The organism is Streptococcus sp. 2018037, assembly GCF_019754195.1.
In the GTDB taxonomy this organism is placed as follows: Bacteria; Bacillota; Bacilli; order Lactobacillales; family Streptococcaceae; genus Streptococcus; species Streptococcus hashimotonensis.
Genome location: NZ_JAIJZQ010000004.1, coordinates 57,672 through 115,342, shown reverse-complemented (window position 1 = coordinate 115,342; position 57,671 = coordinate 57,672). Strand labels below are relative to the sequence as shown.

51 protein-coding genes, 2 pseudogenes and 1 other annotated feature (2 of these 54 cut by a window edge) are annotated in these 57,671 nt (G+C 40.5%); of the genes and pseudogenes, 50 read left to right on the top strand and 3 right to left on the bottom strand.

The window, feature by feature from the left end; genetic code table 11:
• From K5Q29_RS10845 to rpmA, 24 genes are all read left to right on the top strand, one after another.
• A protein-coding gene (locus K5Q29_RS10845) for an LPXTG cell wall anchor domain-containing protein (RefSeq protein ID WP_313770359.1) crosses the window boundary here: on the top strand, window positions 1–398 show its 3' portion. 331 nt of this gene lie to the left of the window's left edge; the window shows 398 of its 729 coding nt (coding positions 332–729); its start codon lies beyond the left edge, outside the window; the stop codon is at window positions 396–398.
• A gap of 63 nt (window positions 399–461) precedes the next feature.
• Window positions 462–4,106 carry an SspB-related isopeptide-forming adhesin gene (locus K5Q29_RS02815; protein ID WP_221876926.1) on the top strand — a complete coding sequence of 1,215 codons (3,645 nt, stop codon included), beginning with the start codon at window positions 462–464 and terminating at the stop codon, window positions 4,104–4,106.
• Between the two features lie 78 nt (window positions 4,107–4,184).
• A complete protein-coding gene (locus tag K5Q29_RS02810) occupies window positions 4,185–4,412 on the top strand; it encodes a hypothetical protein (RefSeq protein ID WP_024389257.1) in 228 nt (75 codons plus the stop codon).
• Between the two features lie 12 nt (window positions 4,413–4,424).
• On the top strand, window positions 4,425–5,174 hold the full coding sequence (locus K5Q29_RS02805; protein ID WP_221876925.1) for a hypothetical protein: 750 nt from the start codon (window positions 4,425–4,427) through the stop codon (window positions 5,172–5,174).
• Between the two features lie 53 nt (window positions 5,175–5,227).
• Window positions 5,228–5,680, top strand: a complete 453-nt coding sequence (locus K5Q29_RS02800; RefSeq protein ID WP_221876923.1) for a hypothetical protein — start codon at window positions 5,228–5,230, stop codon at window positions 5,678–5,680.
• A 76-nt stretch (window positions 5,681–5,756) separates the two neighbouring features.
• The gene (locus tag K5Q29_RS02795; protein WP_029189109.1) at window positions 5,757–6,161 is read left to right on the top strand and encodes a PrgI family protein; all 405 of its coding nucleotides are present in this window, start codon (window positions 5,757–5,759) and stop codon (window positions 6,159–6,161) included.
• A complete protein-coding gene (locus K5Q29_RS02790; RefSeq protein ID WP_221876921.1) occupies window positions 6,073–8,448 on the top strand; it encodes a VirB4-like conjugal transfer ATPase, CD1110 family in 2,376 nt (791 codons plus the stop codon). The genes K5Q29_RS02795 and K5Q29_RS02790 overlap by 89 nt, the downstream gene beginning before the upstream one ends.
• Window positions 8,449–8,452: 4 nt before the next feature.
• A complete protein-coding gene (locus tag K5Q29_RS02785; protein WP_221876919.1) occupies window positions 8,453–11,017 on the top strand; it encodes a phage tail tip lysozyme in 2,565 nt (854 codons plus the stop codon).
• Between the two features lie 18 nt (window positions 11,018–11,035).
• Entirely contained in the window at window positions 11,036–11,404 is a 369-nt protein-coding gene (locus tag K5Q29_RS02780; protein WP_221876917.1) for a hypothetical protein, read from the top strand.
• 148 nt (window positions 11,405–11,552) lie between these two features.
• Window positions 11,553–12,143 carry a nicotinamide mononucleotide transporter gene (locus tag K5Q29_RS02775; protein ID WP_313770358.1) on the top strand — a complete coding sequence of 197 codons (591 nt, stop codon included), beginning with the start codon at window positions 11,553–11,555 and terminating at the stop codon, window positions 12,141–12,143.
• Complete coding sequence (locus tag K5Q29_RS02770; RefSeq protein ID WP_221876913.1) at window positions 12,140–12,766, top strand: hypothetical protein; 627 nt, start codon at window positions 12,140–12,142, stop codon at window positions 12,764–12,766. The genes K5Q29_RS02775 and K5Q29_RS02770 overlap by 4 nt, the downstream gene beginning before the upstream one ends.
• Entirely contained in the window at window positions 12,759–13,010 is a 252-nt protein-coding gene (locus K5Q29_RS02765) for a hypothetical protein (RefSeq protein WP_024389266.1), read from the top strand. Before K5Q29_RS02770 ends, K5Q29_RS02765 begins: the two co-directional genes overlap by 8 nt.
• A 2-nt stretch (window positions 13,011–13,012) precedes the next feature.
• On the top strand, window positions 13,013–13,804 hold the full coding sequence (locus tag K5Q29_RS02760) for a hypothetical protein (protein ID WP_221876912.1): 792 nt from the start codon (window positions 13,013–13,015) through the stop codon (window positions 13,802–13,804).
• 53 nt (window positions 13,805–13,857) lie between these two features.
• A complete protein-coding gene (locus K5Q29_RS02755) occupies window positions 13,858–14,397 on the top strand; it encodes a DUF3801 domain-containing protein (protein WP_029189001.1) in 540 nt (179 codons plus the stop codon).
• A complete protein-coding gene (locus tag K5Q29_RS02750; protein WP_105148040.1) occupies window positions 14,394–16,187 on the top strand; it encodes a VirD4-like conjugal transfer protein, CD1115 family in 1,794 nt (597 codons plus the stop codon). Before K5Q29_RS02755 ends, K5Q29_RS02750 begins: the two co-directional genes overlap by 4 nt.
• 15 nt (window positions 16,188–16,202) lie before the next feature.
• A complete protein-coding gene (locus K5Q29_RS02745) occupies window positions 16,203–16,895 on the top strand; it encodes a hypothetical protein (RefSeq protein ID WP_029743175.1) in 693 nt (230 codons plus the stop codon).
• Window positions 16,895–22,180, top strand: coding sequence for a PBECR4 domain-containing protein (locus K5Q29_RS02740; protein WP_221876909.1), 5,286 nt, complete (start codon window positions 16,895–16,897; stop codon window positions 22,178–22,180). Before K5Q29_RS02745 ends, K5Q29_RS02740 begins: the two co-directional genes overlap by 1 nt.
• Window positions 22,181–22,237: 57 nt before the next feature.
• Window positions 22,238–22,498 (top strand): hypothetical protein, encoded by a 261-nt coding sequence (locus K5Q29_RS02735; protein ID WP_105148046.1) that lies wholly within the window; start codon window positions 22,238–22,240, stop codon window positions 22,496–22,498.
• Window positions 22,499–22,661: 163 nt separating this feature from the next.
• The gene (locus K5Q29_RS02730) at window positions 22,662–23,099 is read left to right on the top strand and encodes a MobC family plasmid mobilization relaxosome protein (RefSeq protein WP_260619116.1); all 438 of its coding nucleotides are present in this window, start codon (window positions 22,662–22,664) and stop codon (window positions 23,097–23,099) included.
• The gene (locus K5Q29_RS02725) at window positions 23,071–24,678 is read left to right on the top strand and encodes a relaxase/mobilization nuclease domain-containing protein (protein WP_221876908.1); all 1,608 of its coding nucleotides are present in this window, start codon (window positions 23,071–23,073) and stop codon (window positions 24,676–24,678) included. Before K5Q29_RS02730 ends, K5Q29_RS02725 begins: the two co-directional genes overlap by 29 nt.
• Before the next feature lie 45 nt (window positions 24,679–24,723).
• The gene (locus K5Q29_RS02720; protein WP_221876907.1) at window positions 24,724–25,026 is read left to right on the top strand and encodes a hypothetical protein; all 303 of its coding nucleotides are present in this window, start codon (window positions 24,724–24,726) and stop codon (window positions 25,024–25,026) included.
• 202 nt (window positions 25,027–25,228) lie between these two features.
• Window positions 25,229–26,554, top strand: a complete 1,326-nt coding sequence (locus K5Q29_RS02715) for an ISLre2 family transposase (protein ID WP_221876906.1) — start codon at window positions 25,229–25,231, stop codon at window positions 26,552–26,554.
• Between the two features lie 404 nt (window positions 26,555–26,958).
• Window positions 26,959–27,134 (top strand) — a sequence feature (ribosomal protein L21 leader region).
• Between the two features lie 35 nt (window positions 27,135–27,169).
• A complete protein-coding gene (rplU, locus tag K5Q29_RS02710) occupies window positions 27,170–27,484 on the top strand; it encodes a 50S ribosomal protein L21 (RefSeq protein WP_105139475.1) in 315 nt (104 codons plus the stop codon).
• Window positions 27,485–27,530: 46 nt separating this feature from the next.
• Window positions 27,531–27,824, top strand: a complete 294-nt coding sequence (gene rpmA, locus K5Q29_RS02705) for a 50S ribosomal protein L27 (RefSeq protein WP_009909754.1) — start codon at window positions 27,531–27,533, stop codon at window positions 27,822–27,824.
• On the opposite strand, the gene K5Q29_RS02700 is transcribed toward rpmA, so the two are convergent.
• The gene (locus K5Q29_RS02700) at window positions 27,806–28,219 is read right to left on the bottom strand and encodes a hypothetical protein (protein WP_205032586.1); all 414 of its coding nucleotides are present in this window, start codon (window positions 28,217–28,219) and stop codon (window positions 27,806–27,808) included. The genes rpmA and K5Q29_RS02700 overlap by 19 nt on opposite strands.
• Here K5Q29_RS02700 and K5Q29_RS10840 point away from each other — a divergent pair.
• The 17 genes and pseudogenes from K5Q29_RS10840 to K5Q29_RS02620 all read left to right on the top strand — a co-directional run.
• Window positions 28,191–28,253, top strand: a pseudogene (locus tag K5Q29_RS10840) (transcriptional regulator); the annotation flags it as partial. The gene K5Q29_RS02700 and the pseudogene K5Q29_RS10840 sit on opposite strands and share 29 nt — an antisense overlap.
• Before the next feature lie 140 nt (window positions 28,254–28,393).
• The gene (locus K5Q29_RS02695; RefSeq protein ID WP_105139474.1) at window positions 28,394–29,308 is read left to right on the top strand and encodes a LysR family transcriptional regulator; all 915 of its coding nucleotides are present in this window, start codon (window positions 28,394–28,396) and stop codon (window positions 29,306–29,308) included.
• Complete coding sequence (gene lspA / locus K5Q29_RS02690) at window positions 29,301–29,765, top strand: signal peptidase II (RefSeq protein WP_105139473.1); 465 nt, start codon at window positions 29,301–29,303, stop codon at window positions 29,763–29,765. Before K5Q29_RS02695 ends, lspA begins: the two co-directional genes overlap by 8 nt.
• Entirely contained in the window at window positions 29,749–30,642 is an 894-nt protein-coding gene (locus K5Q29_RS02685; RefSeq protein WP_105139472.1) for an RluA family pseudouridine synthase, read from the top strand. Before lspA ends, K5Q29_RS02685 begins: the two co-directional genes overlap by 17 nt.
• An 80-nt stretch (window positions 30,643–30,722) precedes the next feature.
• Window positions 30,723–31,061, top strand: coding sequence for a zinc ribbon domain-containing protein YjdM (locus tag K5Q29_RS02680; RefSeq protein WP_105139471.1), 339 nt, complete (start codon window positions 30,723–30,725; stop codon window positions 31,059–31,061).
• Between the two features lie 47 nt (window positions 31,062–31,108).
• The gene (locus tag K5Q29_RS02675) at window positions 31,109–31,756 is read left to right on the top strand and encodes a Pr6Pr family membrane protein (protein ID WP_105139470.1); all 648 of its coding nucleotides are present in this window, start codon (window positions 31,109–31,111) and stop codon (window positions 31,754–31,756) included.
• A 198-nt stretch (window positions 31,757–31,954) separates the two neighbouring features.
• Window positions 31,955–32,476, top strand: coding sequence for a bifunctional pyr operon transcriptional regulator/uracil phosphoribosyltransferase PyrR (gene pyrR, locus K5Q29_RS02670; protein ID WP_011922318.1), 522 nt, complete (start codon window positions 31,955–31,957; stop codon window positions 32,474–32,476).
• Window positions 32,477–32,529: 53 nt separating this feature from the next.
• Entirely contained in the window at window positions 32,530–33,453 is a 924-nt protein-coding gene (locus K5Q29_RS02665; protein WP_105139469.1) for an aspartate carbamoyltransferase catalytic subunit, read from the top strand.
• Window positions 33,454–34,114: 661 nt separating this feature from the next.
• The gene (locus tag K5Q29_RS02660; protein ID WP_221876905.1) at window positions 34,115–35,194 is read left to right on the top strand and encodes a carbamoyl phosphate synthase small subunit; all 1,080 of its coding nucleotides are present in this window, start codon (window positions 34,115–34,117) and stop codon (window positions 35,192–35,194) included.
• Window positions 35,195–35,583: 389 nt separating this feature from the next.
• Complete coding sequence (carB, locus tag K5Q29_RS02655; protein ID WP_221876904.1) at window positions 35,584–38,763, top strand: carbamoyl-phosphate synthase large subunit; 3,180 nt, start codon at window positions 35,584–35,586, stop codon at window positions 38,761–38,763.
• Window positions 38,764–38,826: 63 nt separating this feature from the next.
• Window positions 38,827–39,582, top strand: coding sequence for a class I SAM-dependent methyltransferase (locus K5Q29_RS02650; protein WP_105139466.1), 756 nt, complete (start codon window positions 38,827–38,829; stop codon window positions 39,580–39,582).
• Complete coding sequence (pcp, locus tag K5Q29_RS02645) at window positions 39,579–40,226, top strand: pyroglutamyl-peptidase I (protein ID WP_105136122.1); 648 nt, start codon at window positions 39,579–39,581, stop codon at window positions 40,224–40,226. The genes K5Q29_RS02650 and pcp overlap by 4 nt, the downstream gene beginning before the upstream one ends.
• Window positions 40,226–40,534, top strand: a complete 309-nt coding sequence (locus K5Q29_RS02640) for a DUF4298 domain-containing protein (protein WP_029171816.1) — start codon at window positions 40,226–40,228, stop codon at window positions 40,532–40,534. The genes pcp and K5Q29_RS02640 overlap by 1 nt, the downstream gene beginning before the upstream one ends.
• Window positions 40,535–40,658: 124 nt before the next feature.
• Window positions 40,659–40,931: a 30S ribosomal protein S16 gene (gene rpsP, locus K5Q29_RS02635; protein WP_002940682.1), complete on the top strand. Its 273-nt coding sequence runs from the start codon at window positions 40,659–40,661 to the stop codon at window positions 40,929–40,931.
• Between the two features lie 21 nt (window positions 40,932–40,952).
• Window positions 40,953–41,195, top strand: a complete 243-nt coding sequence (locus K5Q29_RS02630) for a KH domain-containing protein (RefSeq protein ID WP_012028079.1) — start codon at window positions 40,953–40,955, stop codon at window positions 41,193–41,195.
• 75 nt (window positions 41,196–41,270) lie between these two features.
• The gene (locus K5Q29_RS02625; RefSeq protein WP_105139465.1) at window positions 41,271–43,007 is read left to right on the top strand and encodes an ABC transporter ATP-binding protein; all 1,737 of its coding nucleotides are present in this window, start codon (window positions 41,271–41,273) and stop codon (window positions 43,005–43,007) included.
• 8 nt (window positions 43,008–43,015) lie between these two features.
• Window positions 43,016–44,785, top strand: coding sequence for an ABC transporter ATP-binding protein (locus K5Q29_RS02620; protein ID WP_024410100.1), 1,770 nt, complete (start codon window positions 43,016–43,018; stop codon window positions 44,783–44,785).
• Between the two features lie 56 nt (window positions 44,786–44,841).
• Here K5Q29_RS02620 and K5Q29_RS02615 read toward each other — a convergent pair whose 3' ends face one another.
• Window positions 44,842–45,765, bottom strand: a complete 924-nt coding sequence (locus K5Q29_RS02615) for a polysaccharide deacetylase family protein (protein ID WP_105139464.1) — start codon at window positions 45,763–45,765, stop codon at window positions 44,842–44,844.
• Window positions 45,766–45,869: 104 nt separating this feature from the next.
• Between K5Q29_RS02615 and K5Q29_RS02610 the strand changes: the two genes are divergently transcribed.
• From K5Q29_RS02610 to K5Q29_RS02575, 8 genes are all read left to right on the top strand, one after another.
• Window positions 45,870–47,156: a homoserine dehydrogenase gene (locus K5Q29_RS02610; protein ID WP_105139463.1), complete on the top strand. Its 1,287-nt coding sequence runs from the start codon at window positions 45,870–45,872 to the stop codon at window positions 47,154–47,156.
• 3 nt (window positions 47,157–47,159) lie between these two features.
• Complete coding sequence (gene thrB, locus K5Q29_RS02605) at window positions 47,160–48,020, top strand: homoserine kinase (protein ID WP_105139462.1); 861 nt, start codon at window positions 47,160–47,162, stop codon at window positions 48,018–48,020.
• A gap of 234 nt (window positions 48,021–48,254) precedes the next feature.
• On the top strand, window positions 48,255–49,163 hold the full coding sequence (murB, locus tag K5Q29_RS02600) for a UDP-N-acetylmuramate dehydrogenase (protein ID WP_014637975.1): 909 nt from the start codon (window positions 48,255–48,257) through the stop codon (window positions 49,161–49,163).
• 38 nt (window positions 49,164–49,201) lie between these two features.
• Window positions 49,202–50,356, top strand: a complete 1,155-nt coding sequence (locus tag K5Q29_RS02595; RefSeq protein WP_024407861.1) for an ABC transporter ATP-binding protein — start codon at window positions 49,202–49,204, stop codon at window positions 50,354–50,356.
• Window positions 50,340–51,140, top strand: a complete 801-nt coding sequence (locus K5Q29_RS02590) for an ABC transporter permease (RefSeq protein ID WP_002938659.1) — start codon at window positions 50,340–50,342, stop codon at window positions 51,138–51,140. Before K5Q29_RS02595 ends, K5Q29_RS02590 begins: the two co-directional genes overlap by 17 nt.
• A complete protein-coding gene (locus tag K5Q29_RS02585) occupies window positions 51,140–51,910 on the top strand; it encodes an ABC transporter permease (RefSeq protein ID WP_024384229.1) in 771 nt (256 codons plus the stop codon). Before K5Q29_RS02590 ends, K5Q29_RS02585 begins: the two co-directional genes overlap by 1 nt.
• Window positions 51,910–52,980 carry an ABC transporter substrate-binding protein gene (locus K5Q29_RS02580; protein WP_011922335.1) on the top strand — a complete coding sequence of 357 codons (1,071 nt, stop codon included), beginning with the start codon at window positions 51,910–51,912 and terminating at the stop codon, window positions 52,978–52,980. The genes K5Q29_RS02585 and K5Q29_RS02580 overlap by 1 nt, the downstream gene beginning before the upstream one ends.
• 113 nt (window positions 52,981–53,093) lie before the next feature.
• Complete coding sequence (locus tag K5Q29_RS02575; protein WP_105139461.1) at window positions 53,094–54,632, top strand: ClC family H(+)/Cl(-) exchange transporter; 1,539 nt, start codon at window positions 53,094–53,096, stop codon at window positions 54,630–54,632.
• A gap of 52 nt (window positions 54,633–54,684) precedes the next feature.
• On the opposite strand, the pseudogene K5Q29_RS02570 reads toward K5Q29_RS02575, so the two are convergent.
• Window positions 54,685–55,017 (bottom strand): annotated as a pseudogene (locus tag K5Q29_RS02570) (transposase); the annotation flags it as partial.
• A gap of 443 nt (window positions 55,018–55,460) precedes the next feature.
• Here K5Q29_RS02570 and K5Q29_RS02565 point away from each other — a divergent pair.
• Window positions 55,461–57,671: the start of a S8 family serine peptidase gene (locus K5Q29_RS02565; RefSeq protein WP_105139460.1), read on the top strand. The gene runs 2,538 nt beyond the window's last position; only the first 2,211 of its 4,749 coding nucleotides appear in the window; the start codon lies at window positions 55,461–55,463; its stop codon lies off the right edge, out of view.

Below are 57,671 nucleotides of genomic sequence, written 5' to 3'. Positions count from 1 at the left end.
ATGTTCCACAACCGGAGACACCCACTCCCCCTAAAACTGCAGAAGAGGCAGTAAATAACGGTGAGAGCCAAGTTGGGACTATCTCAACAGAAACCAAGCAACCAGTAGAAGCAGTCACACCAGACAAGCCTATTGTGACAGACACTGGCTATACCATCATTAGTACGGATAATAGCCAGCCAATCATTCGCTATGCGGACGGATCAACTGCGACTGTTTCTGCGGAATCAATCGGCGCAGTCGTAAACAAGGATAAAACTATTAGTGTCAAAACAGCGGATGGACAGATGAAAACTCTCCCAAATACAGGGGAAGCAAACTCCCTCCTATCTCTGCTAGGTATATTCCTGTTGGGCGTAGTGGGCTATTATCGTAAAAAAAACAATTTAACCAGTTAAAACCAATTTTGACCGGAATGTCATTAAACTAAGAAAAAACCAAGAAAGCAAAGGGGATACAAAATGTATCAAAAAATAACAACAGTTAATGGGCACGGATTCTTCCGCAAGTCGAAAGCCTATGGGCTTGTATGTGGGATTGCCCTCTTTGGCGCAATGGTTACTACATCTGTTAGTGCAGAAGAAATCGTAACCGAAACAACTCCAGCAGTTGAGGTGGTTAATCCCAATCCTGCCACCAACCTTGAAACGGTCCAAGAAACTCCATCGGCTGAGAGTCTAGCGACGCAAGCAGAAGCCGGTCAGAAGACAGGTGAGTTGACAAGTCCTGTAACGTCTACTGAGTTAGACCAGATTGTGACAGATGCCAAAGAAGTAGGTGTTACAGTCACAGAAGAAAGTAAACCTGCAGTCTATGAAAATCTAGATCAGGCACAGGCAGATTTGACAAAACAAACAGATGTAGTCAAAGAAGCAACTGATAAACAAGAAGCCAATACTACAGCTATCAAGGAAGCAACGGATAAAAATGCGGAAATTGATCGTCAAAATAAAGCAGAAGCTGAACGAGTAGCTGAGTATAACAAAACAGGTCAAGAAGCGGTAGAAGCACGAAATAAAGCCGGTCAGGAAGCTGTAGATGCTCGTAATGCTCAGGCTGTCGCAAAGCGTGAGTCTGAAGCAGAAGCAGTAGAAGCACGAAATAAGGCGGGACAAGAAGCTGTAGACGCTCGTAACAAATCTGGTCAAGCAATGACGGATGCAATCAATAAAGCAGAACAAGAACGTGCAGATTTAGAAAATGCACGCTTAAAAGCAGAATACGAAGCAGAGCTGGCTAAAATTGCGGATGTTGAGGTTTATAATGCTGAGATTCGCAAACGCAATGCAGAAGCAATCGCAAAGGCAGAAGTGGACAATGCACGCTTAAAAGCAGAGTATGAAGCCAAGAAAGCTGAAATGCAAGCGAAAACTAAAGAAAACGGCTATCTTAGTGAAGTCGTCGCTCAGAGCTTGATCTATAAATCTGAGCCAAATGTGACTATTGGAACGATTGAAGGTGTTACAAAATTTGTGAATCCTGAAAAGCGTCAAGAAGTTAGTGATGCAAATCGCAATCTGGTCCACACGGTATCTAGTTATTCCGAAGGAGATTATGTAGGTACTGTAGATTACTCAAATGGGACCACATTTCTTTTGAATGTTGGACAAACCGCAACAGTAACATATGTAGGAGATTTTTCTGCTTCGGCTAATGGAGAAAAGATTACAAAAGTTGTCGCTCGCTATACAGCTGTTGCATCAGAAAAAGGAGCATCAATTGTGACTGTCTCTAAAGATCCCACTGAAACAGTCATCTTTGGTTCAGATGCAACACAAGGATTTGTAGGTGTCGGTGATGAACTCCATATTGAAAAAACATTTTATACTGCTTCTGGCAAGGTAGTTGCGACTAAAGAGAATCCGATTATTTTCTCTATTTCATCCATGAATTCCTTGGGAGAAGATAGTTATTTTGAGTATGTCAAAGACTTAAGTTCGAACATGCGTTTCGTTCCGATTACTGGCAGTCAAGTTCAAGACCATGATGGTAAAATCTATGCTAGTACATCTATTGATACCATTTCCCCGTATAGCGGTCATGATAGTATTGACTCACCTGTACGATATTACGGTTCAGGCGCTTTAGTTGCAGAAAGTGGAGATACATTTGGTTTAACAGTTGGAGCATCGAAGCATCAAACAGGGCACTGGTTCGCAATGAATACTAATGTTGCGGCTCCAGTATTACCACCGTTACCACCTTATAAGCAAATTACACCAGAACAAGAAAAAGAAGTACCTACAAAACCAGTGGAGCCTACCTATGTGACTCCAACGCTTGTAACGTTTACACCAGAAGTATTTGTACCAGAAAAGTATAATCCAGAGCCGTTTGTTCCAGAAGTCTTTACACCTGAAACTTTTGATCCAATTACTCCTAAAATGATTCCACGTGTAGAAGTACCTGAAAAAGAAAACTACTCAGTTTCTGTCCATCCAGTTATCGTCAAACAAACTCCAGCTAATATCAAAGCTGTAGTGAATGAAGATGGTGTCGATGTCAATGGCAAATTGGTTCCAAAAGGCTCAACTCAAACTTGGGTATTGACAAACAGTCCACTAGTCGCAGGTCGTGAAGTAGTCACTAGCTACACCATGTCTGATCCATTGCCAGCAGGCTTTGAGATTGACAGTGAGGCTACAGCAATAAAAAATACTGCATGGACTGTCAACTATGATGAAAACGGTAAAACAACACTATCAGCTACACAAGCAACACTTGACTACCTTAATGCAAATCGTAACCAAGATGTAGTGGTTCCAGTTGCTTACTTTGTCGGTCGTCCAATCAATGATGGCGGTACGTATAAGAACACCTTTACAACCTTAATCGCTACTCCTAAAGGCGAGTACAAGGTTGTTTCAAATATTCCTGTTATCTATACGCCAGGAAATGATCCAGAAACACCACGTCCACCACACACACCTGGAGGAGAAAATCCAACTCCAGATGACAACCTCATCAAACCGAAGAAAGATGTGGTCGATGAGAATGGAAATTCTATCAACGGTCAATCTGTCCTACCAAATACTGTCCTAAACTATGTGGCAGAACAAGATTTTGACCAATACAAGGGGATTGTGGCTTCTAAACATGCGATTGGAAAAGGTTTCCTGTACGTAGATGATTACCTAGATGAAGCGATTGACGGTACTTCCTTAGTGGTCAACTCTATCACAGCCGCTAACGGAGATGATGTCCGTGAACTGTTTGATATGATTCACGTTCTTTCAAAAGACAGCCTGGATGAAAAACTCCAAGCTCTTATCAAAGAGTCAGGTATTAGTCCAGTAGGTGAGTTCTATCTCTGGGTTGCTAAAGACCCTGAAGCCTTTTATAAGGCCTATGTCCAACAAGGCTTGGATATTACCCGCAACTTGTCATTCAAGATTAAACAAGATTTTGTAGGTACAATTACCAACCAAACGCACCAGGTAGATTTTGGCAATGGCTACTACGGTAACATCGTCACAAACGAAGTGCCACAACTCGTCGTCCATAAGGATGTGCTGGATAAGGACGGTAAGTCTATTAATAATGGTACTGTCCAAATTGGTGACCTTGTGACTTACAAGCTAGAAGGTTGGGTGATTCCTGCTGGACGTGGCTACGATATTAAAGAGTATCGCTTTGTGGACCTTCTCCAACACAGCCACGATGATTACCAATCATTTGTGATTGAAGCTAAGGTAGACTTTACGCTACCAGATGGAACAATTATCAAGAAAGGTGATGACTTATCATCATATACAGAAACAGTCTACAATGCCCAAACAGGCAAATTTGAGACTCGTTTCAAGGAAGCGTTCTTGGCGCAAATTACACGTGATCAGGCATTCGGTGCGGATGGCTATATCACAGTGAAACGGATTGCCTCAGGCGAGGTTGTCAATGAGTACACACTTTATGTCAATGGGAACCCTGTTATCTCAAACAAGGCTGTGACGAACACACTTGAGCCACCAAAACCACAAGCACCGGCAAAAGTAGAGAAAGCCCAATTGCCTAACACAGGTGATGCGGCATCTTACAGCTTGTCACTTGCAGGTGTAGTAACCTTGTTTGCGAGCCTGGTTGGACTGCGTAGAAAAAACGAAGAATAAAATTAATTTATTATGTGTTAAACCTAGTTAATAATATTGGCTAGGTTTTTAATTAAAGAAAAGAGGAGAATTTATAAAATGGAAGTTGTTAAAACAGTCATTGGTGCATTAGGTATTGCAGGAACAATCCGTGGGTTATTCGCTGTATGGTCAGGTTGGGAAGAGTTCTCAATTGGTCGAGCAGAAGAAAATCCTCAGCGACAGTCAAAGGGTAAAGATGGAATGGTTTATGGTGCGATGATGGTTGCAGGTGCTGTATCTATTGCAACAGCTATCATTACAACATTAAACTCATTTCGTTTCTAAAGGAGGAGTTAGGTGGATGTCAATGAATTAACAAAAAATTTATCCCAATATAGCCCTATTTTGAATGATACAGTCAACCAAGTAGATAAGGCAGTTAAGCCAGTTTCTTTGGTCATTATTTCCATCTTCTTTTTGATTGAGATGGACTCCTGGTATAAGTACATGAAACAAGAGGGTGGAGGCATTACCCGTGAACTCTGGATGGATGTCGCTTTTAAATATATCCTAGCCTATCTGTTAGTCATGTTATCAGCTCCTATCTTTGATACAATACTAGAAGTCGTGAATATGACCTTGAAAATGGTTGACAAATCTGTTCCTGCTTCAGCAGTTGATTGGCAAGGGCAGTATGATCAAACTGATGGCTGGTTCTTTAAGAATATTTTCAAGTTTGTTGGTGGAGCAACGGAGTTTATAGCAAAATTGAGTACAAAACTAATTGTTTTCATGAGAGCTTTGGAAATGTATCTATTAAAAGCTGTTGGATCGTTGTTGGTCGCTTTCTTTATGTCCGATGCGACACGCTCTATTGCGATTAATGTCTTAAAATACTTTGGAGCCGCAGCCTTTCAAGGGTTAATTATCCTATTGATTGTACGTTTCTATCCAGTATTGGTGACAGAAGATTTGATGAAAGTAAATATGCAAGGTGATTTTGAATCTTGGGGAACAGCTTTGACATCAATTGGTAGGGGGATTATCTTTATTATCTTATTATGGGGTAGTCAAAAGAAAGCAAAACAACTTCTTTCTACTATGTAATATCTGTATAATATGGTATAATTATACTAGGAGAAATGATAGGAGAGAGTTCAATGGAAAAGGAATTAAGGGAAGAATACAAAGAAATCACAGTCTATGCGAAGGACAAAGAACAGGCTCTTAGTCTTGTGGCAGAATTATTTCCAGAAGAAGAGTCTAAACAAGTAAAAGAGAAGGTTTCTTTTTGGACAAAATTAGGTTCTTTTTTTAGATTGTTAGTAGTGGTTTTATTCAAACTTCTCTTATTTTTAATCCTTACTCCATTTTTCTTGTTTACTTGGCTTAAAAATATGTTTTTCTTATCAATAGGATTCTCAATTTGTTATCCTATCATTAGTTTTGCCTACTATTCATTTTTTTCAAATTTAGTGACAACTGATGAAATGATGGTTGCTACATTTACAGAAACAAAATTTAAAATTTTAGCTGTCGTAGTCATTGTCATGGGCTTCCTATCTGCCATGTATGACTATCAAGAAAAGTTTGAAGATATTATGTTGATTTAATTAAAATAGACATAGAAAGTATAAATAACTCACTTTACAAATGTAAGGTGAGTTTTCTTATTTTACAGGAGGAAATATGGCACAGAAATTGGGTTCGGAATTTCTAAAAACATTTGATGATTACGAACCACCGTTCCTCTTTGGACGGACAAAAAGACAATTCGTGATGTCGGTTGGCACGTTTGGTTCAATAGGCTTATCTGCTCTGTTGTATTATTTCGGTTTTCCCAACTGGATCACATTCATTCTCTTAGGGGCTATCTTAGTTCCTATTTTTATATACGGTAGTAAAAAAGATATTGAAATGAAAGAACGCTATGGCTTTTTACTAACCAAACAAAAACGTTCATTCATGACTGAATTTAACGAGAAAGGAGAGGGAGAAACAGCACATGATTTTAAACCTAAAAAAGGGTTCTCAGAAGTTGACCAAAGCCGAGAAGGTGAGGAAGAAACGCCTGCAGAGAACTCTCAAACCTAGCACTCAAAATGCCATCTTCTTTACTAGCTTAAAAGAAAATGGCTTGATGCATATTGCAGGTGACCGTTGGTCACGTTCCTACCGTTTGGGTGACGTTGCTTATACCTCCGCAAATGATGAGGATAAGATTGACGTGATTGATACCTATGCTGAAGCATTGAATAGCCTTGATGCAGAGAACAATTTTCAGTTATTGGTGCTAAATAAACGACAAGAACATTCAGCCATCGATCAAATAGTCTATGAAGCAACAGGAGATGGCTTTGATCACTACAGGGAAGAATACAACGACATAATTAGTGATCGCTTTATCTCAGATGCTCGTAATTTCAAGGTGGAAAAATATGTCACTATCTCTACCAAGTCTTATGAAGAATTACAGGCAGACAGCCAGCTTCATGAACTAGCTTCAGGAATAGAAGAACAGTTCTTCCAAATGGGAATTGACTTTGAACAAATTAATGGATTGGAGCGACTCAATATCCTTTATTGGCTCTTACAAAACAATCCATATTTCCCATATACTTACAAAGATATTGCCCTTTCAGGCTTACGTGCAAAGGACTTTATCGCCCCAAATCGTATTCATTTCAAAGAAGAACACATGGCTATCAATGATCATCTAGCCAAAGTGATGTATATTCGTCACTATCCTACATTTCTAACCGACAAACTGATTAAGAAGCTGTTGGATATTGGGATTGAACTAGCAATTGTTGTTCATGCTCAACCCTACGAACAAGGCGACTTTGAGACAAAAATCGTCAATGCACAGGCACAGGCTAAGATGGAGCTTATTCGAGGGCAACGTGATGGAATGCGTGATGGGATTATTGATCCTGAGTTATCCACTTCAGGAGTAGCACGAGAAACCAGTCAAACAACAGAGCGTTGGAAAGAAGAAACCACTCAAAATGACCAAAAAGCATTCTCAGGAGTGATGGCTGTTATGATTATGGCTGAAACAAGAGAGCAGCTAAAACTGTGTCGAGATAAGGTGGCTACTGCAGGGCGAACATTGGGAGTACGATTTGAAGATTGTTTCTATCATCAAGAACAAGGCTTGAATACCATTCTACCGATTGGAGAAGCCTTTTTGAATGTCAAACAAGCCTACATGCGACCAATGACGACGGCCAACGTGGCAACTCAAATCCCTTTTACCAACGTGGATATTCAATCAAGCAGTCCTAAAGCCATCTATTACGGTCAAAATCAATTATCCAACAATATCATCACCCTAGACCGTAAACGAGATTTAAACGCATCTAATGGTGTTGTAATTGGCTCTAGTGGTTCAGGTAAAGGGATGACCATTAAGACAACAGAGCTTATTCCAACCTTGCTACGTTATCCTGAAGACCGTATCATCATTGTAGACCCTGAGTCAGAATATGGGGATATTGCAGAGGCATTTAATGGTCAAATCATTCAGATTTCTACTTCTTCAAAAACGCATCTGAACCTACTGGATTTGCCTGATACAGACCAGTCCATATTAGATGATAATGACGAGGAGATTGACGTGGTGGCAGACAAAGCCAATCTTCTTATGGGCTTGTTTGAAAAAATACTAAAAGATGTGGATGATGACCATATCACCATCATAGACCGAGTAACACGAGAAGTCTATGAACGCTTTGAAAAACCAACCCTGAAAGAATGGCAGGCTATTCTTGAAGAACAGCCTGAGGATGTCGCAAAGGAATTGGCTACCAAATCAGAGATTTATACAAAGGGAAGCTTGAACCTCTTTGCCCATGAAACCAATATCGATATGACCTCACGTTTGATTGTGTTTGACCTCAAGGGCTTAAACAACAAACTCAAACCATTTGCCCTTATGGTTGTTCAGGACTATATTTGGCAACAGGTTATCCGTTATCAAGGGATTCAAACTATCCGACTCTATTGGGATGAATTGCATCTGACCTTTAGAAGCAAAACAGATGCTAGTTTCTTTGCGGAGTTATGGGCGAGGATTAGAAAATATGGTGGAATACCAACAGGTATCACGCAGAATATTGGTACAATCCTTGCCTATGAAGAAGGACGAAACTTATTATCCAATAGTCATTTTATGTTACTACTGGAACATAAACCGCAGGATATAGAACCATTGAGAACCGTTGTCGATATACCTGATGGCTTAATCAAATACATTAAACGACCAAAATCAAAAGGTTCAGGTTTATTAGTAGCTGGCTCAACTATCGTACCATTTGAAAATAAAATCCCTAAGCATACTCAGTTGTATCAATTGACAAATACTGATCCAAAGGAGTAAGTCTATGGGTAAGGAAGAACTGAAAAAGGAAGTTGAGCGATACAGTCAACACAAACCTAAAAAGGCGGTCAAACTCAGTAAAAGAGAGTATAAACTGAGCCAACGTGCCTTGAAAAAAGCCAAAACAAACAAAGAGGGTAAGGATGCCATTCGAGAAGCCAAGCAACAAGTCAAGCTGAAGCGAAAAGTCCTTAAAAGCCAATACAAGCGAGCAGGTGGATCAGGCACTCAAAAGATAGTCAAAAAAGGCTACAAGACCAGTCGGAGAATGGGAGAAGCTAGTGTTTCTGAACATGATGTAATGGGGGAAATCGCAGGCAAACGTCAAACTATCCGACAATCAAAGTATTCCTTACAAAAGAGTAAGCAACTTGGAAAAAATACTTTTCGAGCAGGGAAGAAGATTGGAGGTTCAACTTACAGTCTGACCAACAGAGGCTATAACCTTGCAAGAGGAAATGGATTCACACGTACTCTAAAGGCTGACCGATGGGAGACGAAAGTTGCGACTAGATTAAACAAAATCCGTCAACGAGTAGTGCGGACTCGAGTAATGAAAGCAGGGAAAGTGACTTTTAAGGTATTAAATTGGCTCAGTAGTCCTTTAAAACAGATATTGCTCAATCCTCTGACTATCAAGTCGTACCTCATTGCCTTTATCATGGTGGTGATTGCTGCTGCCTATCTAGGAAATCCAAGCCCCATGCAACAGAATGAGTTTAACCTTAATGATTCCTGGTTACACTTTTCAAAATTGGATCGTTTGCGCTCAAATGAAGAAGTGGATTATTGGACAAATATAGACGAAGTCTTACAGTATACAAATTTCGTTTATCAAGATTACCGTCAAACACAAATTTGGGAAGATCCTTCTGAAGTTTCTCAAAGAAGATTTCAAGAAAGCATTGTAGGCGGAAATCCTGATTCATCCAAAACAATGTCCGATATGGAATACAGTATTTGGTATAACCTCAATAACGATAAGGAACATTTAAGAACCATGAGAGACCTGTATGGTCCAGATAGCCATTTTAAATGGAAACTATCTGAAAAAAAATTAGCAGAGTTTGAGGAATTGCTTGAGATTGCCAAAGAAACAGGCTACTACAGAAGCTATCAAGAACTAGAAAACCCTATCTACTCCAAACGTGAAGAGGGTTTCGGTCAACCATTGGTCATCACAAAACGTTATGGATATAGCTCAAAAGATGATATTTACAACAATACCATCATTCAGGTAGCACGAGGCAAGCAACTCTATGCATCGATGGCAGGTACTGTGAATGTTTCAGAAAAAAGTATCACGATTGAAACCAGTCGAGCAAAATTCACTTATTACAATGTTTCAGAAATACGAGTAAAAACTGGAGACAACGTAACAGTAGGGCAAGAACTGGCAAAGGTAGACTCAGATGAGGGGCTAGAGATTAGCTACCAAAAATTAAAAACCAACAAAGATAAAACCTCTAAAGAGTGGCTTTATGTCAATGTAGGTTTTTACCTGCCATCTGTTCATTATAATCAGACTACAAGTGTCCTATCTACCATTGATATAGGGGATATGGCAGGTCGTATTAAAGAGACGTCTGATTACGTGAAGAAGTATGAACCAAAAGCAACCATCAATGGTATTTCAGCTATGTTAGGTAATTTTTGGACGGAGTCCTCTATCACTTCTAAACGTGCTGAAGGTGACTATCTTACCCCACCAATTGGTGCAAGTGCTTCATCATGGGATGATCCAAATTGGTTGTCTATCAGTGGACCAGCTATCTATAATGGCTCTTACCCTAATATCCTGAAACGTGGTTTAGGATTAGGACAATGGACAGACACAGGAGACGGTAGTGTTCGTCATACATTGTTATTACAATATGCCCATCAAAAAGGCAAGAAATGGTATGACCTTGAACTACAGATTGACTTTATCTTTAATGGTGATGCACCTTATTATAGAGAAATTGCACATGAGATTCTAACAAGTAATGATGACGTAGAAAGTTTGACAGAACGATTCTTAGTGCGTTGGGAAGGCAACTCAGGAGATAAGCTCCTTGAACGTCAAAATAACGCTAAACAGGTTGCTCAATTTCTGAAGAACCCTGTCGGTGGTAGTAGTAGCCTTGTAGCTTCGTGGAACTTCCCTAAAGCCTACAGAAGCAAGATAAGCAATTTCCCATCTGAAGCAACGGTGAGCAGTACGGCACAAGGGAGTGGCTATCCGATCGGTCAATGTACGTGGTATGCCTATAATCGCCTTGTCGAGCTGGGTTTTATCACAGACTTTTCAGGAGCGTATGGTTATCTTGGTAACGGTCAAGATTGGGTTAGAAACCTAATAGCGAAAGGATGGCGGTTTAGTAACATTCCTATAAAGGGAGCAGTTGTGTCAACAGCTGGTGGTTTCGATGGCACTCCATCTCAATACGGACATGTAGGGATTGTGGAAGCAGTCAATCCAGACGGTACATTCCTGGTCTCAGAATGTAATTGGGGTGGTATTCAAAATAAAATTCATTGGAGAGTATGCAGACCGAGTATGTATTATACGTTTGCGACACCGAAGTAAAAATAGTAAGGAGCTATGATGAAAAAACTGAAGCTAAACAACGGATATTTAGAGGTACGCATAGAGAACAGTCCCAAAGTTAGTATTCGATTTGTGAGAAATAAGATTATTTGTTTTACTATGTTTCGTGAGGTAAAGGGGGCATATTTAAAATCAAACTATCGGATCAATATGACAGAGTATCAAAAATGGTATCACAAACACAAGAGTGTAGTAAACTTTCCTGAACTGGAAAAAAGGGCATTTGGTTTTGCTCAATTGCTTTTGACAGTGCGAGTGGCAGATTATTTTCCAACTGTTTCATGTGAACATATCAATACTTGGTTTGGTGTTTTCGCAGATAATAAACCTTTTATTAAGCATGGAATAGAGAAGAAGGTGGTTTAAAGTGTATCAGTTTGTTAATTCAAAAATATTTACCTATACCTGGTTTGGAATATCTTTTTTGATGTTGTTTTTAACATCATTGCTAGGATATACAGGTTTTACTTAGCTTTTTATTCTAACGTTTTTAGATAGCTTTTCAGACATTTGGTTGGAACATTGGTATTCATTGGGCATATCTCGTAGGCTAACTTTGTACAATTGTTTAGCGAATGCATTGGGTGTGGTCGTTCAAGTATCGTATGGATTGTATGGTGGAGCAGTTACATCAATGGTTGGTTTTTTTCTTTTGTTAAATAAAACATTAACGTGGGATGATACGAAAGATGGCAGAATAAGTTATTTTAAAAGACAAGAAATGACAATCACCGCAATTAGCGTATTTATAGGTATTGTTCTTCTAGGTATTATCTATGGGAGATTTTTTAGAGGAGAACAGCCAATTTGGTTGATTGTCTTGAATGTATTACTATTTGTACTTGGAACTTGTGGTAGGATACTGTTAATTAACGGAAAAATACAATCTCAATATATTTATGTCATTAGAGAATTGATAGATCTTGCAGTATTTTTCTCCATGATTTCTTTGCATTTGACAAGTGAAAGCCTGTGGATCAGATTAGGAAGCATTATATCTAGCTTGATAATCTTATTTAAATCAATAGTCAATTGGACTCAAAAGTCCAAAATTACAGGACCTACAGAAGACAATCTATTAGAACAAAGAAAGGAAGAAAGATGATTGATGAAATAAAGGTCAAGAGGTTACGAATGGTGGCAGGAGGAATTGCGATCACTCTATTATTGTTGATGAGTTTTGGGCTTGGTCAGATGACAGCCCCTTCTCGCACAAAGCAAGAAGAAGCCAAAACAAGTACACAAGCTACTGAAGAACAGAAGCTGAGTTATGAGGGGGTTGAGGAATTTCTGACAGCCTATTACACGAAAAAAGACCTAGGCACAAACAGAAACCGATACAAACCCTTTATGACAGAAGCTCTCTATAATCAGGAAGTCGCAAAGGAAGAAGAACCGGTCAACCAAACCTACAAAGGGTATGTGGTGGACTATACGTTCAAACAGGCCGATATTTATATCAATACAGAAACGAATATAGCGATTGTTCAAGTCGATTATACCAATACCTTGTTAGAGAAAAAGGAAAGCTATGACAAGGCTCAAAAGAACGTGCGTAACCAATCTATTTTAAAGCTAACCTACACAGTTGATGACAAGGGCAAGTTGAAACTGAACAATATTCAGCCTGCTGTCTTATCATTAAGTGGGGAAGAAGAAGCCAACTTGCCTGATTATGGTACAGTTGGAAATAAAGTTCAAGAACAAGAAGGAGAGAATAATGGCTAAAAAAACGACATGGCAAGATGCCAAGAAGAAAAAAGAAAAAATTGAGGCAGAGTTGGATAAGCTATTGATCCAAGATGAACAACTGCAGGATAAAATCAAAGCGAAGCGACAGGCTCTTCGAGAAGCTGAAGCTGAATACTTTATCGAGCTACGAAATAGCAGTCAAAAGTCGGATGCTGATTTGGAGCGTTTCTTCTTATCCAATCATCACAATCCGTCAGTACCTCATCAAGGGGGTAACTAACGATGTTTCAACTGTTCATTCGACAATCTTCTTACTCAGGAGATTTTGATAGTAAAGATGCCCTGATAAGCTATCTTGAAAAAGAAAATGCCAAATGCATTGCAGAAGAACTAACTGCAGTTTGTCGGATTTTGCACGTGGATGCTGAAGGGGATATTTTAGAAAAGATAGATGTTACCCTACCCATCTTTGAGGGACAAACAATGGACGAGGTATTGATGACTTTTGGCAATCAAAAGCAAAAGAAACTCCCTCTACCCTCTAAAGCAAAAACTCCTACTCCCAAACCAAGTCCGAAGGTCGAGCAGCCTGCTCCAGTTAAAACCGTTAAGACATCAAAAAATCCTTTTCTGTTTATTGCAATGCTACTGGGTTTAGTGGGAATTGGCTTAGGAGGTCTAGCCTTTGTACGTATTCAATCGCAAGAACAAGTTATCACGCAGTTAGCACAGCGATTGGAGGAGGATCAGGAGTTGACCTCGATGAGTCGCAAGTTAGACGTGTTCTGTCGCTATTTCATTCCTAACTATTTTTCAGGCAATACAAGTGCCTTAGATAATTTCAGACAAGAGGGCGACTGGTCAGCTCAAACAGGAACAGTTCAGTCTGTTATTCTTGAGTCAACTAGTCCTAAAAAGAAAGGTTATGAAGTAGGTTACGTGATCAACGTCAACCGTGAGGGAACAATCAGCCGACACTATCTGCAGTTGGAAATTGTCAAAGACGAAAAGGGGACATTTGGCTTTTCGGTTGACAAAGAACCCAAATTGAGTAACTACCCGATTACAGAATAAGACAGACTATATGAATGTTCATATAGTCTTTTTTATGTCAGAAAGGACAACTTATGGAACAAGAAAAAAGTATGTATCAATTGAAGAACGCAGGCAAGCTTACAGGAGAACTCTTGGTAAAAGGTTTGTTGCTGTTTTGGGAAAAGGGAGAAGGAGTCGTTGACCTTGTAAAAAATAGACCGACAGTCGGTGAGCAGAAATGGAATAGCTTTATGGCAACCGATGCCAAAAAAGAAATTAAAGAGTTTCGGACAACAGAGGCCAACCTTGAACAGTTGAGAAGTGTCTTGAAACTCTATGATGTCAGATTTTCCATTAAGTCGCTAGACAATGAAGGAACAACTCTACTTTCTTTTGAAGCTAAAAATAGAGAGTTTATGGAGAAAGCATTTGAGAAAGTGATTGAAAGAGCCACCAATCCTGAAACCTCAGCCCAGTTTGGCGAATTGTTAGCCAGTAAGGTTGAAAAACAAACCTTTGAACAACGTTTAGCAAATGCGACAAAGCAATCAGAAGCCTTACAACAACTGCAAGAGACAAAAGTAGAGGCTGTTTCAAAGGTAACACAAAAGATGGATGAGGTCACCAAATGACACAAGAAACAAACAAGCCACAACGCATGATTGAGCCTTACTTGATTATGGGGTTAGTAGCATTTTATATGGGGCATTGGATAGGAAAAAGTATAGAAGAAGCTCCTGCAACTGTTTCCACCTATGACCTCTTTCGACTGCAGAAAATACGTTGGTTCTTGGAGAACCCATTGGATCATCCATTGATTGATCCAATTCCGAGTTTCTTCTCCCTATGTTTAGGCTTTATCTGTTTTGGTGTAATCTTCATGTTCTATTTTCGATCAGATGAAAAGAACACCTATCGCTATCAAGAAGAACATGGTTCAGCACGTTTTGCGACTGCAGGGGAACTAAAGAAGTTTCGAGATGAACTGCCTGAAAACGATATAATCTTTACCCAACAAGCTCGCATGGGTATCTTTAATAAACGCTTAGCCTATGCAGTTCAAGTCAATAAAAATATCTTAGTAGTTGGTTTGCCGGGTGATTGGAAAACACGAGCTTTCGTAAAGCCCGGTCTTTTACAAACGAATAGCTCCTTTGTCGTCACAGACCCAAAAGGCTTATTGGTGCATGAGGTAGGGTATTCCCTAAAAGAGGCAGGCTACAAGATTAAGGTGTTTGATTTAGTCACCTTACAGAATACCTGTCAATTCAATGTCTTTCACTATATGACAACAGAAGCCGATATTGATAGGGTAGCTGAGTCTATTATTCAAGGTACAAAGAAGTCAGACCATCAAGGAGAGGATTTTTGGGTGCAGGCTGAAATGTTACTTATTCGTGCTTTAATCGGCTATCTTTATTTCAGTTCAAAATATCATGATGTAACACCTCATCTTGCACAAGTTGCCGATATGCTTCGACTACTGAAGCGAGATAACCCTGATGTAAAAAGTCCAGTTGAACTGATGTTTGAGCAGTTGGATCGCCTATGTCCAGACAATTACGCATCCAAGCAGTTCTATCTCTTTATGAGAAACTTTGGAGGACAAACCTTGATGTCCGTCCTTGCCATTACTTCCTCACGATTTGCAGTCTTTGATCATGACGATGTAAGAAATATCGTGAAAGACGATACCCTAGACATTAGAAAATGGCAACTCGAAAAAACTGCAGTCTTTATTGCCATACCTGAAACAGATAAAACGTACAACTTCTTGGCTAATTTGTTGTTTGTGACCATGTTTCGTATCTTACCGAATATTGCAGATGAAATCTTACAAGGTCGCCATCCGACACATAAACCAAGTGACCTGCTCCACCTAAGAGCTATTATGGATGAGTTTGCTCAGTTGAACCGTATTCCTTATTTCACAGAGTCACAATCTTCCTTGCGTTCAAGGGAAATCTCACTTGACGTTATCGTTCAAGCACTCAGTCAGCTTCAAACAACCTATAAAGATGAATGGAAAACCATTCTAAACAACTGTGGTACATTGCTCTATTTAGGTACAAATGACAAAGATACAATGGAATATTTCTCTTTACGTGCAGGAAAACAAACCATCCATCAACGAAACCTAAGCAAGACGTATAGCCAACAAGGATCATCCAGTGAAAGCATCCAAACGGTTGGACGTCCTCTCTTAACTCCTGATGAAGTAGCTCGAATTGGTATTGATGAAGCCTTAGTATTTATCTCCAAGCAAAATGTATTTAGAGACAAAAAATACAATTTAGAGAGCCACCCTAGAGCCCACTTACTCGCAGATCATCCTGATGATCCAAATTGGTTTACCTATAATATGGCAAATCATGATATTCCTGAGTGGGATGCCAACGTGAAAAAAGAAAGTGTCGCATAGATAGAAAGGAAAGCAATGGAAAAAGAAAAAACAATGACCAATCCACTACAAGAACACGAAACAGTTGAGGTGGGGTATGCCATTATTGGCATTAGTCAAGACGAAGAAGAGGTCTTGATTGTAGACTATGATAGCAACTGGGTAGATGAAGAAGAATTCTTGCATCGTTCCCTCATCACAAACTATCAAGATGAACGTAGTTCCTACCAACAAATTATTGACTGGCTACAAGCCACTATCCCTCATACTGCCTACAACTTAGCCCAGTTAGAAGCAGTTGACTTCAACCAAGAAATGATAGAAGAAATCAATCGAGAATTGGCAAGGCATAATCAGGCTCTTTTGGTACAGTCAATTGAATGTATTGATGGCACACATGACTTGCTTGCGATTGCCTATGACCCTGCAAGAGAACAGGAAGAAGAATTGCAGTATTATCTGAAGCATCATGTCGAAGCCTTGTATATGGGAAGAGTGGTTCAGTTGTATCAAGTACCTATCCAAGATGCGTATGAACAAGCTGACTTGTCAGAATTTCTTTTGGAGGCAACTCCCTCTTTTATGGATCGAGCATTGCTTGTAGAGGATGAGAGTATCATTCTGAGTGAGCTTCATAAATTAGGCTTTGTATCTATTCATGAACTCGACTTAGAAAGGCATCAAGAAGAAGCACAACAGATGGATCAGGAACAAGAAAGGGGACTTTAATGGCTAGTGTAAAAGAATTAAGACAAGTCAATATTGTAGGTGTTGCAGAAAGTCTTGGGATGGCACTCGAACCAAAGGGAAGTGGTTACTATGAGTGGAAAGAACATGACTCTTTGGTGATCAATGTACGAAAAAATAGATTTAATTGGTTCTCACGTGACCTGTCAGGAGATCCAATTGCACTTGTTCAAGCTGTTAGGGAAGACCAGACAGGACAGCCTGTTTCTTTTAAAGAAGCCAAGCATTATGTAGAGACAGGCTCGTTTCCAACGGTTGATACTATCGACTATACTCGTAAGGAATTTTCAAACTACTTGTCACGCTATGAAAGTAAGGATAAGACCTTGATGATCGACTACCTTAAAAATGAGCGTGGCTTATCAGAAGAGACGATTCGTTTCTTTGATGAAAAAGGGGTATTAGGACAAGCCAACTATAAGAATGCACAAGGTATTGAGCCAGTTATCCTATTTAAAACATTAGATGCCACAGGAAAAATGATTGGTGGTTCATTACAAGGTATCGTGGAAAATAGAGAGCTTTACGATAGAGGACGTCTCAAACAAATTATGAAGCATTCAGACGGATCAAGTGGGTTTAATGTAGATATTGGCACACCTAAGCGTTTAATTGTAGCAGAAGCCCCAATAGACCTCATGAGTTATTACGAACTTCACAAGGGCGAATTAAACGATGTACGTTTGGTTGCGATGGATGGACTGAAAGAAGGAACTATCAGTCGGCATTATATGGAAATATTGCATCTAAAACGTGGGAAAGTCTATGAGGTAGATCATAAGAAAACGCCACAAGCCCTCTCGAACATTGCCAAAACCAGTACGCATTTTAAACAAGAGGAAAACCAATCTGTCATTACCCTAGCAGTTGACAATGACTCTGCAGGTCGCAGGTTTCTTTCTCGTTTAGAGGATAAGGGTATTCGCTTTGTGTCTGATCTACCTCCTCTAGCAACTAATGAGAAGAAAATGGACTGGAACGCTTATCTCCAGCTAAAAAAGAAAGGACAACTAATGGAACATCAAAGCAAACGTCTCACTCAAAACAAAGAAGTTGAACCACACCGAAAGGAAACAAAGTCTAAAAAAACAAAAACAGCAGAAGAACATTATTTCGATTGGATTGAGAGGATGGCCGCTACTGTACAGGAACAGCTACAACTTCCATCCCCTCCCACGTTAGCGTCTGAATTAGAAGCCGTAGTCGAACCATTCCTCACAACCGACTTAGATCAACTATTTGCCAAACGGCTTTCCTTAGTACTAGATACTCAGCGAGTAGAACAGTCTGAGATTCTATCTGTGTACCAAAAAATCGAACAATTGGATAAACAAATTAGCGAAAGAATGCGAGAAACAGAGCTTCGCGAATCTGAAATAGAAGTTATTTTCTATAGTTCTGACGAACCACTACTATCCCGATACTCCTCAGGAGAAATTATCCCATACACAGAGTTTGTTAGCATTCTTTATCCTAAAAATGCCAAACTCTTTAATGAGAACCCCCGCACAGGACCAACAGTTTCCTTTTCAAATGATGGAGGTACTTGGTTCGGACTTAGAACTGCAGATGGGCAGATATTAGTTGAACGTTTTCGCTATGATGTAGGATTGGAAGGGGAGTCTATATCTGATCGACTTAACAGAATCCTTTCACCAGCACATTTAGAGCAGATAAGACAGATTGATACAAATTTTGATATTCCATCTTATGTCGAAGATAAAAATAAAGAACTTGGTATCGAAGTGAAGCTTTATAGAGATAAAGAGCACATAGATACGCTAGATTTTAATGACTTGATTAATCACCCTAACATTGAAGAAATGGCCAATGAACTAGGTCACACCTCGCTCTCGTCCTATCCGGAAGAATTTACTATTGAAATTCTGGATAAACGCTTAAATCAGTCTCGGCTTACTATATTGCTGGATCAGATTATTGAACTTGGTAAAGAAAAAGATGAATTAAAACAATTCCTGACAGAGCAACTAACAAGCCTTAGTCACTCTACTCGTCCAGATACTTTTCGTGCTTTAACAGAAAACGAAAGAACCCATATTAGCGAATTTTTTAAAACCCTAATACCCAATGTAACGACGAGCTATGAATTTACTGAAGAAGGAGTAGAGTATCTTTCTTATCGGATTAGGAATATGGAGTTTGCTTCCAGCCACCCAGAATTACGAGAGTTATCCCCTGAGGAACAGTATCAGTCTCTACTTAAGTTTTTTGATAAACACTATGGGAGGCCATTCCCGTTACCAAGCGATCAAACTGTGATGGGGATTGAGCTACTGCAAGAAAAATTTGGTTATAACCCCAAATTGCCGTTGGCTGTTTATCGTGATAGCGCTCAGAATATGGATCGAATTGCTGAGAAGGAAGAAGAAGCCTTCCGTTCTAGTTTTGATAAGACGATGTTTGCCAAATCACTAGAACTGGTACAAAAGTATTCTCTTCAGGAAGTCATGGAGGGTATTGATATATGGTCTGGTGGAGATGAAGCTCGCTTAGAAGCCCTTAATTCGGACCTTAGAGATATATCTTTACAACCGCTTAAAGATTTCGTCGAAAGGTATATTGATCCTAGTCTCTATTTGAGCCATGGATTTGAGGATAGTCCGCTGGCTAGTCTTTCTTTCCAAGATTTAGCAGATCTCTCTCATGAAAAGGGCTTGTTAGATGTAAATGGTAAGCTAGTTAATCAAAAAGACCATATGGAAAAAGAAAAAGCCCTCGAGCAGAGTCAAGGACATGAAAAAAGCGCTGAGAGTACAAGCGAGGATTTACCGAAATTAAATATCTGGTCCTCTACAAATGAGAATGCTATTTTATCCAATTTGGCAGTTAGTCCAATTTGGATAAGAAACTTTAGATTTGAAAGTGTTGAACATGCATACCAGACGCTCAAATCAAACGGTTTTACATCCGAAGCTCTTACATGGGCAGAGTCAAACAGACAAGCATTTAAGCAAGGAAGAAAAATTCAGTCGGCATATCAGTTAGGTCCTACAAATAAGTTAACAAGCATCACTTTAATGGAAAAACTTTTGACGGAACGTTTCTTGCAAGATGCTGAATTTAGAGAAGCTCTAATTCAAACAAAAGGATTTACATTAACACATAAGCAGGATAATGGGATTTGGAAGAAAGAATTTCCTAGAATTTTGATGGATCTTCGAGATGGTAAGCTAGTTAATCAAAAAGACCATATGGAAAAAGAAAAAGCCCTCGAGCAGGCTCAAGGACATAAAAAAAGCGCTGAGGGTACAATCGGGGATTTTCCTGCGGAGCAGGAGGCAGCACCTCTACCTGAAGCGAACGAGTCGCAACCTTTGAATGACTTGTCACCAAGTCAAACTCAGCCTCAGCCTTTACTCCATTTTACTACAAAGGATGATGGAAAGTCAATTGAAAAGAGGTACTATCATCTAGCTAGTGAAAAAGATATTGCCAAATTGAACCGCTATGCGCCAACAATCCAACAAACTGCTCAATGGTATTTGGATGCCATCGCAGATTCTCATGTTATCTATTTGTATAAAGATGGGGATAGTATCTCTAGCTTAGCTGTACAATTTGATCGAGATAAATTCATGCATCTTACAGGTATCTTTCCTTATCGTGAACACCAAACTGCCAGCCAAACCCTAGAGGATTTTGCGAATGGGAAAGGGGACTTTGATTCCATTTTAATTGCGAATAAGGGCGCAGCCTTTGATAAAATTAAGGTTCTTCCAGAACTGGAAGCTATTATCCAATCAGACTCATTCTACTTTGGGGATTTGTCAGAAGTCCCTAAATTGAAACAGTTGGATATGGATAAGGCCATTCGGTCTGGAGATGAGGATGTGGTTCTAGCAATGCGAACAGTCGATGGCACAACCTTTCCAGCTAGTCTCTTAAAACTTCGTCAAACCCTAGCTTTACAGTTGGAACATTCAACGGAAGAGAGAACCATTCTAGGAGTCTATCGCTACCGAGATACTCAATTAGACCAACTATCTATCAACCAAGAATATATCAAAGATGGTGGAGAAGTCTTTAAACCAATCCTAGAACAGGTAGTAGAGAACTTGAACCAATCAACATCATCTGAACCAAATATGGAAGAAGATATGGTCTATCAAGACCAACCATTAGTCCAACACCAACTTGAACCTGATAAGCAAGAAGAAGCTAAGCCTGAACCAGTTGACAGCACTTTTTATACTCAAACCAGCAACCAAAACAAGCTGAGTGAGTTACTTGCTTCAAAAGATAGAGCAGGTTTAGCGCAACACTTAAAAGAAGGTGTGCATCAGTATCTGAATTCAGAACAATACAAAGATTTTCTAAACACAATGAGTCGTTTCCCTAACTATTCCTACCGAAATATTCAGTTGTTAAAAGCACAGATGCCAACAGTTCAGGCAGTCGCATCCTTTAAGAGTTGGAAAGAGGATTTTGGTAGAACGGTTATAAAAGGCTCGAAAAGTTTACGCATTTTCGCTCCACAGATTACCAAATTACGAGATCCTCAAACTGGTGAAGTCTTAAAAGATGAACAAGGAAATGATAAAACAAGGATAACATTTAAGCTTGTTCCTGTGTTTGATATTTCCCAAACAGAAGGTAAGGAACTGCCAAAACCTATCTATCAACTCGAGGGCAATTATGAAAATTATTCCAAACTGTATCGCTCTGCAAAAGCGTACGTACAGTCTAAAGGATTGACTATGGAATTTAATTCCAACATTGGTGAAGCGAACGGATATTATTCAAGAAAAGAAAATAAGATTGTCATTAAAGCAGGAATGTCCGAGCAACAAACCCTCAAAACCATCTATCATGAACTCGCTCATGCAGACCTACATTCTTCACAAACAGTTACCAAAGACTTGCAATATAGCGATGCAGAATTGCAAGCTGAGTCTGTTGCTTATGTCGTAGCTAACCATTATGGACTCGATACAAGTGAGTATAGTTTCGGATATTTAGCAACTTGGGTAAGAGATAAAGAAGCCCTTTCTGACCTCGAAGCCCAACTAGAGATTGTTCAAAAAGAAGCTCAACACTTGATCAACTCATTGGATAGGGAACTCGAAAAACAACTGGAGCAGGCACAAGTACAGACTGTTGAAAAGGTAGAGCCAGTTGAAAAATTATCCTTTGAGGAACGTCTAGCTAGAGCAGAACAAGAGTCTAAGTTGCTGGCAGAGGAACAAGGTAAAGAGGAAGAGCAGGCAAAAAAGCAAGAAGCCAAGCAGTTCATTCAGGAACGCTAGGCACACTTGAAGCCCTCACTAAAAAACTAACAAGCAGTAGAAAAGGAAGTAACGCAGATGAACACACTTGATGATATTTTAACTACTCATCTATTTAAACTAGATGAAAGTGGACGGTTGGAACTGCTAGAAGAACAGTTCAAAAAATCACGACAAGCCATTCTTCATGAGTTAAAAACGACCAAAGAAGAGATGGAACTATTGGACTTGGATTTGGTAGATGACTACCAATCCAGTATCGTTTTATTGGAAGAGGCTTCCGATGAACAGTTTGAGATTTGGAAAAATCAACTCAAACTGACAGGGAGCATTTCATGATGCAGAGCATCATCAAAACGTGCGTTAGCACGCAATAGGGGATTGGGGATTTCCCCAAAAGTTTGAAGATTTAGTCCTATCCCAAAGTGCCAGTCGGCACAATTAGGATAGGGCTAAAAACTTCAAAAACAGCAATTGTGGCTACAAGTGCTATGCTTGCCAGATGAAAGGGAGTCGGTCTGGTAGGTCACAGAATGAACTGAAAGGTACTGAAAAAATGGAAGAACGGACAGAGCGTAGTCGTCCTATTTTGAAACGCTTCTTTGTGAACGAAGAAGAAGATAGGGATATAAAAGCGAGAATGAGAGCTGTTGGTTTGAAGAATTTTTCAAACTATGCACGTCTAATGGCATTAACTGGAAAAGTCGTAGTCGTCAATTTTGATGGGCTGACAGAATTGAGAAAAGAGATTAACTCAATCGGTGTCAATATCAACCAAATTGCCAAAGTAGCCAACACAGATGAACAAGTTTCAACTGAACAAGTCATCACACTATTAAACGAAATGAAACGGATTGAGGAGTTGCTCGCAGATATAAGCGATAAAAATATCATGAAGGTAGGAAAATACGATGGTCTACACGAAAGTACATCAGATTAAAAATGTAGAGCGACTGTATCGTTCCGTCAAGTATATTTTGGATGAAGCAAAAACGGTGGAAGGCTCACTAAAGGAGGATAGTCCATTCCCATTGATTGCGAATGGCTCTACCTTGTGTCATCAATTGGCATCTGGTCATCACGTGGAAAGTCTGAACCATTCAGCAACTGAAATGATATTGATGAAGAAACTTTCAGACCAACGATTCGGAAGAGAAGAACGCTCTGATTTAAAAACCGGACAGGGTACGCTTGCTCATCATATTATCCAATCATTCAGTCCGAACGATAGACTAACGCTAGAGGAAATTCATGAGATTGGTCGTCAAACCATTTTAGAGTTGACTGGAGGTCACTATCAGATGGTGATGGCAACTCATGTAGACAAAGACCATATCCACAACCATATCATTTTCTCATCTACCAACCTAACCACTTTAAAAAAATTCAGATGGCAAAAAGGAACAAAGAGAAGTTTAGAAAACATTTCAGATAAGTATGCAGACCGATATGGAGCTAAAATCATTGAACGAAAAAATGAATTAAATGCTCATTCTAGTTATGGTGCATATCGAAGACAGTTTAGTTTCAAACGAGAAATCAAGTCACGTTTAGATTTTCTCTTGAACCATTCCGCCTCTATTTCTGACTTTAGGGCAAAAGCTAAAGCAATGAATTTGGATGTCGATTTTAGTGGAAAAGAAGCAACCTATCGTCTGCTTGATCATCGTCAAGAACGAAACACTCGTGAGGCAACCTTGTCTAAAAAAGGGCAGTATAGTTTGAATAGTATTACAGAACGAGTTGCAAAAAATAAGGTTGTCCATTCTATCGAAGTGATCCAATCTGAGTATGAGAAGATGGTTCGTGAACGAGAAGCTGACTTTGAAATGCGATTAACGATTGAGGATTGGCAGGTCAAAGAGAAGACTGCATCAGGGATTTATGTTGAGGTTGTTTATGGAGTCAATAATAAAGGGCTGATAAAAATTCCTCTTGATAAAGTAGATCAATTAGAGGATGGTCGCTTTGAATTATTCTTGAAAAAATCAGACTACTTTTATTTCATGAATGAACAGAAGTCCGAAAAGAATCGCTACATGAGAGGCGATACAGTGATGAAACAGTTGGCTTATAACAATGGTCAAGTTATTCTGAACAAGCACCCTTATATTTCCAAACTCGATAACTTGATAAAGGAATTTGAGTTCCTATCGAGACACGAGGTCACAGCACCTGAACAGTTTGAAGAGTTAGAAACCAAATTTATTAAGCAGCTTGAAAAAACAGAGGCGACTCTCTCTGTTTTGGATCAACGGATTGAGAAACTCAATAAGTTATCAGGAGCATTGATGGCATTTGAAGAAGGTAAAACCATCGGTCAAGAAATCTTTGAACGGTATCAAGTTGATCCATTCAAACTCAACCGAGGACGGTTAGAGAAACAACTTTTAGAAACCAACGTAGAACGACAAGTCTTACAAGATAAGGTTCAGTCAATTGTTGGTAACTATCAAACCTACGAGAAGATACGTGACCATGTACACCACAGAAAAGAAGAAAATACGTTGAGTCTATAATCATCTCATGTGATAAAACAAGGCTATAAAAGAAAGAGGTTTATTATGAGAAAAATACATCACTATTTTAAAGAGACATTACAGAAAGAACTAGTAGAGAAGCTAATACGATTAGATTTTGTGGAGTATGTGGAAGATAGCTCGAAGTATGTAAGAAATGAGGAACTAGTCAAATATTTTAAAGAAAAAGAGTCAGAATTGGAAAGACGAGTAGGTAGACACCGCTACCGAGTTGAGTTTCCAGAATATAGTATCCGAACGTTTGAAGAATGTGTGTGGTTGTTGCAAGAACTAGACCAATGTTTCAAAAGGGTTCATCATCTATTTGAAACAAAACAGATGGAATGATGTCGCTAAACTAAAAAATGCTTCCCGTTTTTTCGGGAAGCATATTGTCTATGGCTGTGTGCTTAACTCAGAATTTTTTACCAAGACAACCTAAAAAATAGTATGCCATTAAATATTGTTTCTGTAAAGACCATTGATGACAATATCTGAAAAATATTTTCATGGGTTTTCAATGCTTTTCAAATCCAGTACAATGGATTGTATGAGATTTGATGAACGCAATTTTGTGATTGAAATGGATGAATACCGTAGACAGGAGTTTTTAAAACGAATTCGGGATTATGATAATTCTATCGCTCCAACTATGCGACAGAATGGCTATAAAAGAATTGATGCAACGGAGCGAACAGTCCTCTTCACTTTCGGAGAAATCACCTTCACACGAAACCGCTGGCGAAGAGGGCAGAAAACTCTTTATCCAGTAGATGATTGGTTAGGTCTCGAAAAATATATGCGTTACTCTCCAGAGCTAATTTTTCATATGGCCAAACATGCCTCAAAACTATCTTATAGAGAAGTTTGTAGAACTATCTGTGATGCTTACCGTATTGGAGTAACGAAAGATGCTGTGTTGAAAGCCACTAAAGTAGTTGGACAACTTTTAGATGAAAAAGAGCGCTATCGCTTTTATCTGGAAGAAGAACAAGCCCCACAAAGAATCAAAGTAAGTAAGATATATCTAGAAGGGGACGGTGTGATGGTCAAAACCACTTCATCAGGAAATGAGCGTTCAAATACTGACCTAACACATTTTCTTGTCCATACGGGGGTAAAGCAAGTAACAAAAGATCGGTGGATACTCGAGAATAAACATGAGATTGTTCATGTTAATCATGAGAAAGCTAAAGAAGAGCTATTAGACTATCTCTATAACCATTTTGACATTACAGACCAAACTATTCTTATTACTAATTCCGATAACGGGAAGGGGTATACCAAGCGCACCTTTCAAGAAATTAAAAAGGCGCTAGGTATTAAGCGTCATGAACATTTCTGGGATGAGTACCATCTGAATCAGAAAATAAAGACTTTCTTCAAACCCTATCCAGAAACATTATACAATTTAGCTCAGAAAGCTATCCAGACTCACAAGAAACCTCTGCTCATTACTGTGTTGGACACTGTAGAATCCCTCATTGAGACAGAAGAACAGTATGAGACTTACTATAGCTTCCGACAGAAGATGATACGCAACTTTAAGGATACCAAGCCAGCTAAACTAAGAAATTTATCTCATAAGGGTGTCGGTGTGATGGAGAGCCAGCATCGTAAAATCACTTATCGCATGAAACATAGAGGGATGTATTGGTCGATTAAGGGAGCTTGTACGATGGCTAAGATGATTCTCTTGGAGAGGATAGATAAACTGGATGAGGTATTCTTTGGGGATTGGCGCAAAACCTATCAACCCTATCAGAACCAGCGTTTTAGCGCAGGAAGAGCCAACAAGAAGATAGAAGAACCACCTAATATCAGACGTTATCACTCGGGACATAAGACAGGTCGATGGTCGACTCATGCAAAGTAAAATCTAAAACCATAGAATACCGCTAAAAAAATCCGCTAAAAAATTGAGATTTTAGGGGCTTTTTCGTCATGTTTTGCTTGTGTTTTTGTATGGTTTGTGATACAATAATATCATTAAGAAAACGAAAAAAGGTGCAGGAGCGCTAACTCCTACACCACCGATTAAGACAAAACTGGACTTTGCTTAATCAGTCGAATAGTATTGTAGCATAAAGCAAACAATCACGTCAAGACTGAGCAAAGAAAAAACTTTGTTTCGGTCTTTTTTCGTAAGTGAAAACTATCTGCTTTCTTAGGGTTTTTAAGGGATTTTGAGCTTTCCCAAAAATTCAGACACATACAAGTGATACAAAACACTTGCATTTGCAGGTGTTTTTGTTATAATAGGACTGTTGACTATGCACATTTCCTGTGCAACCGCACGAATGCCGTTGCTCTGCAAAAATTAAGCTCAAACGTCGTTGACTTAACTTGGTGAACCTAAGTTCTACCTGCGTCCGCGTCGCCTAGTCTGAACTTAATTTTTATTGAGCAATATAAAGTGGTTCGTCCCACGGTACTAGGCGAGTCTTCACATTAAATTCGGGCAAGACCCAAAAATCATAGGAGGTGCATAATGAGCACATATGCAATCATTAAAACTGGCGGCAAACAAGTTAAAGTTGAAGTCGGTCAAGCTATCTACGTTGAAAAATTGAACGTTGAAGCAGGTCAAGAAGTTACTTTCGAAGAAGTAGTTCTTGTTGGTGGTGAGAAAACTATTGTGGGTACTCCACTTGTAGCAGGCGCTACTGTTGTTGGTACTGTTGAAAAACAAGGTAAACAGAAAAAAGTTGTTACCTTCAAGTACAAACCTAAAAAAGGTAGCCACCGCAAACAAGGTCACCGTCAACCTTACACAAAAGTTGTTATCAACGCTATCAACGCTTAATCGCGTAGCTTGAAGCAATCATTACAGAAATTCGGAGGAATAACATATGTTAAACTTGAATCTTGCTAACTTGCAATTTATGGCCCACAAAAAAGGTGGAGGTTCAACGTCAAACGGTCGTGACTCACAAGCGAAACGCCTTGGTGCGAAAGCTGCTGACGGCCAAACTGTATCAGGTGGTTCAATTCTTTACCGCCAACGTGGTACAAAAATCTACCCAGGAGCTAACGTAGGTCGTGGTGGAGATGACACTCTTTACGCTAAAGTAGAAGGCGTTGTACGCTTCGAACGTAAAGGTCGCGATAAGAAACAAGTATCTGTTTACCCAATCGCTAAGTAAAAAAATGGTCCAGTGGACCATTTTTTCTTGGGATCTAGAAATAGAAGTAGCGCAAATGGTCCACTGGACCATTTTTTCTTGCCTTTTTGAATTAAATGAAAGGCAAAGGTTCGGGGAATCTTTTTAGCAACTCTCCTTGAAATAAAAGAGAGAGTTGAGCTAGAGATAGCAAACAATAGGCTTTCCGAGTTGTTTTCGGAGAGTCTTTTTTTGTAATTTGATTTTGATATTTTTAAAAGTGTACGATAGAAGTGATTCAAGACGGCAATATCTTCTCTATAGGATAAAAATATTTTGCCTTCTGCACTGTTGCGCTTCCTATAATGTCTACGTTCAGCAGTAGATGAAATGTTCAGAGGAAGTGGTATAGGTTCCAACTTAGTAAAATTAGCCATCGATGATTTGGCGAACAGAAATTCCAAAGCCTTTTAAATTGCAGTTGAAGAAGAGGATTTGGGAACCTGGAAGTTATATAAGAGAAGAATAGTCTATTTGCGAAAACGCAAGAGTTCAGCAAATTCTTGCTTTTTTTGATATAATGGTAGAAGCAGTTTTAAGAGGTATCAGGTATGAATATTCAACAATTACGCTACGTTGTAGCCATTGCCAACAGTGGTACTTTTCGGGAAGCAGCAGAGAAAATGTACGTTTCCCAGCCTAGTTTGTCCATTTCCATTCGTGATTTGGAAAAAGAGTTAGGTTTTCAAATTTTTAGCCGAACTAGTTCAGGAACTTTTTTGACACAAAAAGGGATGGAATTCTATGAGAAAGCTCAGGCTTTAGTTAAGGGATTTGATCAGTTTGAGCATCTCTATTTGCAACCTGAAGAAGGAGAGAAGACTTTTTCAATTTCAAGTCAGCATTATGATTTTCTTCCCCCATTGATTACGGAGTTCTCTCGTAACCACCCGCAGTACCCTCATTTTCGCATTTTTGAATCGACTACGGTACAGATTTTAGATGAGGTTGCTCAAGGTTATAGCGAGCTTGGTATTATTTATTTGAACGAGAGAAATACAAAAGGAATCATGCAGAAATTGGATAAACTTCACTTGCAAGCTGTAGATTTGTCTGCATTTCAGACTCATATCTACCTTCGTGAAGATCATCCTTTGACAAAGAAAGCTGAGATTGAGCCAGCAGATTTGGTAGGTCTACCTACCGTACGGTTCACTCAAGAAAAAGAGGCTTATCTCTATTATTCCGAGAACTTGATTGATACGTCGGATTCCTCGGTTGTGTTTGATGTGACAGACCGTGCTACTTTGAATGGAATTTTGGAGCGTACGGATGCCTATGCAACTGGTTCGGGCTATCTTGATGAAGAGAGTGTCAATGGCATTACAGTAATTCCTCTCAAAGGAAAGGTAGACAATCGCATGGTCTACGTTAAACGAGCCAATGATGAACTTAGTTCTTGTGCCAAGGACTTTATTGAAACCATGCAGGCATATTTTGATAAGAAGAAGGATGAAAATGCGTAAAATTGGATTTCCATTTTTGATGGTAGTATTAATTGGTCTGGACCAGCTTGTAAAAGCTTGGACAGTTGCCAATGTTGAATTAGATAGGGTAACGGAATTTATACCAGGATTGATGAGCTTAGCTTATCTAAGAAATTATGGTGCGGCCTGGTCGATTTTACAAAATCAGCAGTGGTTTTTCACGATAATGACAATTGTTGCCGTGACAGGCCTAGTGTGGTACTATATCAAACAGATCAAGGGCAATATCTGGACTTTATTCAGTCTGTCTTTGATGATTGCTGGTGCTCTTGGGAATTTTATTGATCGTCTTAGATTGGGATATGTGGTGGACATGTTTCACTTGGATTTTATTAGTTTCCCTGTATTTAATGTAGCAGATGTTTGTCTGACAGTTGGTGTAGGTATTTTATTTATTTGTATTATGAAAGAAGAGAGTAATGGAAGTAAGAGTTGAGGTTGGTGGCATTCGTTTGGATAAGGCATTGTCGGATTTGACGGATTTGTCTCGTTCGGTTGCAAATGAGCAGATTAAGGCTAGTCAGGTTTTGGTCAATGGACAGCCTAAAAAAGCTAAATATAGTGTACAGGTTGGGGATGTCCTAACCTATCAAATTCCAGAAGTAGAAGAAATCGACTATGTTGCTGAGGATCTTCCTTTAGAGATTGTCTTTCAGGACGAGGATGTTGCTGTTGTAAATAAACCTCAAGGGATGGTCGTTCATCCGTCGGCTGGTCACACGTCTGGAACGCTAGTTAATGCTCTCCTTTATCACGTAAAAGATTTGTCAGGCATCAATGGTGTCTTGCGACCAGGAATTGTTCATCGGATTGATAAGGATACTTCTGGCCTACTCATGATTGCTAAAAACGATGATGCCCATACAAAGCTTGCTGCTGAATTGAAAGACAAGAAATCCCTTCGGAAGTATTGGGCCATTGTACACGGCAATCTACCAAACGATCGCGGAGTAATTGAGGCGCCGATTGGTCGTTCTGAAAAAGACCGCAAGAAGCAAGCGGTGACTGCCAAAGGGAAAGAAGCTGTGACACGTTTTCAGGTTCTGGAGCGTTTTGGTGACTATACTTTGGTGGAATTGACCTTGGAAACAGGACGAACTCACCAAATTCGTGTCCACATGGCTTATATTGGTCATCCGGTTGCGGGGGATGAGGCTTACGGCCCAAGGAAAACACTAAAAGGACATGGTCAATTTCTTCATGCCAGAACGCTTGGATTTACCCATCCGAGAACTGGTGAGGTTGTTGAATTTACGGCAGAAGCGCCAGCTATTTTTCAGGAGACACTTGAAAAACTGCGCAAGGCTGAATAATAGTATGAAAACCTTATCATCTTGCCCATTTTTTCAACAAATGCTATACTAGAACATGAAAAATGTTAAGGAGAGTAAGAATGGAAACTTTACCAAATTGTCCAAAATGTAATTCTGAATATGTCTATGAAGACGGTGCCCTCTTGGTTTGCCCTGAGTGTGCTTATGAGTGGAACCCAGCGGATGTAGCTGAGGAAGAAAGTGGACCTGTTGCAATTGATGCTAACGGTAATCGTTTGTCGGATGGCGATACTGTGACACTAATCAAAGACTTGAAAGTGAAAGGTGCGCCTAAGGACCTTAAACAAGGTACACGTGTTAAAGGCATCCGTATCGTTGAAGGCGATCACAATATTGATTGTAAAATCGATGGTTTCGGTGCGATGAAGCTGAAATCTGAATTTGTTAAAAAAATTTAAGAGAAAGGGCTGGTTAACCAGTCTTTTGTCATATTTGAAAGGATATTATGAAACATCAAAGTATTTTGTTTTACAGTAGATGCTTGTTAGCTATTTTAGCCATCACAGGTACCGCCTTAGAAATCATTAAATACGGTATCGGGATGCTCATGTATTATACGGTACAATCTAATTTATTGGTATCTCTGTTTGCTGTCTATATGGTCTATGCAATGAGTAAGGGTGCGGATTTACAGACGTCACATTTTCTTCGGATAAAGGCTGCTGTAACCATGTCTATCATGATTACTTGTGTAGTCTATCACTTTATGTTGGCACCTTTGGCAGACGATTTCTGGCGACTTGAGAATTTACTCTGCCATTATATTGTTCCCCTTTATTTCCTGCTAGATACCTTGCTTGTGGACCGACAACGACAGTACAAGTGGTTTGACCCGATTTGGTGGACGCTTTTGCCTGTTCTCTACATGATTTTTGGTCTAGTGAATGGTCTTTTCATAAAAATTCCAATCCCAGATGCTAAGGACAGTCCTTTTGCTTATTTCTTTCTCAATGTCCCTAAGTATGGTTGGACCTATGTTTTGACTTATGCAGGTACAATTTTTGTTGCTTATCTGATTTGTGGGTTTATGTTGGTGGGACTTAAATCCATAAAACTTAAGACTTCATTGTCTTTTGGAAAAAATTCTCAGTAAAATCCGATAATTTCTATATTTTTTCAGAAAAAAATTGTCAAGGCTGAGATTTTATGCTATACTCTGCTTAATAAATCCTTTAAAACCTGTCCAGAGAGGCAGACAAGGAGTCGGATGTTAAGCAGGTTGGTTCTAACTAGCCTATATTTTCATAGTCTCCTTGTATAAGGAGACTTTTTCTATACTTTTGGAGGTCTTATGAAGACAAAAGAAATCGTTGACGATATGACTATGAAACGGGCGATCACCCGTATCACTTATGAAATTATCGAACGGAATAAGAATTTGGATAATATTGTCCTTGCAGGGATTAAAACACGGGGTGTTTTCATTGCAAAGAGGATTCAGGAGAGGCTTAAGCAATTAGAGGGTATCGACGTTCCGTTGGGAGAGTTGGATACCAAGCCGTTTCGAGATGACATGAAGGTAGAAGATGATACGACAAATATGACTGCCAATGTCAACGATCGTGATGTTATATTAGTAGATGATGTGCTTTATACAGGACGAACTATTCGTGCTGCTATTGACAACATAGTGTCCTTGGGCCGTCCAGCTCGTGTTAGTTTAGCGGTACTTGTGGATCGTGGACACAGGGAGTTGCCTATTCGAGCAGATTATGTTGGGAAGAATATTCCAACTAGCCGTTCTGAAGAAATCATTGTGCACATGGCTGAAATCGATGGTCAAGATGCTGTCCTTCTGGTTGAAGGTGCATAGTCGCTTCGTTTACAAATTATCATTCTACATCTAGATCATAAAGGGGTATCATCATGACAATTACAAATGGTAAAGTTTCACTCAAACACTTGGTTACAATGGAGACCCTCTCAAATGAAGAAGTATTGGGACTCATTCAACGTGGTATTGCTTTTAAACGCGGTGAAAAGGTAGAGTTGGATCGGAAGTACTATGCTTCTAACCTTTTCTTCGAGGATTCAACTCGGACGCATAAGTCTTTTGAAATGGCAGAGCTTCGTTTGGATATGGGAATGATTGACTTTGATGCTCGTACCAGCTCAGTCAATAAGGGTGAAACCTTGTATGATACCATTTTGACCATGTCGGCACTCGGTGTAGACATTTGCGTGATTCGTCATTCGGAAGTGGATTATTACAAGCAATTGATTGATAGTCCTACCATCCAGACTTCAATTGTCAATGGTGGTGATGGTTCAGGCCAACACCCAAGCCAATCCCTACTTGATTTGATGACTATTTATGAAGAATTTGGAACTTTTGAAGGCTTGAAGATTGCCATTGCAGGTGATATTACACACTCACGGGTTGCTAAGTCCAATATGCAAATTTTGAAACGTCTGGGAGCCGAGATTTTCTTTGCTGGACCGGAGGAATGGTACGCAGAGGAATTTGATGTCTATGGTCAGCATTTGAATATTGATGATATTGTGGAAACGGTAGATGTACTGATGTTGCTCCGTGTGCAACACGAACGACATGATGGTGATGGTGGTTTCTCTAAAGAAACTTATAACCGTTTGCATGGTTTAACAGAGGACCGCTACAAACGCTTGAAAGATACTGCAATTGTTATGCATCCGGCTCCTGTTAACCGTGATGTAGAAATCGATGACCAATTGGTAGAGGCGCCAAAATCACGTATTGTCCGTCAAATGCAAAATGGTGTCTTTGTTCGGATGGCAATTTTGGAAGCAATTGTCAATGGCAAGGCTTAAAAGTAAACTGTTCAGGTATCTTAGAACTAAGCAGTTAGAAATCTGTTAGACTTATCTTATTTAATGTCGCTCAGAGAGGTGACGAATAGCAAGGCAAGGGACAGGTCAATGGTTGCGAGCAACTCATTGACCTACGCCTGGGAGTGGGAAAGAACTCGAAAAGTAAAAAAGAGTTCTTCAACAAGTCTTTAATTTAAGTTGTTGAGTTGAAACAGTCTATTCCCAGACTGTTTCACTCCCACCCCCGCATAGTTCCAACTGTCTGGGAGATAGTTGGAAGTTGGAAATAGAGCGAACAAAGTTCGCATCAGTCGTAGAGGTTAAATTTGGAGTATAGAATGCGAACAAATTTACCAATCAACCACTGCGCTGAGATGTTGACACCTGCTCTTAGAAATGGTGATATACTTCAAGGTTATCCCTTGCACTAGTTTGTACAGTCAATTATTATCGAATTGACAGTACAAACGTCGGACTATTATTTAATTCTATCCGGAGAGATAGAAAATAGAAAGGAGAGTGGGTGCTCTGTTGCTCGGATTTGTAACTGAATTCGGGCTACGGACTGGGTCAAAAAGATAGTTTTTCCTCGAACGCAAGCGTTCTTGGTCAAACTTCTATTTTGACTGTGTCCGCTTAACGCCCTTAATATCTTATTATTATGTCAAAAAGACGTTTGATTTTAGAAGATGGTACTATTTTTGAAGGGGAGGCCTTCGGTGCTGATATTGATGTGACTGGTGAGTTGATTTTCTCAACTGGGATGACAGGTTATCAGGAATCTATCACGGACCAGTCTTATAATGGTCAGATTTTAACCTTTACCTATCCCTTGGTAGGAAATTACGGGATTAACCGTGATGATTACGAGTCAATCAAGCCGACTTGTAAGGGAGTGGTTGTCAGTGAGTGGGCTCGTCGGGCAAGTAACTGGCGTAACCAGATGACTTTGGATGAATTTTTAAAGGCTAAGAAAATTCCAGCAATTTCTGGAATTGACACACGCGCCCTAACTAAAATTATTCGTCAGCACGGTACCATGAAGGCGACTCTTGCAAATGTCGGTGATTCTGTTGAGCATTTGACAGACCAGTTGAGAGCGACTGTTTTGCCAACCAACAACATCCAGCAAGTATCGACTAAAACAGCCTATCCTGCACCTGGAGTTGGACGCAGTGTCGTTCTGGTTGATTTTGGATTGAAACATTCTATTCTTAGAGAGTTAGCCAAGCGTGATTGTAATGTGACAGTTGTCCCTTATGATACGACTACTGAAGAAATTCTTGCCCTCCATCCTGATGGTGTCATGCTATCAAACGGCCCAGGAAATCCAGATGATGTTCCAGAAGCGCTAGAAATGATTCGTGGGATTCTTGGGAAAATTCCAATTTTTGGTATCTGTATGGGGCACCAACTTTTTGCTAAAGCAAATGGGGCAACGACTTATAAAATGAAGTTTGGTCATCGTGGTTTCAACCATGCTGTTCGTGAAATTGCGACAGGTCGAGTGGACTTTACCAGTCAGAACCATGGTTATGCAGTGGCTCGTGAAGATTTACCTGAATGTTTAATGATTACTCATGAAGAAATCAATGACAAATCAGTAGAAGGGGTACGCCACAAGTACTATCCAGGTTTCTCTGTTCAATTCCACCCAGATGCTGCACCTGGTCCACATGATGCCAGCTATTTGTTTGATGAATTTATGGAATTGATGGATTCGTTTAAAAAAGGGCAATAAGGTTTAACCACTGTCGAACTAAACCTTACTGCGTCGGACTTATCTTATTTAATGTCGCTCAGAGAGGCGACGAATAGAAAGGCAAGGGACAGGTCAATGGTTGCTGGCAACTCATTTCCCTACGCCTGCCTCTATGGAGGTCAGGCTATCCCTTGCACTAGCTCGAAAATGGATTAATGTCGAATCCATTTTCTCCCGTCGGAGAATTATTTAATTCTATCCGGAGAGATAGAAAATAGAAAGGAGTAGGGTGTTCTGTTGCTCGGATTTTGTAATTGAATTCGGGCTACGGACTGGATCAAAAAGATAGTTTTTCCTCGAACGCAAGCGTTCTTGGTCAAACTCCTATTTTGACTGTGTCCGCTTAACGCCCTTAATATCTTAAAATTATGCCAAAACGTACGGATATTAAGAAAATTATGGTGATTGGGTCTGGTCCGATTATTATCGGTCAGGCTGCAGAGTTTGATTATGCTGGGACTCAGGCTTGTTTGGCTTTAAAGGAAGAAGGCTATAGTGTTGTCTTGGTCAATTCAAACCCTGCGACCATCATGACAGACAAGGAAATTGCGGATAAGGTCTATATTGAGCCGATTACGCTTGAATTTGTCACACGGATTTTACGGAAGGAGCGTCCAGATGCTCTCTTGCCGACTCTTGGTGGTCAGACTGGTCTCAACATGGCCATGGAATTATCTAAGGCTGGTATTTTAGATGAGCTTGGAGTTGAGCTGTTGGGAACCAAACTGTCTGCAATTGATCAGGCAGAGGACCGCGACCTCTTCAAACAACTCATGGAAGATCTCAATCAACCTATTCCTGAGTCAACGATTGTGACAACAGTTGAAGAGGCTTTGGAATTTGCTGGTGAAATTGGCTATCCTCTTATCGTCCGCCCTGCCTTCACGCTAGGTGGTACTGGCGGCGGTATGTGTGCCAATGAAGAAGAATTGCGTGAAATTGCAGAAAATGGTTTGAAACTGTCACCGGTGACCCAGTGTTTGATTGAGCGTTCCATTGCTGGTTTCAAGGAAATTGAATACGAAGTGATGCGCGATGCGGCTGACAATGCCTTGGTCGTATGTAACATGGAAAACTTTGACCCTGTAGGAATTCATACAGGAGATTCTATCGTATTTGCCCCAACGCAGACGCTTTCGGATATTGAAAACCAGATGTTGCGTGATGCCAGTCTCAGCATCATCCGTGCTCTCAAAATCGAGGGTGGTTGTAATGTGCAGTTGGCACTTGATCCACATAGTTTCAAATATTATGTCATTGAAGTGAACCCACGTGTGTCTCGTTCGTCTGCCTTGGCATCCAAAGCGACAGGTTATCCGATTGCCAAATTGGCAGCAAAAATTGCGGTTGGGTTGACCTTGGATGAAATGGTAAACCCTGTTACAGGAACAACCTATGCTATGTTTGAACCTGCACTTGACTACGTTGTGGCAAAAATTCCACGTTTCCCATTTGATAAGTTTGAAAAAGGGGAGCGCCGCCTTGGAACGCAGATGAAGGCAACTGGAGAGGTCATGGCCATTGGTCGTAATATCGAAGAAAGTTTACTCAAGGCCTGTCGTTCTTTGGAAATCGGAGTCTATCACAATGAAATGCCAGAACTCAGCCAAGCAACAGATGACCAATTAGTTGAAAAGATTGTCAAGGCACAGGATGATCGTTTATTCTATCTTTCAGAAGCTCTTCGACGTGGCTATACAGTAGAAGAACTGGCTCAATTGACGAAGATTGATCTTTTCTTCCTTGATAAGCTGCTTCATATCTTAGAAATCGAGCAGGAATTGGCAATCAATCACGATAATATTGATTTATTGAAAAAAGCCAAGAAATACGGTTTTGCAGACCGTAAGATTGCGGAACTCTGGGGCAGAACAGAATCCTACATTCGTCAACTGCGGACAGAGCACAAAATTGTCCCTGTTTACAAGATGGTGGACACTTGTGCGGCCGAATTTGAAAGTTCAACACCATATTTCTATTCAACTTATGAGTGGGAAAATGAGTCCATCCGCTCGGAAAAAGAATCTGTTTTGGTGTTGGGCTCAGGTCCAATCCGTATCGGACAGGGTGTGGAGTTTGACTATGCGACAGTGCATTCTGTCAAGGCCATTCAGGCGGCTGGCTACGAAGCCATCATTATGAACTCAAACCCTGAAACAGTGTCAACTGACTTTTCGGTTTCGGACAAGCTTTACTTCGAGCCGTTGACCTTGGAAGATGTCTTGAATGTGATTGACCTTGAGCAACCAAAAGGGGTTATCGTTCAGTTCGGTGGCCAGACGGCCATCAATTTGGCAGAGCCATTGGCCAAAGTAGGTATTCCAATCTTGGGTACGCAAGTAGCGGATTTGGATAGAGCTGAAGACAGGGATTTATTTGAAAAAGCCCTGAAAGACCTAGGGATTCCACAGCCACCAGGTCAAACCGCAACCAACGAAGAGGAAGCACTAGAAGCGGCCCGCAAAATTGGTTTCCCGGTACTTGTTCGTCCCTCTTATGTCTTGGGCGGTCGTGCTATGGAGATTGTCGAAAATGAAGAGGACCTACGTTCTTATATGAGAACGGCGGTCAAGGCTTCACCAGAGCACCCAGTTTTGGTGGATTCGTATATCGTCGGTCGTGAGTGTGAAGTGGATGCAATTTCAGATGGTAAGGATGTCTTGATTCCGGGTATTATGGAGCATATCGAGCGAGCTGGGGTTCACTCAGGTGACTCGATGGCAGTTTATCCGCCACAAACCTTGTCTAAAGAGGTGCAGGCGACCATTGCAGACTACACCAAACGCTTGGCAATCGGTCTTAACTGTATTGGTATGATGAATATCCAGTTTGTTATCAAGGATGAAACGGTTTATGTTATCGAAGTCAATCCTCGTGCTAGTCGTACGGTTCCATTCTTGTCCAAAGTCACAGACATTCCAATGGCCCAGGTTGCAACCAAATTGATTTTGGGGCAAAGTCTTGCGGAAATTGGCTACCAAGACGGTCTTTATCCTGAGAGCAATCAGGTGCACGTTAAAGCACCAGTATTCTCATTTACAAAATTGGCTAAAGTTGACAGTTTGTTAGGACCAGAGATGAAGTCTACTGGTGAGATTATGGGGTCTGATACAACTCTTGAAAAAGCACTTTATAAGGCTTTTGAAGCAAGTTATCAGCACCTAACCGAGTTTGGTAATGTTGTATTTACCATCGCGGATGAAGACAAGGAAGAAGCACTTGGTCTTGCTCAACGATTCCATGAATTGGGGTATGGCTTGCTGGCTACAGCAGGTACGGCGGCCTTTCTAGCTGAAAATGAACTATCAGTGACTCTTGTTGGTAAATTAGGCGATGACTCTTGCCAGGATATTCCTAGTCTTGTTCGGGCAGGTAAGGTTCAGGCGATTATCAATACGGTTGGTAAAAAACGTGTGGCCGACGGCGACGGGCAAGTGATTCGAAGCTCTGCCATTGAAGGAGGAATTCCCCTCTTTACGGCCCTCGATACAGCAGAAGCCATGGTCAAAGTGCTGGAGAGCCGTAGCTTCATGACACAGGCTATATAGAAGATACTATCAGGATGAGCTTTGAGTTCGTCCTGATTTTTTGATATACTGAAGAGTATGAAAATGATTGTAACAACTAGTCTTGGGATGGATGAGGGGCTGGTCTATAGGGCTAGACGAATTGCCAGTGAACTGGGAATTGAATACAAGGAAAGAAAGAAGCAGTCGGTTGGAAAAATGTTGGGTACCTACGAGGCTGTCTTGGTTCTTTATAAGGATAAATTGATACTAGAGCAGAGGGGCGGGCAGGTTTTATTTTTCCATCCAGATACTGCCATGTTGCGGATTAAGTCTGGAAGAGATCCGCTTTTAGGATTGCTTGGAAAAGAAAAACAATCAATAATAGACTGTACTATGGGCTTGGGATCTGATAGTATTGTGTTAGCAAGTGCTGGTCATCGGGTGACAGCCTTGGAAAGTTCTAAGCTAGTGCACTTTATTGTGAGTCGAGGTTTACAGGATTTTGATAGTGGACTGCAAGAGGTCAATCGAGCCATGAAATCTATCCAGACAATTTGGACAGATAGTTTGACTTATTTGAAAGAGCAAATAGATAAGTCTGTTGATGTCATTTACTTTGATCCCATGTTTTCAGAAGAAATCAAGGAATCACAAAATCTTTCTGGTTTGGCTGGTTTGGCTGACAGAAGTCGTTTAACGGAGGAAATTGTATCTGAGGCTAAACGAGTAGCTAGGAAGAAATTGATTATAAAGGCTCATTTTCGAGATCAGGTCTTTGAAGAATTTGGCTTTAAACGTCATGTCAGACCTAATCAAAAATTTCACTACGGAGAAATTATTTTGGAGGAGGAAGTATGAAAATCATCGTAACAGGCTTTGATCCCTTTGGTGGCGAATCTATTAACCCAGCCTTGGAAACAATCAAATCTCTACCTAAGACCATTGCTGGTGCAGAGATTATTCTTGTAGAGATTCCGACTGTTTTTGACAAGGCTGCGGATGTTTTAGAGGAGAAAATGGCAGAGCATTTACCTGATGCGGTACTGTGTATTGGTCAGGCTGGTGGGCGAGTTGATTTAACTCCTGAGCGTATAGCCATTAACCAAGATGATGCACGCATTCCAGACAATGAAGGGCAACAGCCGATTGATAGAACGATTCGAGAAGATGGTCAGCCTGCTTATTTCTCCACCTTACCCATCAAAGCAATGGTTGAAGCTATTCATAAGATTGGGCTTCCAGCTTCTGTTTCTAATACTGCTGGGACCTTTGTCTGCAATCATCTCATGTATCAAGCTCTTTACTTGGCGGAGAAACAATTTCCAAAGACTAAGGCCGGTTTTCTCCATATTCCCTTCTTGCCAGAGCAGGTTGTCGACAAGCCAGGACTGGCTTCCATGTCTTTGAACGATATTGTAAGAGGAGTTGAAGTAGCCATAGGAGCAATCGTTGAATATAGGGATAAAGAGGATATAAAAAAGGGTGGTGGTAGTACACACTAATGAAAAATATTATGGAAGCAAGAAAACGTGTAGAGGAAATGGAAAAAATATTTAACAGGCATCTAGAGCTGAACAAGTCCCTTTCCGATAGTGTGACCCAACTCAATCAGGAACAATCGACTTATTTACAGTTATTAGATTATTACCAGAGCCAGATCTATATGGAAGATCTTGATTTATCTAATAAGGGGGATTTCAATGGTATTCCTTGCGGAGTATTGAGTGAAGATGGAGTCTATAATTTACTGTTTGACCGTATAAATCTAGCAAGTCAACTGAGAGAACTAGCAGATATGCTCGAGCAATAAATTTTTTTAAAACCTGTCAAGTTTTTTTCTTGACACCCTGTTAAAGTGTGGTATAATAGAACATGTGCTAAATAGCTCTGCTATTTCACCAAATAAAAATACAAAGAAAAGAGAACATTTAAAAATGGCAGTAAAAATCCGTTTGACTCGTATGGGTTCTAAAAAGAAACCTTTCTACCGTATCAACGTTGCAGACTCACGTGCACCACGTGATGGTCGTTTCATCGAAACTGTTGGTACTTACAACCCACTTTTGGCTGAAAACTCAGTAACTCTTAAAGAAGAGCGTGTACTTGAGTGGTTGGCAAAAGGTGCACAACCATCTGATACAGTTCGTAGCCTTCTTTCAAACGCTGGCGTATTGAAGAAATTCCACGAACAAAAATTCTCTAAATAAGAACAGTAAGCGAGAACACTTATGGACATGATTGAAAATCTCATTATTGCGATTGTGAAACCTTTGATTTCACAGCCTGATAGCTTGACAATAAAAATTGTTGATACACCTGAATTCTTGGAATATCATTTGGATTTGGATCAATCTGATATTGGACGTATCATTGGTAGAAAAGGACGCACAATTTCTGCAATCAGAACGATTGTCTATTCTGTTCCAACAAGTGATAAAAAAGTTCGTTTAGTGATCGACGAGAAAGAATAGAAAGTCACCGTTTGGTGGCTTTTAACTTTACAGAAGGGGTTATACCCCTTTTTAACATATAGAAAGGGAGATAAGATGAATCTGATTTGGACCTACTTAAAAAAATATCCTAAGTGGATTGCCTTGGACTTGTTGGGGGCCTTCTTGTTTGTAGTGGTCAATTTGGGCTTGCCGACTTTTTTGGCTAGGATGATTGACCAAGGAATTACAAAGAACGATGTTAGTCAGCTCTATTTCTGGGCGGGAATGATGGGCTTGATCGTCTTGCTTGGAATTGTTGGACGAATAACGCTTGCCTATGCGGCTGGACAGTTGACGACCAATATCGTAAAAGATATTCGAAATGATTTGTACGAGAAAATTCAGGACTACTCTCATCATGAATATGAGCAGATTGGTGTTTCTTCTCTAGTTGCTCGTATGACCAATGATGCTTTTGTCTTGATGCAGTTTGCGGAGATGGTATTGAAGCTGGGAATTATCACTCCCTTGATGATGATTGCCTCTGTCATCATGACCTTGGTAACTAGTCCAAGTCTGGCTTGGACAGTCGCAGTAGCTATGCCGTTTCTTGTTATCGTTATTTTCTATGTGGCAACTAAGACCCGTCCCCTATCTGAAACACAGCAAAAACGCTTGGATACGATCAACCAATATGTTCGTGAAAATCTCATGGGCTTACGTGTCATTCGTGCCTTTACTCGTGAGGAGTTTCAAGAGGAGCGCTTTGAGTCGGTCAATGAGGAATATACCGATATTTCCAAAAAACTCTTTAATCTGACTGGTTTGACAGAGCCTCTTTTTGTGCAGATTATCATTGCCATGATTGTGGCCATTGTCTGGTTTGCTTTGGAACCCTTGAAAACAGGCAGTCTGCAAATCGGTGATTTGGTAGCCTTTATAGAATATAGTTTCCATGCGCTTTTCTCATTCTTGCTCTTTGCCAACTTGTTTAACATGTATCCACGGATGTCGGTATCGAGCCAACGGATTCAGGAAGTCTTGGATATGCCCATTTCCATTTCTAAGAATGAAGAAGGGATTACTGAAACAGACACTCGTGGTTATTTGGAATTTGAAAATGTAACTTTTGCCTATCCTGGTGAAACGGAATCGCCTGTTCTCCACAATATTTCATTTAAGGCTAAGCCTGGTGAAACCATTGCCTTTATTGGTTCAACAGGTTCTGGCAAGTCTTCCTTGGTCAACTTGATTCCACGTTTCTATGATGTGACACTTGGTCGTATCTTGGTGGACGGTGTGGACGTCAGACGCTACAATCTAAAGGCACTCCGCAGCAAGATTGGCTTTATTCCGCAGAAAGCTCTGCTATTTACCGGAACAATCGCAGAAAACCTCAAGTACGGTAAGATGGATGCTAGTCTTGCTGAACTTCATGATGCGACGGATGTGGCTCAGGCTAAGGAGTTTATCGAGAGTAAGGAAGAAAAATTCGACACCCATCTAGCAGAAGGCGGAAGCAACCTGTCAGGCGGGCAAAAGCAACGTTTGTCCATTGCGCGTGCCATTGTCAAACAGCCAGACATTTACATTTTTGATGATTCCTTCTCAGCCTTGGATTATAAGACGGATGCCATTTTGAGAGCTCGTTTGAAGGAAGTAACGGAAAATGCGACGGTGCTGATTGTTGCCCAACGTGTCGGAACCATTATGGATGCTGACCAGATTATCGTGCTGAACGAAGGTGAAATTGTCGGTCGTGGCACCCACAATGAATTGATGGAAAGCAATGAGATTTACCGAGAAATTGCCAACTCTCAGCTTAACCGTCAATCGCTAACAGAAGAATAGGAGGAATTATGAAGAATAGATCAGTATTTACCCGTGTTTGGGACTATTTGCGTCGTTACAAATCTTCTGTATTTTTAGCTGTTTTTCTAAAGACCATCAGTGCAGTTATGAATGCCTTGGAACCCTTTGTATTGGGGCTTATCATCACAGAATTGACCAAGAATCTGTTGGATATGGCAAATGGAGTAGACGGAGCGCAGATTAACTATTCCTACATTGCCATCATGCTTGCGCTCTATGCACTTCGTGCCCTTATGTATGAAATCGGCGCCTATGGTTCTACCTATTTCATGACTAAGGCGGTACAGGGAGCAACCAAGGAACTGCGGCAGGATTTGAGTCACAAGATTAACAAGATTCCTGTTTCTTATTTTGACAAGCACCAGTATGGTGATTTGCTAGGTCGTTTTACAAGCGATGTGGAGACTGTGTCGAATGCTCTGCAACAAAGTTTTCTCCAGCTAGTCAATGCCGTTCTGACTCTCTCTCTAGCCATTTTCATGTGTTTCTGGTTGGATGTATCCCTAGCACTCGTAGTCGTAACCTTGGTTCCAGTGACCTATTTTGGTTCCAAGTTTGTCATGGGCAAATCCCAGCCTTATTTCAAGCAACAGGCTGATGCCCTAGGTCGATTGAACGGCTTTGTCCAAGAAAATCTGACAGGTTTTAACGTTCTCAAACTCTACGGCCGTGAAGAAATTTCTACAGAAGAATTTCGCCAGATTACCGCAGATTTGCAGGAAGTTGGTTTCAAGGCTAGTTTTATGTCTGGTTTGCTCATGCCCCTGGTACACGGCTTATCGAACATTGCCTATGTAGTCGTGGCCTTACTTGCTGGTCTGAAAGTTCTTGCAGGTACATTGACGGTTGGTAATATGCAGGCCTTCGTCCAATACGTCTGGCAGATTTCTCAGCCAGTCCAAACCTTGACCCAGTTGGCACCCCAGTTGCAGTCTGCTAAATCTTCCCTTGAACGCATCTTTTCAGTCTTAGATGAGCTTGACGAAGAAGACGCCAATGCGCTAGAGTTGACAGCTGGTTTGACCGGACAAGTCAGCTTTGAACAGGTCGAATTCGGCTATTCAGAAGACAAGCCGCTTATCCGAAACTTTAATCTTGATGTTAAGCCAGGTGAAATGGTGGCTATCGTTGGACCAACAGGGGCTGGTAAGACAACCCTCATCAACCTTCTCATGCGTTTCTATGATGTCACATCCGGTGCTATCAAGGTGGATGGTCAGGATATTAGAAAGATTTCTCGTCAATCCTACCGTAGTCAATTTGGTATGGTCTTGCAGGATGCTTGGCTCTACGAAGGGACCATCAAGGAAAACCTGCGTTTTGGACGTCTGGATGCGACGGATGAGGAAATTGTGGAGGCTGCCAAAGCAGCCAACGTTGACCACTTTATCCGTACCCTGCCTGGCGGTTATAATATGGAAATGAACCAGGAATCCAGCAATATTTCCCAAGGTCAGAAACAGCTTTTGACTATTGCGCGTGCCTTGTTGGCGGATCCTGCCATTCTTATCCTTGATGAAGCGACTTCTTCAGTTGATACTCGTTTGGAACTCTTGATTCAAAAGGCCATGAAACGGTTGATGAAAGGGCGGACAAGTTTCGTCATCGCCCATCGCTTATCTACCATTCAGGAAGCTGATAAGATTTTGGTCTTGAAAGATGGACAGATTATCGAACAAGGTAACCACGAAAGTCTTTTGGCTGACAAAGGTTTCTATTATAATCTGTATCAAAGTCAGTTTAGTGAATCTAAATAAAAAACGAACTCCCCAGTCAGTGACAGGGAGTTTTCTCATATACATGTTTGTGAAAATTAATAGGAAATTTCTGATAATAGTCCCTCAGCGGTAGTGGTTGGGAGGATGCGAACACGATTGAGAGTCAGTAATCCGTCACTAGCAGAAGCTAAGCCGTTGTTAGTAGTCACACCAAGTTTGTAGCCAGCTTGTTCTGTCAATGCCACGGTATCTGCTGAGTATCGTCCACCAGGGTAGGCGATAGCGATGGTTTCCTGATTTAATTGGCTGTCAAGATAGGCTTTAGAGGAAGTAAGTTCATTTGTTTGATCCTCAATAGAACTATACTCTAAATCAGGATGGTTGACGGTATGCCCTTGGAAGGAGAGCCCTACGGTCTGCATTTCCTTGATTTGATCAAGAGTAAGGTGCCCTGCTTGTCCATATTCAGTAAACCCTGTAATGACATTGTTGGTTGCCTTCATTTGATATTGCTTAAGCAATGGGTAGGCATAACTATAAAAATCCCAGAGGCTATCGTCAAAGGTTAGCCAGACAACCTTTTTGCCAGCAGGAAGGACATTTTCTGTCAATACCTTATAAGCCTCTTCAGGTGATAAAGTATAGTAACCTGCATCTTGCAATGCTTTTAGATGACTTTCGAAAGTCGTTGGATCTACGATAAGATTCGCATTAGCTTCTTCCTCGGGAGCCATTACGTGAATGGCATGATACATGAGGATTGGAAGTTTGATAGGTTCAGTTTGCTGTTCCCAAATGATTTCTGTTTTTACTTCACTACTTTCTGAAGTCATAACACTCGAACTGGCTGTTGTCTCTACCGTTGAAGCTTTGGAATCACTTTGCTGCTTAGATGGCTGTTTTAGAAAGATTAGAAAAATAGATAGTAGAGTCACTACTAATAATGCGATACCAAGTAGCATTGGCACAAGTTGTTTCTTTTGTGTGCAGCTTCGACGGGCTCTTCTTGAATGTTTCATTATCTTATCTCCATAATCATATATTAAAACAATTATATCAAATTTTTTGCCAAATAGTCAGAATATTTGTTATAATGGGAGAAATACATTTTAAAGGAGAGCACATGGTAGTTAAGATAGGATTATTAGGATTTGGAACCGTTGCGAGTGGTGTGCCATTTTTATTAGAAGAAAACCAGGAAAAAATAGAGAAAGCCGCGCATGATAGTATTGAAGTTGCTAAGGTTTTGGTCAAGGATGAAGCAGAAAAAGACCGTCTCTTGGCTGCAGGTCATGACTATCATTTTGTAACAAATATTGATGACATTTTGGCTGACGAAAACATCGCCATTGTAGTTGAGCTGATGGGACGTATTGAGCCAGCAAAAACATTTATTACACGTGCCTTGGAAGCAGGCAAGCATATTGTAACAGCCAATAAGGATTTACTTGCTGTTCATGGTAGCGAATTGCGTGCCTTGGCTGAAGAGAAAGGTCTTGCGCTTTATTATGAAGCTGCAGTTGCAGGTGGTATTCCAATCTTGCGTACCTTGGTCAACTCTTTGGCTGCTGATAAGGTAACTCGTATCCTCGGTGTATTGAATGGTACTTCAAACTTCATGTTGACTAAGATGGTTGATGAAGGCTGGACTTACGAAAAAGCTCTTCAAACAGCGCAGGAACTTGGCTATGCAGAATCTGACCCAACAAATGACGTTGAGGGGATTGATGCGGCTTACAAGGCTGTTATCCTCAGTCAATTTGCTTTCGGTATGACAGTTGATTTTGAACACGTAGCACACAAGGGTATTTCAAATATCACGCCAGAAGATGTAGCAGTGGCACAAGAGTTGGGCTATGTCATCAAACTTGTGGGTGATATTCAAGAAACCACCTCTGGTATTGCTGCCGAAGTATCTCCAACCTTCCTACCGAAAAATCATCCACTTGCAAGCGTGAATGGTGTGATGAATGCTGTATTTGTCGAATCTATCGGCATCGGCCAGTCTATGTACTATGGACCGGGCGCTGGGCAAAAACCGACTGCAACAAGTGTTATGGCTGACATTATTCGTATCGTTCGTCGCTTGAAAGACAATACTATCGGTAAAGCTTTTAATGAATATAGCCGCCCACTTCAATTGGCAGCCCCAAGCGATGTGAAGAGCGAATATTATTTCTCAATTGATGCGCCTGATAAAAATGTAAAAATGCTTCGTTTAGCAGAATTTTTCAATTCTGAAGAAATTTCCTTCAAGCAAATTCTGCAACAAGCTGCAGATGGAGAAACAGCCCGCCTAGTGATTGTGACCCATGAAATGAGTAAGACTCAGTTGGAAAATGTAACAGACAAATTGAGCAAAGAAACAGACTTTACTGTCTTAAATACCTTTAAAGTACTGGGAGAATAAGCAATGAAAATTATTATTCCAGCAACTTCAGCTAATATCGGTCCAGGATTTGATTCAGTAGGTGTTGCCCTTTCGAAATATCTAACGATTGAAGTGTTTGAAGAGACTGATGAATGGGTGATTGAGCACAATCTTGAACATGTTCCATCAGACAAGAACAATCTTTTGATCAAGACAGCTTTAAAGATTGAAAAAGGATTGCAGCCGCATCGTATCAGAATGATTAGCGATATTCCCTTGGCACGTGGTTTGGGTTCATCCAGTTCCGTTATCGTAGCTGGTATTGAATTGGCTAATCAATTAGCAGGTTTGAATATGACAGCGGATGAAAAATTGCTCAAAGCTACAGAAATTGAAGGACATCCTGATAATGTAGCCCCAGCGATTTTTGGTAATTTAGTCATCTCTAGCTATGTTAATAAGAAAGTACAGGCAGTTGTAACAGAATTCCCAGAAGCAAGTTTTGTCGCCTTTATTCCAAACTACCCACTGCGTACGGTTGAAAGCCGAGGTGTACTACCTTCTCAGATGGGGTACAAGAAAGCAGTGGCTGCTAGTGCCATTGCAAACGTTGCTGTTGCCAGTTTGATGGCAGGTGATCTGGAAAAAGCTGGGAGAGCAATTCAGTCAGACATGTTCCATGAACCGTTCCGTCAGCTACTTGTCAAGGAGTTTTGTCCAATCAAGCAAACTGCACAGGAGTTGGGAGCCTATGCAACCTACTTATCAGGTGCCGGTCCAACAGTGATGGTATTAGCGCCCAAAGATAGGGAGGACGCTATTGTTCTTGCATTAGAGGAACTAAATCTAGACGGAACTGTCCACCGCCTTCAAGTTGATACCAAGGGGATTGCTATTGTATAGATAGTGAGAATCTATCATTTGCAAAACTAAAAATGTTTATTTTATTGGAGTTCGCCATCGCAACTATATGCGGTAGGAAGGGAACTCCTTTTTTTGTGCATTCCATTCTCCATTTCAAAATATTGGGGCAAATTAATTTGGCTTGTGAAAGTATTTTTGTTGAATTTTATTCGTTTTCTCCTGTAATTTTTGGTATAATAAATCCTGTATATCTTAAATTGAAATGAGAAGGTTATGAAAGATAAAATTAGGCTTGAATTAGAAGGCATCGATATTCGATTCGATGAGCCTTTAAAAGAATATACCTATACAAAAGTAGGAGGAGCTGTTGATTATCTAGCTTTTCCGCGGAATCGTTACGAGATTGTTCGTATAGTAGAATTTGCTAAACGCGAAGGTATTCCATGGCAAGTATTAGGAAATTCAAGTAATATCATTGTCCGAGATGGCGGTATTCGTGGTTTTGTTATCCGTATGGATAAACTTAACTCCGTCACTGTATCAGGATACACCATTGAAGCGGAAGCAGGTGCCAATCTGATTGAAACGACAAAAGTCGCACTTTTCCATTCTTTATCAGGATTTGAATTTGCTTGTGGTATTCCGGGAAGCATTGGTGGTGCTGTCTATATGAATGCAGGTGCTTACGGAGGTGAAGTAGCACACATTCTAGTTTCAGCGCAGATTTTGACTCCAGCAGGTTATGTCGAAACATTGGACAATCGTGAGTTACGATTTGGCTACCGTTCTTCTATCTTGCAGGAAAACGGTGCGATTGTTTTGTCTGCAAAATTTGCCCTCAAGCCAGGAAATCATACGGTTATTCAACAAGAAATGGCTCGTTTGACACATTTACGCGAGCTCAAGCAACCTTTGGAATATCCATCTTGTGGTTCAGTCTTCAAACGTCCACTTGGTCACTTCGCAGGACAGTTGATTATGGATGCAGGTTTAAAAGGTTATCGAATTGGTGGAGTCGAAGTTTCTGAAAAACACGCTGGCTTTATGGTCAATATAGAAAATGGTACAGCAACTGATTACGAAAATTTGATTGCCCATGTGATTGAAGTCGTTGAAAAATCTTCAGGAATTACTCTGGAGAGAGAGGTTCGTATTATCGGCGATCCTGCTGATACACTCTAGCCATCAGGCTCTTACAAAAAAGAAGGAATTTATGAGAATTGAAAAAGCCAATTATTGAATTTAAGAACGTTTCAAAAGTATTTGAAGACAGTGGAACAACTGTATTAAAGGATATTAGTTTTGAATTGGAAGAGGGGAAATTTTATACCCTTTTAGGAGCTTCTGGTTCAGGTAAATCAACGATTTTGAACATTATTGCTGGTTTATTGGATGCGAGTTCAGGTGATATTTATCTGGACGGTCAACGGATTAATGATGTTCCAACAAATAAACGGGATATCCATACTGTTTTCCAGTCCTATGCCCTTTTCCCACATATGACTGTCTTTGAAAATGTGGCTTTTCCTCTTAAATTACGAAAGGTTGACAAGGCTGAAATCGAACGCCGTGTGACAGAAGCCTTACAAATGGTCCGACTTTCTGGTTATGAAAATCGTTCCATTCAGAAATTGTCTGGTGGTCAACGCCAGCGGGTTGCTATTGCACGTGCGATTATCAACCAGCCTCGTGTTGTCTTGCTAGATGAACCACTTTCTGCCCTGGACTTGAAACTAAGAACAGAAATGCAGTACGAACTGCGTGAATTGCAACAACGTCTAGGAATTACCTTCGTCTTCGTTACCCATGACCAAGAAGAAGCTCTGGCCATGAGTGACTGGATTTTTGTCATGAATGAAGGTGAGATTGTCCAGTCTGGGACGCCAGTGGACATTTACGACGAGCCAATCAACCATTTTGTTGCTACCTTCATCGGTGAATCCAATATCCTTCCAGGCCGCATGATAGAAGACTACTTGGTTGAGTTTAACGGCAAACGCTTTGAAGCTGTCGATGGCGGTATGCGACCAAACGAAGAAGTTGAAGTTGTTATCCGTCCAGAAGATTTGCAGATTACCTTACCTGAAGAAGGCAAATTGCAGGTAAAAGTGGATACACAGCTCTTCCGTGGTGTTCACTACGAAATCATCGCCTATGACGACCTTGGTAATGAGTGGATGATTCACTCAACTCGTAAGGCCATTGTCGGAGAAGTGATTGGACTAAGCTTTGAGCCAGAAGATATTCATATCATGCGTCTCAATGAAACAGAGGAAGAATTCGATGCTCGTATCGAAGAATATGTGGAAGTGGAAGAAGTAGAAGATGGCTTGATTAACGCCATCGAGGAGGAACGCAATGAAGAAAACCTCTAGGCTTTTTGCAATTCCCTATGCCCTATGGGTCTTTCTCTTTGTACTCGCTCCAGTTGCCTTGATTATCTTCAAATCTTTCTTTGATATTCATGGCAATTTCACTTTGGCCAACTACCAGACCTATTTTAACTCGCCAAATATGACCTATCTGCGAATGAGTTTTAACTCTATTTTTTACGCAGGTATTATTACTCTAGTCACACTTTTGGTTTCCTACCCAACAGCCTATTTCTTGACCAAGCTCAAGCATAGACAACTCTGGCTCATGTTGATTATCTTGCCAACCTGGGTTAATCTTTTGCTGAAAGCCTATGCCTTTATCGGTATTTTTGGGCAACACGGCTCTATCAACCAGTTCCTAGAATTTATTGGTCTAGGAGCTCAGCAAATTCTTTTCACAGATTTCTCTTTTATTGCAGTTGCAGCCTATATCGAGATTCCGTTTATGATTTTGCCGATCTTTAACGCCTTGGATGATTTGGATAAAAACCTAATCAATGCCAGTCGTGATTTGGGGGCAACTCCTTGGCAGACCTTTACAAAAGTTATTTTTCCTCTTTCCATGAACGGCGTTCGTTCAGGTGTTCAAGCGGTTTTTATTCCGAGTTTGAGCCTCTTTATGTTGACCCGTTTGATTGGCGGTAACCGAGTCATTACACTGGGAACAGCTATCGAACAACATTTCCTCACAACACAAAACTGGGGAATGGGTTCAACCATTGGTGTGGTCTTGATTTTGGCCATGCTCTTGATTATGTGGATGACGAAAGAGAGGAAGAAATAATGAAGAAATTTGCAAATATCTACTTAACAGTTGCCTTTCTCCTTCTCTACTTACCGATTTTCTATCTCATTTTTTATGCCTTTAATGAAGGCGGAGATATGAATGGCTTTACAGGCTTTACCTTGGAACATTTTTCTTCCATGCTCAGTGATAGCCGTCTCATGCTCATCTTAGCTCAAACCTTCCTATTAGCTTTTTTGAGTTCTTTGATTGCGACCCTTATCGGAACTTTCGGCGCCATCTATATCTATCAGGCAAAACCTCGTTTTCAAAATGCACTCTTGTCTGTCAATAATATCTTGATGGTAGCACCGGACGTCATGATTGGGGCGAGTTTCCTAATTCTCTTTACCATGATTGGTTTCCAGCTTGGCTTTGTCTCAGTATTGCTCAGTCATATTGCCTTTTCTATTCCAATCGTAGTATTGATGGTCTTGCCACGGCTGAAAGAGATGAACGCGGATATGATTTCAGCAGCTTATGATTTGGGGGCAACTCAACCACAAATGCTGAAAGAAATCATGTTGCCATACCTAACACCAGCCATCATTGCAGGCTACTTCATGGCCTTTACCTATTCCTTGGATGACTTTGCCGTGACCTTCTTTGTAACAGGGAATGGCTACTCAAACCTTTCGGTTGAAATCTACTCGCGGGCTCGTCAAGGGATTTCTCTAGAAATCAATGCCTTGTCAACCCTAGTTTTCCTTTTCTCTATCTTATTGGTAGTGGGTTATTATTTCATCTCGCGTGAAAAGGAGGCCAACTAATGAAACGATTGTATTCATTTTTTGTAGGAATTATAGCTATTGTCCTAGTTTTATGGGGAATTAGTTATAAGTTAGAAGCTGATTCAACCCAGGGGACAACTGATAAACTTGTCATCTATAACTGGGGCGATTATATTGACCCAGAATTACTCGCAGAATTCACTGCTGAAACAGGTATTCAGGTAGATTATCAGACCTTTGACTCCAACGAATCCATGTACACAAAGATTAAGCAGGGTGGAACAACCTACGATTTGACAATCCCATCTGAGTACATGATTTCTAAGATGACAGAAGAAAATATGTTAATCAAGCTAGATAAATCTAAGATTGAAGGGATAGAAAATATCGATCCACGATTTATGGGACTTAGCTTTGACAAGAATAATGATTATTCTATTCCATATTTCTGGGGAACCTTAGGTATTGTTTACAATGAAACCATGGTAGAAAATCCTCCTCAGGAATGGGAAGACTTGTGGTCAGAGGAGTACCGTGACAATATCATGTTAATTGATGGTGTGCGTGAAGTCATGGGCTTTGGTCTACAATCACTGGGCTATAGTCTCAATTCCAACAATCCTACCGAGATTGAAAAGGCAGCCGAACATCTTTATAATTTAACTCCAAATGTCAAAGCAATTGTTGCTGATGAGATAAAAGGTTATATGATACAAGATGCGGCAGCAATTGCTGTTTCGTTCTCAGGTGAGGCGAGTGAAATGTTAGATGGAAATGAAAATCTGCGCTATGTTGTACCATCAAAAGGTTCTAACCTTTGGTTCGATAACATGGTCATTCCAAAAACAGCAAAAAATATTGATGGAGCTTACGCCTTTATGAGTTTTATGCTTCGTCCTGAAAATGCGCTTCGCAATGCAGAATATGTTGGTTATTCAACACCAATTCCTGCAGCCAAGGCTATGCTGGATGAGGAGACTCAGAACGACGAATCCTTCTATCCTTCAGAAGAAACGATGAAGAAGATGGAAGTTTATGATAATCTTGGACCAGAGATGCTTGGAATGTATAATGACCTCTATCTCCAATTCAAGATGTATCGGAAATAGTCTGATTGGACAGGTAGCAATGTAAATAAAAGAATGGGAGTGAGGTTCTTTACTAAGTACTTATTGCTCCCATTTTTTGGTCATACATACTATAGAAAGGAAGGGAAATCCCAATGGAAAATCACCGGAAAGAAGTTAGTTTTATTTCTCAATCAATCCTCTATTCGGTTCTGCGTGGTAGTTTAGTTGGCATTGTCGCTGGTTTAGTGGTCGTTGCATTTCGCTTAGCCATTGAAAAACTATTTTCTGTCTTTACGCACCTCTATTCTCTGGCAACAGACAATGTAATCTATTTACTTCTTATTGGAGGGCTTTATCTGGTCATAGCTTTACTTGTTGGCAAGTTGATCAAAGACGAGCCAAATGCAAAAGGTTCTGGTATACCTCAGGTAGAGGCAGAACTAAAAGGAATTATGGATTTAAACTGGTGGTCAGTACTTTGGAAAAAATTTATCGGCGGTGTTTTATCCATTGCATCTGGCCTAATGCTGGGGCGTGAAGGTCCCAGCATTCAACTAGGAGCTGTAACGGCTAAAGGTGTATCAGTTCTTCTTAAATCCAGTGAAATGGAAAGAAGGAGTTTGATTGCTAGTGGCGCTGCGGCAGGTTTGGCAGCAGCTTTCAATGCACCAATAGCAGGCCTTTTATTTGTTGTGGAGGAAGTCTATCATCAGTTTTCACGTCTGGTATGGGTCTCAGCCCTGGCAGCCAGTATCACTGCGAACTTTATTTCCTTACATGTTTTTGGATTAATACCTGTTTTGCATATGCCGAAGGACTTACAGTTACTATCTCTTGACCAATATTGGATTTATATCTTACTTGGAGTTTTCCTTGGACTTGCTGGATATGTGTATGAAGTTGTTATCCTCAATATACAAGGTTTCTATACCCTCCTCTCAAAAATCATTCCTCTCCCAGTTCCATACTACAGTGTATTTGCCTTTTTGTTCATTATACCGATTGGTTATTTTTTCCCAAACCTGTTGGGTGGCGGGCATCATTTGATTTTAGAGCTTCCATATTTGGAACAAGGACTACTGACATTGGCAATCCTGATTTTAATACGATTTGTCTGGAGCATGATTTCCTATGGTTCTGGTCTACCAGGGGGCATCTTTTTGCCCATATTAACCTTAGGAAGTCTCCTTGGGCTTTTTGTCGCACGGTTCTTCCTTGATATTGGTTTCATCAGTCAGGGCCAGATGCTATTGTTTATTGTATTGGGGATGGCAGGCTTTTTCGCAGCGATTTCCAAAGCACCTCTAACTGCTATTATTTTAGTTACTGAAATGGTAGGAAGTTTGAATCAATTGATGGTCATCGGGTTGGTGGCTTTGAGTTCCTATGTGATGATGGATCTTTTAGGTGGCGCGCCGGTCTATGAAGCAATGTTGGAAAAAATTCTGCCAGAAGAAGTAGAACAGCAAGAACATATGACCTTAATAGAGGTTGTTGTCAACGAAACATTGGATCAAATATTTGTAAGTGAGTTACGTTTGCCGGATTCATGCTTGATTACCAGTCAAATTCATCATGGTAAGTCAAGGATTGTGAAAGGAAATAGCCAACTTTCTATGGGTGATTCCTTGCTCGTTGCAGTTCCAATCTCTCAAATTCATGCCGTTCGTAGGATATTTGGGGGAGATTAGCATTTTTTTAGATTGTCTTAACAAAGAGATGAGGTAGAAAAGTCCCAATATTATACTGTTTTCGTTGTCTGGTCAACTTTCTCAATTCAGGAATAATTTCATCGGGAACGAAACTCCGAGGCAGCAGACCAATCCGTGTTAATTTAGCAATCCAGTGAGCATCCTTCTTGTCGGTTTTCTGACCTGGGATAGCCTTCATATGGGCTGATTGAGCAAGTATTAGCTCGAAGTCATCACATAGAGCATGCCAGACAGGTCGCCAATAGACACCTGTGCTTTCCATACCAACAGCTTCCACATGAAATTGACTGAGAAAATCGTGGTAAGCACGTAGACCTTTAGTCGTTGTATCAAATGTAGCTAAGTAACGCTTTGGACAAGTTGAGGGGAATACAAACGACAATATCGACTTGATCTACACATGATTATCTATGACAATTCCTTCCTTCTTAAAATTAGAGAGCCTATCTACTGAATTTTAGTTATATTCTTGAGTGTATATTGTGTAGGGTAGAGTAGTTTTGTCATCATAATTAACATCAATAATGCACCAACCACAGGGCCCTCATTAGGTATATAATCTTAGTGAGGGCTTTATGCTCATTTTCATTATTCTGTGGGTAAGGATGGAGCCATCATGGATGTCTTGCTCACTCCCTTTTTAGTGTGCATTATCTGTATCTATGGTTATAGATATTATTGATAGCTAGTTATAGTTTGAATAAATAACTGAATTTTCAGAATATACTTGCAATGCTGATAATTTTATGTTTTAATATATTTATTGGCTTTGCCAATAATAAAGGAGAAAAACTAGGAGGAAAAGTTATGAAAAAGAAAGAAACTTTCTCACTTCGGAAGTATAAAATTGGAACTGTGTCTGTTCTTTTGGGTGCAGTTTTTTTGTTTGCAGGTGCACCATCGGTAGCTGCAGATGAATTGACAAGCCTTGTAGAGACTAAGGTGGGAGCAACTGTTCCTGACGCAATCGTAAGAGAATCAGCCTCAAAAACTCCTGTAGTCGAGGAGTTAGTTGACACTTCTGTGGAGGCTACCCCAACTGATGTAACCACTACAGATAATGGAGAGGGAAGAACTGTTTTTGAAAATGTCACAAATGCAGAGACAGAAGCAACTCAACCAGCTGTAGAAACTCCAGCTGCTTCAGAGGAAAAAGTAGAAGAAGAGGAGAAGCTTTCCGTAGCAGATGAGACTACTGCTATTACTAATCAGGAAGAAGCGAAACCACAAAACATTGATAGTAATACGATCATTACAGTACCTAAAGTTTGGGACAGTGGTTACAAAGGCGAAGGAACAGTAGTTGCAATCATAGACTCCGGTCTTGACGTTGACCACGACGTATTGCGTATTTCAAACCTCTCAACTGCGAAATATAAATCAGAAAAAGAGATAGAAGCAGCTAAAAAGGCAGCAGGAATTACCTACGGTGAATGGTTTAACGATAAGGTTGTATTTGGTTATAACTATGTCGATGTGAATACTGTCTTGAAAGAAGAAGATAAACGTTCACACGGTATGCACGTGACAAGCATTGCCACAGGAAATCCGACGCAACCAGTTGCTGGACAATTAATGTATGGTGTAGCTCCTGAAGCGCAAGTCATGTTTATGCGCGTATTCTCAGATCTCAAAGCTACAACAGGCGCAGCATTGTACGTAAAGGCGATTGAAGATGCTGTAAAATTGGGTGCCGATAGCATCAACCTCAGCTTGGGAGGAGCTAACGGCTCTGTTGTTAACATGAATGAAAATGTGACTGCAGCAATCGAGGCTGCTCGTCGTGCAGGTGTTTCTGTTGTTATTGCCGCTGGTAATGATGGAACATTTGGTTCAGGTCATTCTAATCCGTCAGCCGATTATCCAGATTATGGCTTGGTCGGAGCTCCTTCAACAGCTCGCGATGCAATTTCTGTCGCTTCTTACAATAACACAACGGTTGGCAGTAAAGTAATTAATATCATTGGCTTAGAAAATAATGCTGATTTGAACTACGGAAAGAGTTCGTTCGATAATCCAGAGAAAAGTCCTGTACCATTTGAAGTTGGAAAGGAATATGAATATGTCTATGCAGGAATCGGTCAGGCTTCGGATTTTGATGGTTTAAATTTGACTGGAAAACTTGCGCTCATTAAACGAGGAACCATCAGTTTCTCAGAAAAAATAGCCAATGCAACAGCCGCAGGGGCAGTAGGGGTTGTTATTTTCAATAGCCGCCCAGGTGAAGCCAATGTGAGCATGCAACTGGATGATACAGCTACCGCAATTCCATCTATCTTCATTCCATTGGAATTCGGTGAAGCTTTGGCGGCTAAGCCATATAAGATTGCGTTCAATAATGAAACAGACATTCGTCCTAACCCCAAAGCAGGTCTTCTTTCAGATTTTTCAAGTTGGGGCCTATCAGCAGATGGCGAACTAAAACCAGACTTAGCTGCTCCGGGTGGTGCTATTTATGCAGCGATTAATGATAATGACTATGCCAACATGCAGGGAACAAGTATGGCTTCTCCACATGTGGCGGGAGTAGCTGTATTAGTAAAACAATATTTACAGGAAACTTATCCAACTAAGTCTCCTCAAGAAATCGAAGCATTAGTAAAACACTTGCTTATGTCTACCGCAAAAGCTCATGTGAACAAAGATACGAATGCCTACACTTCACCACGTCAACAAGGTGCGGGTATTATTGATACTGCGGCAGCTATTTCTACAGGTTTATATTTGACTGGCGAAGATGGGTATGGCAGCATTACCTTGGGAAATGTTGAGGATACATTCAGCTTTACGGTCACACTTCATAACATTACAAACGAAGATAAGACTTTAAACTACTCAACACAGTTAACAACGGATACTGTTCAAAACGGATTGATTACCTTGGCTCCGCGTTTATTAACAGAGATTCCTGGCGGTAAGGTGACTGTGAAAGCTAATTCAAGTACAACTGTTACAATTTCTGTAGATGCATCAAGTTTTACTGAAGAATTGACAGGATTGATGAAAAACGGTTACTAT

Bases quoted from the DNA above. Each gene is read 5' to 3' on its own strand.
- K5Q29_RS02815 (WP_221876926.1), top strand. From the start codon at position 462: ATGTATCAAAAAATAACAACAGTTAATGGGCACGGATTCTTCCGCAAG.
- K5Q29_RS02810 (WP_024389257.1), top strand. From the start codon at position 4,185: ATGGAAGTTGTTAAAACAGTCATTGGTGCATTAGGTATTGCAGGAACA.
- K5Q29_RS02800 (WP_221876923.1), top strand. From the start codon at position 5,228: ATGGAAAAGGAATTAAGGGAAGAATACAAAGAAATCACAGTCTATGCG.
- K5Q29_RS02795 (WP_029189109.1), top strand. From the start codon at position 5,757: ATGGCACAGAAATTGGGTTCGGAATTTCTAAAAACATTTGATGATTAC.
- K5Q29_RS02790 (WP_221876921.1), top strand. From the start codon at position 6,073: ATGATTTTAAACCTAAAAAAGGGTTCTCAGAAGTTGACCAAAGCCGAG.
- K5Q29_RS02785 (WP_221876919.1), top strand. From the start codon at position 8,453: ATGGGTAAGGAAGAACTGAAAAAGGAAGTTGAGCGATACAGTCAACAC.
- K5Q29_RS02780 (WP_221876917.1), top strand. From the start codon at position 11,036: ATGAAAAAACTGAAGCTAAACAACGGATATTTAGAGGTACGCATAGAG.
- K5Q29_RS02770 (WP_221876913.1), top strand. From the start codon at position 12,140: ATGATTGATGAAATAAAGGTCAAGAGGTTACGAATGGTGGCAGGAGGA.
- K5Q29_RS02765 (WP_024389266.1), top strand. From the start codon at position 12,759: ATGGCTAAAAAAACGACATGGCAAGATGCCAAGAAGAAAAAAGAAAAA.
- K5Q29_RS02760 (WP_221876912.1), top strand. From the start codon at position 13,013: ATGTTTCAACTGTTCATTCGACAATCTTCTTACTCAGGAGATTTTGAT.
- K5Q29_RS02755 (WP_029189001.1), top strand. From the start codon at position 13,858: ATGGAACAAGAAAAAAGTATGTATCAATTGAAGAACGCAGGCAAGCTT.
- K5Q29_RS02750 (WP_105148040.1), top strand. From the start codon at position 14,394: ATGACACAAGAAACAAACAAGCCACAACGCATGATTGAGCCTTACTTG.
- K5Q29_RS02745 (WP_029743175.1), top strand. From the start codon at position 16,203: ATGGAAAAAGAAAAAACAATGACCAATCCACTACAAGAACACGAAACA.
- K5Q29_RS02740 (WP_221876909.1), top strand. From the start codon at position 16,895: ATGGCTAGTGTAAAAGAATTAAGACAAGTCAATATTGTAGGTGTTGCA.
- K5Q29_RS02735 (WP_105148046.1), top strand. From the start codon at position 22,238: ATGAACACACTTGATGATATTTTAACTACTCATCTATTTAAACTAGAT.
- K5Q29_RS02730 (WP_260619116.1), top strand. From the start codon at position 22,662: ATGAAAGGGAGTCGGTCTGGTAGGTCACAGAATGAACTGAAAGGTACT.
- K5Q29_RS02725 (WP_221876908.1), top strand. From the start codon at position 23,071: ATGGTCTACACGAAAGTACATCAGATTAAAAATGTAGAGCGACTGTAT.
- K5Q29_RS02720 (WP_221876907.1), top strand. From the start codon at position 24,724: ATGAGAAAAATACATCACTATTTTAAAGAGACATTACAGAAAGAACTA.
- K5Q29_RS02715 (WP_221876906.1), top strand. From the start codon at position 25,229: ATGAGATTTGATGAACGCAATTTTGTGATTGAAATGGATGAATACCGT.
- rplU (WP_105139475.1), top strand. From the start codon at position 27,170: ATGAGCACATATGCAATCATTAAAACTGGCGGCAAACAAGTTAAAGTT.
- rpmA (WP_009909754.1), top strand. From the start codon at position 27,531: ATGTTAAACTTGAATCTTGCTAACTTGCAATTTATGGCCCACAAAAAA.
- K5Q29_RS02700 (WP_205032586.1), bottom strand. From the start codon at position 28,219: ATGGCTAATTTTACTAAGTTGGAACCTATACCACTTCCTCTGAACATT.
- K5Q29_RS02695 (WP_105139474.1), top strand. From the start codon at position 28,394: ATGAATATTCAACAATTACGCTACGTTGTAGCCATTGCCAACAGTGGT.
- lspA (WP_105139473.1), top strand. From the start codon at position 29,301: ATGCGTAAAATTGGATTTCCATTTTTGATGGTAGTATTAATTGGTCTG.
- K5Q29_RS02685 (WP_105139472.1), top strand. From the start codon at position 29,749: ATGGAAGTAAGAGTTGAGGTTGGTGGCATTCGTTTGGATAAGGCATTG.
- K5Q29_RS02680 (WP_105139471.1), top strand. From the start codon at position 30,723: ATGGAAACTTTACCAAATTGTCCAAAATGTAATTCTGAATATGTCTAT.
- K5Q29_RS02675 (WP_105139470.1), top strand. From the start codon at position 31,109: ATGAAACATCAAAGTATTTTGTTTTACAGTAGATGCTTGTTAGCTATT.
- pyrR (WP_011922318.1), top strand. From the start codon at position 31,955: ATGAAGACAAAAGAAATCGTTGACGATATGACTATGAAACGGGCGATC.
- K5Q29_RS02665 (WP_105139469.1), top strand. From the start codon at position 32,530: ATGACAATTACAAATGGTAAAGTTTCACTCAAACACTTGGTTACAATG.
- K5Q29_RS02660 (WP_221876905.1), top strand. From the start codon at position 34,115: ATGTCAAAAAGACGTTTGATTTTAGAAGATGGTACTATTTTTGAAGGG.
- carB (WP_221876904.1), top strand. From the start codon at position 35,584: ATGCCAAAACGTACGGATATTAAGAAAATTATGGTGATTGGGTCTGGT.
- K5Q29_RS02650 (WP_105139466.1), top strand. From the start codon at position 38,827: ATGATTGTAACAACTAGTCTTGGGATGGATGAGGGGCTGGTCTATAGG.
- pcp (WP_105136122.1), top strand. From the start codon at position 39,579: ATGAAAATCATCGTAACAGGCTTTGATCCCTTTGGTGGCGAATCTATT.
- K5Q29_RS02640 (WP_029171816.1), top strand. From the start codon at position 40,226: ATGAAAAATATTATGGAAGCAAGAAAACGTGTAGAGGAAATGGAAAAA.
- rpsP (WP_002940682.1), top strand. From the start codon at position 40,659: ATGGCAGTAAAAATCCGTTTGACTCGTATGGGTTCTAAAAAGAAACCT.
- K5Q29_RS02630 (WP_012028079.1), top strand. From the start codon at position 40,953: ATGGACATGATTGAAAATCTCATTATTGCGATTGTGAAACCTTTGATT.
- K5Q29_RS02625 (WP_105139465.1), top strand. From the start codon at position 41,271: ATGAATCTGATTTGGACCTACTTAAAAAAATATCCTAAGTGGATTGCC.
- K5Q29_RS02620 (WP_024410100.1), top strand. From the start codon at position 43,016: ATGAAGAATAGATCAGTATTTACCCGTGTTTGGGACTATTTGCGTCGT.
- K5Q29_RS02615 (WP_105139464.1), bottom strand. From the start codon at position 45,765: ATGAAACATTCAAGAAGAGCCCGTCGAAGCTGCACACAAAAGAAACAA.
- K5Q29_RS02610 (WP_105139463.1), top strand. From the start codon at position 45,870: ATGGTAGTTAAGATAGGATTATTAGGATTTGGAACCGTTGCGAGTGGT.
- thrB (WP_105139462.1), top strand. From the start codon at position 47,160: ATGAAAATTATTATTCCAGCAACTTCAGCTAATATCGGTCCAGGATTT.
- murB (WP_014637975.1), top strand. From the start codon at position 48,255: ATGAAAGATAAAATTAGGCTTGAATTAGAAGGCATCGATATTCGATTC.
- K5Q29_RS02590 (WP_002938659.1), top strand. From the start codon at position 50,340: ATGAAGAAAACCTCTAGGCTTTTTGCAATTCCCTATGCCCTATGGGTC.
- K5Q29_RS02585 (WP_024384229.1), top strand. From the start codon at position 51,140: ATGAAGAAATTTGCAAATATCTACTTAACAGTTGCCTTTCTCCTTCTC.
- K5Q29_RS02580 (WP_011922335.1), top strand. From the start codon at position 51,910: ATGAAACGATTGTATTCATTTTTTGTAGGAATTATAGCTATTGTCCTA.
- K5Q29_RS02575 (WP_105139461.1), top strand. From the start codon at position 53,094: ATGGAAAATCACCGGAAAGAAGTTAGTTTTATTTCTCAATCAATCCTC.